The organism is Stenotrophomonas sp. GD03794 (assembly GCF_029842145.1).
GTDB lineage: Bacteria > Pseudomonadota > Gammaproteobacteria > Xanthomonadales > Xanthomonadaceae > Stenotrophomonas > Stenotrophomonas riyadhensis.
Map to the genome: position 1 here is coordinate 1 of NZ_JAOCFV010000033.1, position 48,501 is coordinate 48,501.

General features: G+C 67.1%; 45 protein-coding genes and 1 pseudogene. 22 read left to right on the forward strand and 24 right to left on the reverse strand.

The window, feature by feature from the left end; translation table 11 throughout:
- Nucleotides 1-102: 102 nt before the first annotated feature.
- Nucleotides 103-669, reverse strand: coding sequence for an N-acetylmuramoyl-L-alanine amidase (locus tag N5D91_RS16195; protein WP_180855173.1), 567 nt, complete (start codon nt 667-669; stop codon nt 103-105).
- Between the two features lie 72 nt (nt 670-741).
- Between N5D91_RS16195 and N5D91_RS16200 the strand changes: the two genes are divergently transcribed.
- Nucleotides 742-1,269 carry an alpha/beta hydrolase gene (locus N5D91_RS16200; protein ID WP_049399884.1) on the forward strand — a complete coding sequence of 176 codons (528 nt, stop codon included), beginning with the start codon at nt 742-744 and terminating at the stop codon, nt 1,267-1,269.
- A 145-nt stretch (nt 1,270-1,414) separates the two neighbouring features.
- A complete protein-coding gene (gene rlmKL / locus N5D91_RS16205; protein ID WP_279908237.1) occupies nt 1,415-3,553 on the forward strand; it encodes a bifunctional 23S rRNA (guanine(2069)-N(7))-methyltransferase RlmK/23S rRNA (guanine(2445)-N(2))-methyltransferase RlmL in 2,139 nt (712 codons plus the stop codon).
- 120 nt (nt 3,554-3,673) lie between these two features.
- On the opposite strand, the gene N5D91_RS16210 is transcribed toward rlmKL, so the two are convergent.
- From N5D91_RS16210 to N5D91_RS16235, 6 genes are all read right to left on the reverse strand, one after another.
- Entirely contained in the window at nt 3,674-4,003 is a 330-nt protein-coding gene (locus tag N5D91_RS16210; protein WP_049463592.1) for a DUF3325 domain-containing protein, read from the reverse strand.
- A complete protein-coding gene (locus N5D91_RS16215) occupies nt 4,000-5,637 on the reverse strand; it encodes a PepSY-associated TM helix domain-containing protein (protein WP_279908234.1) in 1,638 nt (545 codons plus the stop codon). The genes N5D91_RS16210 and N5D91_RS16215 overlap by 4 nt, the downstream gene beginning before the upstream one ends.
- The gene (locus N5D91_RS16220; protein WP_180855176.1) at nt 5,634-5,948 is read right to left on the reverse strand and encodes a DUF3649 domain-containing protein; all 315 of its coding nucleotides are present in this window, start codon (nt 5,946-5,948) and stop codon (nt 5,634-5,636) included. The genes N5D91_RS16215 and N5D91_RS16220 overlap by 4 nt, the downstream gene beginning before the upstream one ends.
- A gap of 246 nt (nt 5,949-6,194) precedes the next feature.
- Nucleotides 6,195-7,481 carry a DUF445 family protein gene (locus tag N5D91_RS16225; protein WP_180855178.1) on the reverse strand — a complete coding sequence of 429 codons (1,287 nt, stop codon included), beginning with the start codon at nt 7,479-7,481 and terminating at the stop codon, nt 6,195-6,197.
- A 118-nt stretch (nt 7,482-7,599) separates the two neighbouring features.
- A complete protein-coding gene (locus N5D91_RS16230) occupies nt 7,600-8,478 on the reverse strand; it encodes a plasmid replication/partition related protein (RefSeq protein WP_180855181.1) in 879 nt (292 codons plus the stop codon).
- Between the two features lie 63 nt (nt 8,479-8,541).
- Nucleotides 8,542-9,894 (reverse strand): aspartate aminotransferase family protein, encoded by a 1,353-nt coding sequence (locus N5D91_RS16235; protein ID WP_180855183.1) that lies wholly within the window; start codon nt 9,892-9,894, stop codon nt 8,542-8,544.
- Nucleotides 9,895-9,998: 104 nt separating this feature from the next.
- On the opposite strand from N5D91_RS16235, the gene N5D91_RS16240 reads away from it, so the two are divergent.
- A complete protein-coding gene (locus N5D91_RS16240) occupies nt 9,999-11,495 on the forward strand; it encodes an aldehyde dehydrogenase (protein WP_180855185.1) in 1,497 nt (498 codons plus the stop codon).
- Nucleotides 11,496-11,648: 153 nt separating this feature from the next.
- On the opposite strand, the pseudogene N5D91_RS16245 reads toward N5D91_RS16240, so the two are convergent.
- Nucleotides 11,649-12,290, reverse strand: a pseudogene (locus N5D91_RS16245) (hypothetical protein).
- Nucleotides 12,291-12,446: 156 nt separating this feature from the next.
- Between N5D91_RS16245 and N5D91_RS16250 the strand changes: the two are divergent.
- Complete coding sequence (locus N5D91_RS16250) at nt 12,447-13,739, forward strand: MFS transporter (RefSeq protein ID WP_180847697.1); 1,293 nt, start codon at nt 12,447-12,449, stop codon at nt 13,737-13,739.
- Here N5D91_RS16250 and N5D91_RS16255 read toward each other — a convergent pair.
- Nucleotides 13,720-14,181: a bacteriohemerythrin gene (locus N5D91_RS16255; protein ID WP_004151683.1), complete on the reverse strand. Its 462-nt coding sequence runs from the start codon at nt 14,179-14,181 to the stop codon at nt 13,720-13,722. The genes N5D91_RS16250 and N5D91_RS16255 overlap by 20 nt on opposite strands.
- Nucleotides 14,182-14,266: 85 nt before the next feature.
- A complete protein-coding gene (locus N5D91_RS16260) occupies nt 14,267-15,610 on the reverse strand; it encodes a diguanylate cyclase (RefSeq protein ID WP_180855192.1) in 1,344 nt (447 codons plus the stop codon).
- Between the two features lie 201 nt (nt 15,611-15,811).
- Between N5D91_RS16260 and N5D91_RS16265 the strand changes: the two genes are divergently transcribed.
- A complete protein-coding gene (locus N5D91_RS16265; protein WP_239506186.1) occupies nt 15,812-16,198 on the forward strand; it encodes a hypothetical protein in 387 nt (128 codons plus the stop codon).
- Between the two features lie 112 nt (nt 16,199-16,310).
- Here N5D91_RS16265 and N5D91_RS16270 read toward each other — a convergent pair whose 3' ends face one another.
- Both N5D91_RS16270 and N5D91_RS16275 read right to left on the reverse strand, forming a co-directional pair.
- Entirely contained in the window at nt 16,311-17,921 is a 1,611-nt protein-coding gene (locus N5D91_RS16270) for an MASE1 domain-containing protein (protein ID WP_239506187.1), read from the reverse strand.
- A gap of 213 nt (nt 17,922-18,134) precedes the next feature.
- A complete protein-coding gene (locus N5D91_RS16275) occupies nt 18,135-19,412 on the reverse strand; it encodes an FAD-binding oxidoreductase (protein ID WP_180855187.1) in 1,278 nt (425 codons plus the stop codon).
- Between the two features lie 161 nt (nt 19,413-19,573).
- On the opposite strand from N5D91_RS16275, the gene N5D91_RS16280 reads away from it, so the two are divergent.
- The 3 genes from N5D91_RS16280 to N5D91_RS16290 all read left to right on the forward strand — a co-directional run bounded on the left by N5D91_RS16280 (nt 19,574) and on the right by N5D91_RS16290 (nt 22,930).
- Complete coding sequence (locus tag N5D91_RS16280; RefSeq protein ID WP_180855188.1) at nt 19,574-20,335, forward strand: gamma-glutamyl-gamma-aminobutyrate hydrolase family protein; 762 nt, start codon at nt 19,574-19,576, stop codon at nt 20,333-20,335.
- A complete protein-coding gene (locus tag N5D91_RS16285) occupies nt 20,332-21,729 on the forward strand; it encodes a glutamine synthetase family protein (RefSeq protein ID WP_153856925.1) in 1,398 nt (465 codons plus the stop codon). Before N5D91_RS16280 ends, N5D91_RS16285 begins: the two co-directional genes overlap by 4 nt.
- Nucleotides 21,730-21,820: 91 nt before the next feature.
- Nucleotides 21,821-22,930, forward strand: a complete 1,110-nt coding sequence (locus tag N5D91_RS16290) for a polyamine ABC transporter substrate-binding protein (protein ID WP_004151739.1) — start codon at nt 21,821-21,823, stop codon at nt 22,928-22,930.
- Between the two features lie 39 nt (nt 22,931-22,969).
- On the opposite strand, the gene N5D91_RS16295 is transcribed toward N5D91_RS16290, so the two are convergent.
- Nucleotides 22,970-24,370 carry an NAD(P)-binding domain-containing protein gene (locus N5D91_RS16295; protein WP_153856927.1) on the reverse strand — a complete coding sequence of 467 codons (1,401 nt, stop codon included), beginning with the start codon at nt 24,368-24,370 and terminating at the stop codon, nt 22,970-22,972.
- Nucleotides 24,371-24,642: 272 nt separating this feature from the next.
- Here N5D91_RS16295 and potA point away from each other — a divergent pair, with 272 nt between their 5' ends.
- From potA to N5D91_RS16315, 4 genes are all read left to right on the forward strand, one after another.
- Nucleotides 24,643-25,779 (forward strand): polyamine ABC transporter ATP-binding protein, encoded by a 1,137-nt coding sequence (potA, locus tag N5D91_RS16300; RefSeq protein ID WP_110711760.1) that lies wholly within the window; start codon nt 24,643-24,645, stop codon nt 25,777-25,779.
- A complete protein-coding gene (locus N5D91_RS16305; protein WP_032130238.1) occupies nt 25,776-26,708 on the forward strand; it encodes an ABC transporter permease subunit in 933 nt (310 codons plus the stop codon). Before potA ends, N5D91_RS16305 begins: the two co-directional genes overlap by 4 nt.
- A complete protein-coding gene (locus N5D91_RS16310; RefSeq protein WP_032130237.1) occupies nt 26,705-27,547 on the forward strand; it encodes an ABC transporter permease subunit in 843 nt (280 codons plus the stop codon). The genes N5D91_RS16305 and N5D91_RS16310 overlap by 4 nt, the downstream gene beginning before the upstream one ends.
- 83 nt (nt 27,548-27,630) lie before the next feature.
- Nucleotides 27,631-28,995 carry an NAD-dependent succinate-semialdehyde dehydrogenase gene (locus N5D91_RS16315; protein ID WP_180855190.1) on the forward strand — a complete coding sequence of 455 codons (1,365 nt, stop codon included), beginning with the start codon at nt 27,631-27,633 and terminating at the stop codon, nt 28,993-28,995.
- 74 nt (nt 28,996-29,069) lie between these two features.
- Here N5D91_RS16315 and N5D91_RS16320 read toward each other — a convergent pair whose 3' ends face one another.
- The 7 genes from N5D91_RS16320 to N5D91_RS16350 all read right to left on the reverse strand — a co-directional run bounded on the left by N5D91_RS16320 (nt 29,070) and on the right by N5D91_RS16350 (nt 35,023).
- On the reverse strand, nt 29,070-30,092 hold the full coding sequence (locus tag N5D91_RS16320) for a magnesium and cobalt transport protein CorA (RefSeq protein ID WP_180854897.1): 1,023 nt from the start codon (nt 30,090-30,092) through the stop codon (nt 29,070-29,072).
- 6 nt (nt 30,093-30,098) lie between these two features.
- A complete protein-coding gene (locus tag N5D91_RS16325) occupies nt 30,099-31,367 on the reverse strand; it encodes a DUF4105 domain-containing protein (RefSeq protein ID WP_110711763.1) in 1,269 nt (422 codons plus the stop codon).
- Nucleotides 31,364-32,245: a transporter associated domain-containing protein gene (locus N5D91_RS16330; RefSeq protein ID WP_057495802.1), complete on the reverse strand. Its 882-nt coding sequence runs from the start codon at nt 32,243-32,245 to the stop codon at nt 31,364-31,366. The genes N5D91_RS16325 and N5D91_RS16330 overlap by 4 nt, the downstream gene beginning before the upstream one ends.
- 64 nt (nt 32,246-32,309) lie before the next feature.
- Nucleotides 32,310-32,867: a hypothetical protein gene (locus tag N5D91_RS16335; protein ID WP_180854898.1), complete on the reverse strand. Its 558-nt coding sequence runs from the start codon at nt 32,865-32,867 to the stop codon at nt 32,310-32,312.
- Nucleotides 32,868-32,894: 27 nt separating this feature from the next.
- Entirely contained in the window at nt 32,895-33,506 is a 612-nt protein-coding gene (locus N5D91_RS16340) for a hypothetical protein (RefSeq protein WP_110711765.1), read from the reverse strand.
- A gap of 48 nt (nt 33,507-33,554) precedes the next feature.
- On the reverse strand, nt 33,555-34,040 hold the full coding sequence (gene ybeY / locus N5D91_RS16345) for an rRNA maturation RNase YbeY (RefSeq protein WP_049456543.1): 486 nt from the start codon (nt 34,038-34,040) through the stop codon (nt 33,555-33,557).
- Entirely contained in the window at nt 34,037-35,023 is a 987-nt protein-coding gene (locus N5D91_RS16350) for a PhoH family protein (RefSeq protein ID WP_005415936.1), read from the reverse strand. Before N5D91_RS16350 ends, ybeY begins: the two co-directional genes overlap by 4 nt.
- Nucleotides 35,024-35,504: 481 nt before the next feature.
- On the opposite strand from N5D91_RS16350, the gene N5D91_RS16355 reads away from it, so the two are divergent.
- From N5D91_RS16355 to N5D91_RS16365, 3 genes are read left to right on the forward strand one after another with little or no spacing between them, the layout of a single operon-like run.
- Nucleotides 35,505-36,461, forward strand: a complete 957-nt coding sequence (locus N5D91_RS16355; RefSeq protein WP_164160574.1) for an HlyD family efflux transporter periplasmic adaptor subunit — start codon at nt 35,505-35,507, stop codon at nt 36,459-36,461.
- Nucleotides 36,462-36,481: 20 nt separating this feature from the next.
- Complete coding sequence (locus N5D91_RS16360) at nt 36,482-37,405, forward strand: ABC transporter ATP-binding protein (RefSeq protein ID WP_107432488.1); 924 nt, start codon at nt 36,482-36,484, stop codon at nt 37,403-37,405.
- Complete coding sequence (locus tag N5D91_RS16365) at nt 37,402-38,514, forward strand: ABC transporter permease (protein ID WP_180854899.1); 1,113 nt, start codon at nt 37,402-37,404, stop codon at nt 38,512-38,514. Before N5D91_RS16360 ends, N5D91_RS16365 begins: the two co-directional genes overlap by 4 nt.
- 48 nt (nt 38,515-38,562) lie before the next feature.
- Here the strand turns inward: N5D91_RS16365 and miaB are convergent, their stop codons facing one another.
- Both miaB and N5D91_RS16375 read right to left on the reverse strand, forming a co-directional pair.
- Nucleotides 38,563-39,981, reverse strand: coding sequence for a tRNA (N6-isopentenyl adenosine(37)-C2)-methylthiotransferase MiaB (gene miaB, locus N5D91_RS16370; RefSeq protein ID WP_049399909.1), 1,419 nt, complete (start codon nt 39,979-39,981; stop codon nt 38,563-38,565).
- A gap of 187 nt (nt 39,982-40,168) precedes the next feature.
- Nucleotides 40,169-40,789 carry a glutathione S-transferase family protein gene (locus N5D91_RS16375; protein ID WP_180854900.1) on the reverse strand — a complete coding sequence of 207 codons (621 nt, stop codon included), beginning with the start codon at nt 40,787-40,789 and terminating at the stop codon, nt 40,169-40,171.
- 80 nt (nt 40,790-40,869) lie between these two features.
- On the opposite strand from N5D91_RS16375, the gene N5D91_RS16380 reads away from it, so the two are divergent.
- The 7 genes from N5D91_RS16380 to N5D91_RS16410 all read left to right on the forward strand — a co-directional run bounded on the left by N5D91_RS16380 (nt 40,870) and on the right by N5D91_RS16410 (nt 46,920).
- Nucleotides 40,870-41,838, forward strand: coding sequence for a WYL domain-containing protein (locus N5D91_RS16380; protein WP_110711772.1), 969 nt, complete (start codon nt 40,870-40,872; stop codon nt 41,836-41,838).
- Nucleotides 41,839-41,884: 46 nt separating this feature from the next.
- On the forward strand, nt 41,885-42,805 hold the full coding sequence (locus tag N5D91_RS16385) for a lytic transglycosylase domain-containing protein (protein WP_180854901.1): 921 nt from the start codon (nt 41,885-41,887) through the stop codon (nt 42,803-42,805).
- Between the two features lie 186 nt (nt 42,806-42,991).
- Nucleotides 42,992-43,612 carry a ubiquinol-cytochrome c reductase iron-sulfur subunit gene (petA, locus tag N5D91_RS16390; protein WP_049423262.1) on the forward strand — a complete coding sequence of 207 codons (621 nt, stop codon included), beginning with the start codon at nt 42,992-42,994 and terminating at the stop codon, nt 43,610-43,612.
- A complete protein-coding gene (locus N5D91_RS16395; RefSeq protein ID WP_110711774.1) occupies nt 43,612-44,871 on the forward strand; it encodes a cytochrome bc complex cytochrome b subunit in 1,260 nt (419 codons plus the stop codon). Before petA ends, N5D91_RS16395 begins: the two co-directional genes overlap by 1 nt.
- A complete protein-coding gene (locus N5D91_RS16400; protein ID WP_180854902.1) occupies nt 44,864-45,613 on the forward strand; it encodes a cytochrome c1 in 750 nt (249 codons plus the stop codon). The genes N5D91_RS16395 and N5D91_RS16400 overlap by 8 nt, the downstream gene beginning before the upstream one ends.
- A 134-nt stretch (nt 45,614-45,747) precedes the next feature.
- The gene (locus tag N5D91_RS16405; RefSeq protein WP_180854903.1) at nt 45,748-46,383 is read left to right on the forward strand and encodes a glutathione S-transferase N-terminal domain-containing protein; all 636 of its coding nucleotides are present in this window, start codon (nt 45,748-45,750) and stop codon (nt 46,381-46,383) included.
- Between the two features lie 84 nt (nt 46,384-46,467).
- Complete coding sequence (locus N5D91_RS16410; RefSeq protein WP_049399914.1) at nt 46,468-46,920, forward strand: ClpXP protease specificity-enhancing factor; 453 nt, start codon at nt 46,468-46,470, stop codon at nt 46,918-46,920.
- 86 nt (nt 46,921-47,006) lie between these two features.
- Here N5D91_RS16410 and N5D91_RS16415 read toward each other — a convergent pair whose 3' ends face one another.
- Nucleotides 47,007-47,357 (reverse strand): DUF3301 domain-containing protein, encoded by a 351-nt coding sequence (locus tag N5D91_RS16415; RefSeq protein WP_005415950.1) that lies wholly within the window; start codon nt 47,355-47,357, stop codon nt 47,007-47,009.
- A 67-nt stretch (nt 47,358-47,424) separates the two neighbouring features.
- Entirely contained in the window at nt 47,425-48,426 is a 1,002-nt protein-coding gene (locus N5D91_RS16420; RefSeq protein ID WP_110711775.1) for a DUF2272 domain-containing protein, read from the reverse strand.
- Nucleotides 48,427-48,501 lie beyond the last annotated feature (75 nt).

Here is a 48,501-nt window from a genome sequence, read left to right on the forward strand (position 1 = left end):
ACTTGCAGCGTCCCTCGCAACCGGACCCACCCCGCCATCCCACGGATTGCCCGCTTTTGATGTTGATGTTGCCGCTGCGGGTACAGGGCGCAGCCCTGTCGATCAATCCAGCCCCTGCAACGGCACCTTCGCCAGGATCCGCGCCCACGGGAACAGCGGCCCCGGATCACGCTTGCGTGCCACCATCAGCGCCGGGTCATCGCTGGCCGGCACCTGCTCCAGGTCCAGCTGGTCATGCCCGGCAATCCGCCGCAGCGACGGATAGTGCGCCACCAGCGCCTGCAGCAGGCCTTCCAGCGCCTGCAGCTGTGCCTCGGTGTAGGGCTCGTCCATCGCCTGCTGGCGGCTGTCGAACCAGTGCGGGTAGCGCCCGGTGTTGATCAGCTCGATGCCCAGCGTATGCGCGTTCATGCCGCGCACGTGATGCGCCACGCGTTCCGGCGCCACGTACTGCACCACGCTGCCATCGCGGTCGATGTAGAAGTGGCCGCTGTTGCCGGCGCCGCTGTCATACAGCACGCGCTCGCCGTACTCACGGGCCATCGCCAGATCGGGCAGCTCGGTGCAGTGGATCACCACCATCTCCAGCGTGGCCGGGTCGCGCAGCGGCAGGCGGTCTTCGTAGGGCAGGGGCTGCAGCTGCAGGCCGGGCAGGAGCGGGTTGGGCATCCGGCGATGCTAGCATTGCGGCATGAACCTGCCTTCCCTTTCCTCATCGGCCCGCTCGCATGGAGCACGCGCATGAGCCGCGGCCACTGCATCCTGTCGCATGGTTTCGAGAGTGGCCCGGAAGCGACCAAGGTCACCGCGCTGGCCGACGTGGCGCAGCGACTGGGCTGGACCCATGAGCGTCCGGACTACACCGACCTGGACGCGATGAGCGAGGTCAGCCGGGTGGGCGATGTGCCGACCCGGCTGCGCCGCCTGGTCGAACGCACCGCCATCGCTGCCCAACAGGGCCCGGTGGTGCTGGCCGGCTCCAGCCTGGGTGCCTACATCTCTGCCATCGCCTCGCTGCAGGTGCCGGTGGCCGGCCTGTTCCTGATGGTGCCGCCGACCACCATGGGCCCGATGCCGGCGCTGGACGCCGCCGCCGTGCCGACCACCGTGGTCCAGGCCTGGCATGACGATGTGGTGCCGGCCGCTGGAGTGATCGCCTGGGCCCAGGCGCGTTCGGCGCAGCTGCTGCTGGTCGACGACGGCCACCGCCTGGAGCACCACGTGGAGGCCTCCGCGCAGGCCTTCGAGCGCCTGCTGCGGCAACTGTGAAGCCCGGGCGCACGGCGCGCCCGCCCGCATTGACTACAATGGCAGCCCCGCCGCCCCCGGCGCGGGCCTGCCGGCCGTGCCTACGGCCCTCCTTTCCGACTGGCCCGGCCCCTGTGCCGCGCCCGACCACCTGCGAACCGATCCCGTGAAATTCTTCGTCTCCTGCGCCAAGGGCCTGGAATACCTGCTTGCCGATGAACTGTCGGCCCTGGGCCTTGGCAAGGCCACTGCCACCATTGCCGGCGTCAATGCCGAGGGCGAACTGGAGCAGGCGCTGCGGATCGTGATGTGGTCGCGCCTGGCCAGCCGCGTGCTGTGGCCGATCGACGAGTTCGACTGCCCGGACGAACAGGCCCTGTACGACGGCGTGCGTGCGCTGCCGTGGCACGAGCACATCAAGCCGGAGATGACCCTGGCGGTGGACGCGCATGTGTCGGGCGACAAGATCACCCATGCCCGCTTTGCCGCGCAGCGGATCAAGGACGCCATCGTCGACCGCATGCGTGATGAAGGCCTGGAGCGCCCGTCGGTCAACACCGACCTGCCGGATGTGCGCGTCAACCTGTCACTGCGCAAAGGCCGCGCCTCGCTGTCGATCGACCTCGGCGGCGGCCCGTTGCATCGCCGTGGCTGGCGCGGCGCCGCCCACGAGGCACCGCTGAAGGAAAACCTGGCCGCCGCGCTGCTGCTGCGCGCGCAGTGGCCGCGCCTGCACGCTGCCGGTGGCGGCCTGCTGGACCCGATGTGCGGCAGCGGCACGCTGCTGATTGAAGGCGCGCTGATGGCCGCCGACGTTGCTCCCGGCCTGATGCGCCATGGCAGCCTGCCGCCGAGCCGCTGGCTGGGCTTCGACAAGGCGGCCTGGAAGAGCATCCAGAGCGAGGCGCGTGACCGCGAAGCGGCTGGCCTGGCCGCGCTGAAGCCGGTCATCCACGGCAGCGACATCGACCCGACCGCGATCCAGGCGGCACGCGAGAATGCCGAGGTGGCTGGTGTTGCCCACGCGATCCGCTTCACCCGCGCCGATGTGGCCGACCTGGCCGCGCCGGAGCAGGAGATCGGTGCGGTGGTCTGCAACCCGCCGTACGACGAGCGCCTGGCCGCTGATCCGGCGCTGTACCGCGCGCTCGGCAACGCCCTGCAGAAGGCCGTGCCGCAGTGGCGCGCCAGCCTGCTGTGCGGCAACGACGAACTGGCCTTTGCCACCGGCCTGCGTGCAGGCAAGAAGTACCAGATGTTCAACGGTGCGCTGGAATGCGCGCTGATCGTCTGCGACCCGATCGCCGTGCCGGGCCGCGACCCGGCGCAGCCGCGCGAACTGAGCGAAGGCGCGCAGATGGTGGCCAACCGCCTGCGCAAGAACCTGAAGAAGTTCAAGAGCTGGCGCGCCCGCGAGGACATCACCTGCTTCCGCGCCTACGATGCCGATCTGCCGGAGTACGCGGCGGCCATCGATGTCTACGAGGAAGACGGTGGCAAGCGCCGCACCTTCCTGCATGTGCAGGAATACGCTGCACCGGCGGCGATTCCGGAGAACGACGTGCGCCGCCGCCGCAACGAGCTGCTGGCGGCCGCGCGCGAAGTATTCGGCGTGCCGCCGGAACAGGTGTCGATGAAGTCGCGCGAGCGCGGCAAGGGCGGCAGCAAGTACGGCCGTTTCGAGCAGCGTGACGAATTCATCGTGGTGCGCGAGAACAACGCGCTGCTGCAGGTGAATCTGTTCGACTACCTGGACACCGGTCTGTTCCTCGACCACCGCCCGCTGCGCCGGATGATGGCCGAGCAGGCGCCTGGCAAGCGTTTCCTCAACCTGTTCTGCTACACCGGCGTGGCCAGCGTGCAGGCGGCGGTGGCCGGTGCCGCCAGCACCACCAGCGTCGACCTGTCGGCCACTTACCTGCAGTGGTGCTACGACAACCTGGCGTTGAACGGGCAGGGCGGCAACCAGCACCTGCTGGTGCAGGCCGATGCGATGGCGTGGCTGGAAGGCGACCGTGGCCAGTACGACGTGATCTTCTGCGATCCGCCGACGTTCTCCAACTCCGCGCGTGCCGACGACTTCGACGTGCAGCGCGAACAACTGAAGCTGCTGCGCGCGGCGGTGGCGCGGCTGGCACCGGGTGGCGTGCTGTACTTCTCCAACAACTTCCGACGCTTCAAGCTGGAAGAGAACGCCATCGCCGAATTCGCCCAGTGCCGCGAGATCACCGCGCGCACCATCGGCCCGGACTTCGAGCGCAACGCGCGCATCCACCGCGCGTGGGAACTGAAGCGGTTGGGGTAAGCCGATGCCCGGGGTCGGATCCCCTGCGCGAAGCGCAGGGGCTCTGACCCCATCCGGATCTACGTACCCGGGGTCAGAGCCCTTGCGCTGCGCGCAAGGGATCCGACCCCGGTGGCTCTGCTACAGCAACGCCACCAGCAGCCCGGCCACGGGCAGCGCGATCGCCAGCGGCGCGATCCATTTCGGCCGGTACGGGTACAACCCGAACGACAACGCCACGCCGCCGACGGTCATCACGCCCAGCCACAGCACCGGGCCCATCGCCCAGCCGTGGTCGACCACGCACAGTGCGAACGCTACCGCCAGCAGTACCCAGCCCAGCACCCGCCACTGCGTGCGCCGTGCCGGGGTGGCTGCAGCCTTGCCGTGCAGATCGTGCTGGTGCTTCTCCATCGCCAGCGACAACGCGGTGAACGCAGAGAACGACAGGGTCAACGCCAGCAGCATCATGCGCTGGCCTCCGCTTCGGCGGTTTCCACAGCGTCCACCGGGGCCTTGGGTGCCGCTGCGGCGGCAGCACGCTTCTTCTTCTCGGCTGCAGACAGCGGTGGCGTCCAGCGCTGCATGCGCCAGCCACACAGCGCCAGCATCGCGCCGAACGCGATCATCGACAGATCGAAGCCCGCCAGCACCCAGTCGCCGTTGCGCAGGGTGATGCCCAGGTGCGCATGCGTGGTCAGTGCATTGACCACCGGCACCAGCGCGAACGCCGCCGCACCGAGGTACAGCTGCCAGGCCCACATCATCCGCTTGGGCCAGATGAAGGCGGCCAGCAGTGCCGCACCCCAGGCGTAGAAGAACACGTTGGCTTCGGCGCTGGAGCGCTCGGCGATGTCCAGCGGCAGCAGGCGGTTGCCCCAGAAGTAGGCGGCGAAGGCGATCGGCAGGCCGGCCACGGTGCCGATGTTCAGCGCATCGACCAGGCGCAGGCCGAAGCCGGTGCGGCCACTCTTGGCGTGCTTGGGCCGTTCCTTCACTGCCCACAGCACCACGCCGCTGGCCACCATCAGGCAGCCGACCAGGCCGGACAGGAAGAACAGTGCGCGCAGGCCCCAGTCGGCGAAGCGCGCCAGGTGCAGGCCGTACAGCACGCCGCGGGTGGCGGTGGCGCCGCCTGACGGCGGTGTTTCTTCCAGCAGCGCACCCGTGATCATGTTGTAGCGCACGGCCGGTGTGTCGGTGGACAGGCGCTTGCCGTCGCGCTGGCGGATGTCGATCACCGCATTGGCCGCGCCCGGATGGGACACGGTGAAGCCGGCCACCTCCACGCCGTGCCAATGCGCGCGTGCGCTGTCCAGCAGCTGGGCGATCGGCAGCGGGGTGGCGCGGCCTTCGGCCGCCGCGGTCACCTCCGGCATGCCGCCGAAGGCCTCGAAGAAGAACTTGTCCTCGTCCTGCGGGTAGGCCACCTTCACGCCCCACGGCAGGTACATGATCATCAGCGTGACGATGCCGGTGTAGGTGATCATCGCGTGGTAGGGCAGGGCCATCACCGCGCTGACGTTGTGGAAATCCAGCCAGGAACGCAGGCCCTTGTCCTTGCGGAAGGTGAAGAAGTCCTTGAAGATTTTCTTGTGGGTGATGACGCCGGTGATGATCGCCACCAGCATGAACATCGCGCAGAAGCCGACCAGATAGCGGGCCCACAGCACCGGGATGTAGTGCAGGTCGAAGTGCAGGCGGTAGAAGAAATCACCGCCGCGGGTCTCGCGCGCTTTCAGTGCCTGGCCGGTGTTCGGGTCCAGCGTGGCATCACCGAAGCCACCACGGCGGCCACGGCTGGGATCGGCCAGTTCCGGTGGCAACCGCCAGAACATCTGCATGGCCGGGTTGCGCGGCTGCGGCAGGGTGACGAACCAGTTCTCGGCCTGCGCGGCGTTGGCCTGCAGGTAGTCCACCGCGCGCTGTGCGGCGACGTCGATGCTGACGTTGCTGGACGGCAGTTCCGGACGCATCCAGCGGCTGATTTCCTCGCGGTAGTAGCTGGCCGTGCCGGCCATGAAGATCAGCAGCAGCAACCAGCCAACCAGCAGGCCGGTCCAGGTGTGCAGCCAGGCCATCGACTGGCGGAACCCGTTCTTCATGCCCAGGCCCCCAGCAGGCGCGCAATGACGGCCATCAGCAGCGCGGGCGCGAGGATACCGACCCAGGCGCGCAGCGCGCTGTGGGTGGCGAATGCCCACAGTGCCGCACAGGCGGCGACCAGGATGGCCAGCAGCATGCCGGTCAGCACGGTCTGGCCACGTGCGCCAGGCAGGGCCACGACGCAGAACACGCTGGTCACCGAGGCCAGCGCGTAACCGCCGAAGATCGCGGCCAACGAGCGTGACAGCACGCCCCAGCGCGGGTTGGAGAAAAAGGTGCGGGGGCTGGCGGTTGCGGGCGAGCGGTCCACGGCATTCCTGCAGGTAGGAGAGGGGATGGAACGCGTCCGCGGCCCCCTTGCGCCCTGCGCATGTCGCCCAGCGTGTCCCATCGACGAAGCACGGCCCGCGCAGACGGGCAGTCCAGAGGTCGGGGATGTACACGGGCGATGGGTGCGTCTTCCGCACCCGATTGGCTAAGCGTACAACCGATCAGTAAATGATAGGCATTCGCATTTTATGAATCAAGCGTGATGATCCGAAGGGCGCGCTGAGGCCTAGAACCTGAACACCACCGTCGCCGCATGCAGCAGCAGGCCGATCAGCCCGCCCACCAGGGTGCCGTTGAAGCGGATGAACTGCAGGTCGCGGCCCACGCTCAGTTCCAGCTGCTCGACCAGGTGCCGTTCGTCCCAGCTTTTCACGGTCTGCGCGATATGCGTGGTCACGCCTTCGCGCAGGCGGCCGGTCAGACGCTGGGCGCCCTCCAGCAGGTGCTGGTTGAGGGCCTCGCGCAGGGCCGGGTCGGCCTGCAGGCTGCTGCCCAGCGAGGCGAGGCTGCGCTGCAGGTGGCCGACCAGCGCCGAGTCCTCGCGCTGCAGGTCCGCGCGCAGGCTGGCATGGATGCGCGCCCACAGCCCCTGCACGTACTCCTGCAGGGCGGGGTGGTCGATCATTTCCTGTTTGAGCTGTTCGATGCGCTCGGCCAGGGCCGGGTCCTCGCGCAGGCGCTGCACGTAGTTCTGCAGCCAGCTCTCGTAGTCCTGGCGCAGCGGATGCTGCGGCTCGGCCAGTACCTGCTGCAGTTCTTCCAGCACCGCCCGCGCCAGGCGTTCGGCCAGGCTGTCGCCGATCTCATCGATCGGCTTGACCCAGTTCACCGTGCTCGACAGCGTCGGCCATTCGCGCTGGATGTAACGCACGATCAGCTGCGAGGCGCGTTCCTTCACCTCCGGCTGCTCCAGCCAGCGCCCCAGCCGCTGCAGGCCTTCGTCCAGCACGCGCTGGTGGCGCCCGTCGGCGGTCAGCAGGGCCAGCAGCTCACCGGCGGTGGCGGCGGCATTCCACTGCCGCAGCTGCTGCACCACGAAGGTGTGCAGCTGCCGGCGCACCGCGGTTTCGTCAAAAAAGTCCAGAGCCTGCAGGGCCCAGCCGCGGGCCATGTCGGCCAGCATCCGCGACCGTGCAGGGTCGGCCAGCCAACTGCCGAGACGGCTGGCCGGGTCGAATACCTGCAGCTTTGCCAGCAGCACACCCGGCTCCAGGAACTGGTCGCGCACGAACAGGGCCAGGCTGTCGCCGATGCGTTCCTTGCTGCGCGGGATGATCGCGGTATGCGGGATCGGCAGGCCCATCGGCCGCCGGAACAGGGCAACGACCGCGAACCAGTCGGCCAGTGCGCCCACGGCTGCGGCCTCGCAGAACGCCGAAACCCAGGCCCAGATGCCGCGCTCGCCCTGCCAGTGGCTGACCGCGAAACCGGCCAGCATCAACAGCAGCAGTCCCAGCGCGAGGGCTTTCAGGCGCTGCAGCTGAGCGCGGCGCGGATCGTTGGCAGGCGTCATGCCGGAAGTCTACCTGCCAGCGGATGAGCACCGGGTAGTGCCGACCGCTGGCCGGCATCCGCAACGCACCCGGAACGTTCATGGGGTTGCCGGCCAGCGGCCGGCACTACCCGCTGGTTCAGAGCGCTTCGAGTTGCTTGCGCAACGCAGCCAGCTGCGCGCGCAGGGTGTCGTTCTCGCGGGTCAGCGCGACCACGCGGCGGCGCAGCGCCGGCGCATCCTCGCCCAGCTGCTCCAGTGCCGACAGCACCTCGGCGTCGCGGCTGGCGATCTGCTCTTCGTCCGCTTCCTCGAAGTCCATCTCGGCTGCTTCCGGCTTCGGTGCGCGCGGCTTGCGCTTGGACTCCCGCACGCGCTTGGCGGCCTGCTTCAGCTCATCCTTGCCACCGGCGGCAGCGGCGCGCTGCTCATCTTCCGGCAGGTCGGCCACGGCAGCGGCAGCGCTGATCGAGATCACGCCGGCCTTCACCGCTTCCACCACCTCGGCCGCGGCCTGGGCGTGGATGCGTTCGATCATGCCGACCTGGCTGGTGCTCAGCTTGGCCTCGCGGGCCAGCTCGGCGCGGCTGATCTTCGGTGCCGGTTCCCACGGCGGGCTGTCCTCACCCGCGTCCTCGACGGCTTCGGCGGTGCCGTCGCTCTCGCGCTGCAGCTGCGCCTGCTCGATCTGCTTGCGGGCGGCCAGGATGTCGCGCTTGCGCAGCGCCAGCACGCCGCGCTGGAAATCGGATACGCTGCGGCGGCCCAGGTGCTGCTCGATCATCCACAGGTGCACGTCTTCCATGCTCTGGAAGCGGGTGTTCTGCACGGTATTGAAGGGCAGGTCATGCTTCTGGCAGATGCCGAAACGGTTGTGGCCATCGACCAGCACATCACCCCACAGCACCAGCGCATCGCGGCAGCCTTCGGCCAGGATGCTGCGCTCCAGCGCGTCATGTTCGTCCGCGGTCAGCGGGTCGATGTAGGCCTTGAGTTCTTCTTTGACGACGATATCCATGGGCACGGCAGCGAGCAGGAGCGGAACCGCCCATTGTACCCGCTCGCCACCGCCGGCCCGGGCTCAGGCGGTGGCCCGGATCATCTCGCCCAGGGTGCCGGTGATCTGGTCGATCTGTGCCTTGTCCACGATCAGCGGCGGCGACAGCGCGATGATGTCGCCGGTACAGCGCACCAGCAGCCGGCCGTCGTGGAAGCAGCGCCGGAACACTTCGTAGCCGCGGCTGCCGGGGGCATCGCGGCGCGGTGCCAGCTCGACCGCGCCGACCAGCCCGAAGTTGCGGATGTCGATCACGTTGGGCAGGCCCTGCAGCGCATGCAGCCGTTCCTGCCAGTATTCGCCCAGCTCGATGGCACGCTCGAACAAGCGCTCCTCGGTATAGACCTCCAGCGTGGCCAGCGCCGCCGCACAGGCCAGCGGATGCCCCGAGTAGGTATAGCCGTGGAACAGCTCGATGGCCTGTGGCGGTGCCTGCATCAGGGTTGCATGCACGGCGTCGCTGGCCAGCACGCCACCCAGCGGCACCGCGCCGTTGCTGACCGCCTTGGCGAAGGTCAGCAGGTCCGGAGTGACTCCGAAGCGCTGCGCGGCGAAGGGCATGCCGACCCGGCCGAAGCCGGTGATGACCTCGTCGAACACCAGCAGGATGCCGTGGTGGTCGCACAGCTCGCGCAGGCGCTGCAGATAGCCCGGCGCGGGCAGGATCACCCCGGCCGAACCGGCAATGGGCTCGACGAACACCGCCGCGATGGTCGAGGCGTCGTGCAGCGCGATCAGCCGTTCCAGGTCGTCGGCCAGCTCGGCGCCCTGGCGCGGCAGGCCCCTGCTGAACGCATTGCGCGGCAGGTCCAGGGTATGCCGCAGGTAGTCCACGCCGCCCAGCTGCAGGCCGAACGCCCTGCGGTTGTTGGGCAGTCCACCCAGTGCCATGCCGCCGAAGCCCACTCCGTGGTAGGCCTTCTCGCGGCTGATGAAGCGGGTGCGCTGGCCCTCGCCACGCTGGCGGTGGTAGGCCAGCACGATTTTCATCGCGGTATCCACCGCCTCCGAGCCGGAGCTGGTGAAGAACACATGGTTGAGCGGGGCAGGCGCCAGTGCGGCCAGCCGCTGCGCCAGCGCGAAGGCCGGCGGCGAGCCCATCTGGAAGGCCGGCGAGTAGTCGAGCGTGCGTGCCTGCTCGACGATGGCGTCGACGATGCGTGGGCGGGCGTGGCCGGCGTTGCAGCACCACAGGCCGGCAGTGCCGTCGAGGATCTGGCGGCCGTCGACGTCCTCGTAGTGCATGCCTTCGGCGCGTACCAGCAGGCGCGGCGCGGCCTTGTACTGGCGGTTGGCGGTGAACGGCATCCAGTACGCGTCCAGTGACTCGGGACGCTGGGTGGCCAGGTCGTGCAGGTCGCTTTCGGGACGCTTCATGCCAGCTCCATCGGGTCCGATGCGACGAATGTAGCGCAGCCGCGTCACGGTGGAGTCGCGGCGGTCCCGGTATAACCAAGGCTCGTTGACCACTGGAGCTTCCCATGGCCGATTTCCCCGACCGCAGCCACTGGCAGGCGCTGTCCCTTCAGCTCTCGATGCCGGGCCAGGCCTTCATCGATGGCCGCTATGTCGATGCCGCCAGCGGCGCCCGCTTCGACTGCATCAGCCCGATCGATGGTCGCGTGCTGGGCGCGGTTGCCGACTGCGACGCGCAGGATGTCGAGCGCGCGGTACTGGCCGCGCGGCGCAGCTTCGAGGCGGGCCACTGGTCGCAGGCGAGCCCGGCGCATCGCAAGCGCGTGTTGCTGGCGCTGGCCGCGCTGGTGGAGAAGCACGCCGATGAGCTGGCGCTGCTGGAAACCCTGGACATGGGCAAGCCGGTGCGTGACGCGCGCCGTATCGACCTGCCCGGTGTGGTGCGCTGCCTGAGCTGGACCGCCGAAGCAGTGGACAAACTGTATGGCGAGATCGCGCCGACTGGCCCGCACGAACTCGGACTGGTCACCCGCGAAGCCGCGGGCGTGGTGGCGGCCATCGTGCCGTGGAATTTCCCGTTGCTGATGGCCTGTTGGAAGATCGCGCCGGCGCTGGCGATGGGCAATTCGGTGGTGCTCAAGCCTTCGGAGCGGTCGCCGCTGAGTGCGCTGCGGCTGGCGGCGCTGGCCGCCGAGGCGGGCCTGCCGGAGGGCGTGCTGAACGTGCTGCCGGGCCATGGCGCGCGCGTTGGCGAACCGCTGGCCCTGCACATGGACGTGGATGTGTTGGCGTTCACCGGTTCCACTGCCACCGGCGCGAAGTTGCTGGAGTATTCCGGGCGATCCAACCTCAAGCGGGTCTGGCTGGAGTGCGGCGGCAAGAGCCCGCATGTGGTGTTCGCCGACGCTCCCGATCTGGACGCGGCGGCCAAGGCCGTGGCGCAGGGCATCTTCTTCAACCAGGGCGAAGTCTGTACCGCCGGGTCGCGGTTGCTGGTGCAGCGCTCGATCCGTGAGGATTTCGTGCACCAGGTGATCGCCCATGGCCAGCACATGCAGCCGCAGCATCCGCTGGACGCCGACGCACCGATGGGCGCGCTGGTGGACGCCGCCCATCTGCACAAGGTGATGCGGGATATCGCACGCGCCGAAGCTGAAGGTGCCCGCCTGCTGCTGGGCGGGCATCGTGCCGAGGTGGAGGCGGGTGGCAGCTATGTGCAGCCGACCGTGTTCGATCAGGTGCACCCGGGGCAGGCATTGGCGCGCGAGGAAGTGTTCGGGCCGGTGCTGGCGGTGCTCGGTTTCGACGACGAGGCCGAAGCCGTGCGCGTGGCCAACGACAGCCGCTACGGACTGGCCGCCGGTCTCTGGACACGCGATCTGGGCCGCGCGCATCGGGTTGCGCGCCAGCTGCGCGCCGGCAGCGTCTGGGTGAACGGCTGGGATGGCGGCGACATGACCGCACCGTTTGGTGGTTACAAGCAGTCCGGCAACGGCCGCGACAAATCGCTGCACGCCTTCGACAAGTACAGCGAGATCAAGGCCACCTGGATCCAGTTGTAACGACGCGGCTGCTTGACCGCTGTTCGCTCTTTGTAGAGTCGAGCCTTGCTCGACTGCTTTTCGTTCTTCGGTAGAGCCGAGCCATGCTCGGCTGCTTTTCGCGAAGAGCAGTCGAGCCTTGCTCGACTCTACAGAAGGAAGACAGCTGTCGAGCTACCGGCAGCGGGCACTCACCTGCAGCACTGCCACACGCAGCATGTCGCGGTCGGCTTCTTCGACGGCATTCTGGAAGTAATCCATGTCCTGCCGGCCCAGCTCACACGGGTCGACAATGTATCCCGGTGGCCACAAACCCAGCAGTTGCGCTACGCCATGCACGATCTGCTCCGGCGTCATCTGCCGGCGGATCCGGAAGTAATTGCGGCGCGGCGCGAATGCCGGGTGTATCTCGCGGTGACCAATAAGGCGCGGAGCGACACCCGCAGCGCTGATGCCGTCGCCACCGTCGATGCTGCCCGCCGGGAGGCCCAGGATCAGCGGCGCCGCAACGACCGTTTCCTCTGCGGCTGGTAGGGGGGAATCTGTCTGGGCAGCCGGGGCAGGACGTGGCATCGCCGACGCGGACGGACGCGTCACCGGTGCGGAGCGCAGGGTAGGCTGTAAAGGCGCCAGCGTCGGCGGTTCCGGTGGCAGCTAGCGCAGCGAGATCCTTGCGTCGTCATCACTGCGCAGCATGATCCTGCCGCTGCCCAGCAGCCACAGCGCCATCAATCCATGCACCAGCAGTACCACCAGCCACGCCGCCATGCGCGGCAGCTTCGGCGAATCGGACCACGACAGCGTGACTGCATCCATCGGCAAAGCATCCATGCAGGGACCGGTGGCGCAGCCTAGCCGGACGCCCGAAAAATTTCGTTGGCATCGGTGTCGGCTGAAACCATCGCCCCGTGCGGCCACCAGCCCGTGGCAGAATCGGGCGATCCGCCGTTACCCGTGTTGCCGATGTCGACGATCACCGCTGCCGCGCCGCCCGTGAATTCCCCCCGCCGTGTCCTGCTGGCCAGCCTGATCGGCACCACCATCGAATTCTTCGATTTCTACATCTACGCCACGGCCGCGGTGCTGGTGTTCCCACACCTGTTCTTCCCGGACAGCAGCGAACAGGCGGCCCTGTTGCAGTCACTGGCGACCTTCGCGGTGGCGTTCATCGCGCGGCCGGTCGGCTCGGCGGTGTTCGGCCATTTCGGCGACCGCATCGGCCGCAAGGCCACCCTGGTCGCCGCGTTGCTGACCATGGGCCTGTCCACGGTGCTGATCGGTTTGCTGCCTACCCACGCGCAGATTGGCCTGTGGGCCCCCGCGCTGTTGGCGCTGTGCCGCTTCGGCCAGGGCCTGGGGCTGGGCGGCGAGTGGGGTGGGGCAGTGCTGCTGGCCACCGAGAACGCACCGCCGGGCAAACGTGCCTGGTACGGCATGTTCCCGCAGCTGGGTGCGCCGCTCGGCTTCCTGCTGTCGGCCGGCATTTTCCTGGTGCTCGGCCGCTGCCTGAGCCAGGATGACTTCCTGCAGTGGGGCTGGCGTATCCCGTTCGTGGCCAGCGCACTGCTGGTCGGCCTTGGCCTGTGGGTGCGCCTGAACATCCACGAGACGCCGGACTTCAAGAAGGCGCTGGAGCGCAAGGCGCCGGTGCGGCTGCCGATGTGGACGGTACTGCGTGACCACCCGGTACCGATGCTGCTCGGCACGCTGGGTGCGTTCGCCACCTTCGTGCTGTTCTACCTGATGACGGTGTTCAGCCTCGGCCACGGCACCGCGGTGCTGGGCTACAGCCGCGAGCAGTTCCTGCTGATGCAGATGGCCGGCATGCTGTTCTTCGCGCTGGGCATCCCACTGTCGGCGCGCTATGGCGACCGTTGGGGCACGCGGCGCACGATGATTGTCGCCAGCGTACTGATCGTCGGCTTCGGTGTGCTGTTCGCGCCGCTGTTCCAGCCGCACAGCCCGTGGCTGGTCACGGCCTTCCTGTGCCTGGGCCTGTTCCTGATGGGTCTGACCTACGGCCCCTGTGGCACCTTCCTGGCCGAGATCTATCCGGTGGAGGTGCGCTACACCGGCGCCTCGCTGTCATTCAATCTGGCCGGCATTCTCGGTGCGGCACCGGCGCCGTACCTGGCCACCTGGCTGGCCGAACGCTTCGGTCTGGTCGCGGTCGGCTACTACCTGTGTCTGACTGCGGTGGCGACCCTGTGCGCGCTGGTGGCACTGCACCGGCGCGCCCTGCGGCTCAACCAAAGAAGCGCTTGAGCGTACGCCCCAGCCAACCGCCACCCTGGTGCTCGCGGGCGAACTGGTTCAGGTGCGCCTTGACCTGTTCGGCATAGGCCTGGTCATCACCGCGGATGTGGTTGAACAGCCAGCGCGAGAGCATGGTGCGCAGCTCGTCGCTGATGTCCTCGCCGGCCTGGAAGCGCATGCGGTATTCCGATACCCGCTTGATGAAGACCTCATGCACGCGCTTGTGCGCGGCACAGAACGGGTAGCCCGCTTCTTCCATCAGCTCTTCTTCGAACGCGAAGTGCGACATGGTGTAGTCCACCACCTCGTCGATCACTTCACCCACCGCCGCGCGCTGCATGCTGGCCTGGGCCACGTGCAGGTGGTTGAGCATCTCGATGATGCGGCGATGTTGCTGATCGATCACATCGATGCCGATGTTCAGATCGTCCTGCCAGACCAGTAATGCCATCCCCGGCTCCCCTTCATGCGTATGTCGGGGCCGACTGTAGATCCGCCACGCGGTGGTGGCGTTGATCTGGATCAAAGCGCGCCGGTCAGGGCAGGGCAGGCTCGCGCGGGCGCAGCGGGCTGGCCACGGTGGTGCAGCTGACCCGGTTGCGGCCGCCAGCCTTGGCGAGGTACAGCTGGCGATCGGCCTCGGAGATCAGCCGGTGCAGCGCATCACGCTGCGGGCGCAGGCAGCACAGGCCGATGCTGACCGTCATGCGAAGCGTCGCGGTGCCAATGTCCACTTCCAGTGCGGCGATGCGCTGGCGCAGCTCCTCGAAGTACTGCAGTGCCTCGTCCTGTTCCATGTCCGGCACCAGCAGGCAGAACTCCTCGCCACCGAAGCGTGCGATCAGGTCCTGGCTGCGTGCATGCGCGGCCACCGCACCGGCCACCGCACGCAGCGCATCGTCGCCGGCTTCGTGGCCATGGGTATCGTTGATGTGCTTGAAGTGGTCGATGTCGATCATCGCCACCGCCGCGCACTGGCCATGCAGCTGCAGCTGCGGCAGCTGGCGCTGGCTCTGTTCCAGGAAGCAGCGGCGGTTGGGCAGGCCGGTAAGGAAGTCGCGGGTGGCCAGATCCTGCAGGGTGCCGATCAGTTCCAGCTGATCCACGTTCTGCGAGACACGGCAGAAGAATTCCTCGCGCGAGAACGGCTTGCGCAGGAAGTCGTTGGCACCGTTCTTCAGGAAGCGTGGGATCAGCGAGGCATCGGTGTTGCCGGAGATGCCGATCACCGCCACCTTGTCGCGTGAGCGCAGGGTACGCAGGCGGCGGGTGAACTCCACGCCCTGCATGCCCGGCATTTCCTGGTCGACCACGGCCAGGCGGATTGCCGGATGGGCCTCGATCGCGACCAGGCCCTCGTTGCCATCGGCCGCTTCGTGCACCTCATGGCCATACATGCGCAGCAGGGCGGCGGCATAGCCGCGCGCGGACGGCGAATCGTCCACCACCAGCGCCGCGATGCGGCGGTTGCGTTCCAGCCGCTGTACCAGCCACACCAGGTAGTCGATGCTGCCGGGGGTGTTCTTCAGTACGTAGTCGATGATCTGCTGCTGCAGCACGCGCTTGCGCAGGTCTTCGTCGTAGACGCTGCTGACCACCACGGTGGGCAGACCGCGCTTGAGGAAGAACTCGACCACTGCATCGCGGTCGCCGTCGGCCAGCACCAACCCGGTCAGCACCAGGAACCAGCCGCCATCCTCGCTCAGCAGGCGATCGGCCTCGGCCAGGGTGGAGGCGATCACCACCGGCAGTTCCAGGCGTTGCTCGATGGCTTCGCGCAGCATGCCGGTAAAGGCACGGGAATTTTCGACCAGCAGGATCCGCTGCGGCAGCGGATCGGCCAGGTCGCCATCGACGGCGGCCTGCGGCAGGACGGGCATGATGCGGTGGCTCACGAAGGAGGGCTCGGCACGGATAGCGGCGGTTTCGGGTGCAACTTTAGGACGAAAACGTCCGTGCTCGTCGTTTGGTCCATTGCTCAGATGGGAAGCGGTTAGTATCAGCTGGAGGTTCTCGACTTCAACTTCGACCTGGAGGTCACTGTGCGATTTTCATGTTTTGGTGCGGCCACTGGATTTCTGATGCTTGCCGCTGCCCCGGCAATCGCGGGCGGTCCCTCGGATTTTCATGGGAAGCCATTGGCTACGGCTGGGTTGGGGCAGGCCAGTCCGGCTGCAGTCAATCTCAGCCAGGATCCCAGCTGGCAGCTGTATGGATTCCAGCGTGACGGCATCACCTATTTGCAGGTGAACGACCTACTCGGAAACGTGCAGCTGATCATCGGCAACGCAGGTGGGGCCTACTGGGTGCTGCCGGCAGGCAACAATGTGGCCAGGGTTTCGCTGCCCCAGCAGAAGATCCAGATACCGGCAGGCGCCAGCCGCTCGCAGATCTACAGCGGCAGCGATTTTTCGCTGGTGCGTTATCGTAGTGGCGGCGAGGTCATTTGGTCGCTTGAAACACCGTAAAGGCGTAGGAGTGCGCAGCGGCGTCGGGATCTCCTGCGCCGCTGCGCTTGCCGCGATGAACGCGGGCAGAGGGCGATTATGGTAAGGCCGGCCCTTTGGCGGACACCGGCCATCAGATCTGGGTCTGCGAATTTCCCTGTCCGGAGGTCGTCACGTGATCCATAGCGTTGAACGACGCAATGCTGATGGCGGCGGAGTCCCCCGTTTCCACCATCGCCATCCGTATCCGATTCCGATGGCACTGCACTGTTCCGCCATAGGCAATCGTTCGGCCAGCCAAGCGCTCGACAGTGGCGGTGACAGTGGACGGCGACAGGCTGCGGTATGAATCCAGCAGTGCGACCGTCATCAGGATGCCGCGGCGTCCTCCTCTCCTGCCGCAACGCACGCGGATGCTGATCTGGCCGGATTCACTGTTGATCAACAGCGAAACGGCATCGGTGAGGGCGCGATAGGCGGCCAGCTGCAGGCCGACACTGAGCTGACAGGGATCGCCGAGCAATCGAGGGCGCATCACGCGATGGCTCAGGTCCCAAGTTTCGCGTACGCCGCCGGCCTGTAGGGCGACGTAGAGCCCAAGATGCTCCAATGCTGCGGGGTAGACCATGCTGGTTTGTTCGCGGAACTGTCGCGAATGGACCGAAGCCATATGCAGGAGACTGTTCGCTATCGTGGGATGGCCATGCGCATTGAGCCAATTCACCACCTCGCCGAGCGAGGTGTCGATGCCGTCCCCCAGCTTCCTCAGGTGCCGCGCGCGCTCACGGAGATCAAGCTCGCTTGCGACCAGTGAATTCCGCGCGTGCTTGAGCGCATCTCTTTCACCCACTTCGCCCAATCGCGAACGGTGGTAGTAGTGGGTGATGCGCGACCCTAACACCAGCAGTGCAGCGCCGGTGACCGCCATGATCTGCTGGGTCGCGAACGCAGCTGGATCGAACGCACCCGTGTAGGGGCTTGGGGTGGTCAGGCCAATGATCAGGTTGAGCGACGGTACTCCGATCGCCGCACCTCGCCAGCCATACAGACAGGTGAGCACGACGACCGGCAGAGCCATCAGCAGCTGCATCGATGTCTTGGCGTTGGCTTCGTCCGGGGGTAGCTGTGCGGCATACAGGCCAATCATCGCCATCAGCGTCAGGGCAGCGAGTGCAGGCGGGGCGAAACCTGAGGTCCAACGGGCGTTGCCGGTCCGGCGTGTCCACAGCAACGCAAGCGGTGCAAGGGTCAGTATGCCGATGAAGTCGCCAACGACCAGGCGCGCGATGCTGGCAAGCACCGGCATCTCCGGCGGTGTCGGCCACAGAAGGTGCGCCAACATCAGATTGAGCGCTGTGACGACCATGGCCGAAGCCGCCGCGACTGAAATCAGCCACGCATTCTTCGTGGTCACCATCATTTTCCGGTGCAGATGCACGATCAGCATCACTGCAGGCATCAGCAGTGCCGAACCAAGCACTATCCAGGCCGGTCCATACTTCTCGATCATTGGCACGCGCATCTGCGCAAAGTAGGCGTATTCGCCCAGCAGCAGGTACGGCCACCATCGAGGGGGGAACAATAGCACCGCAGCCACGCGGACGCCGGCGGGCAGGTAGAACTGGTCGAGCGACAACTGGCGAGACGCCCAGCATGCGATGGCGTACAACAGCGCAAGGACCAGCCCCGCCGGGCGGATACGCAACTTCAACTGCAGGCCTTCATTCCACCAGTTCAATCGCACATCTCCCTCTAGTACGTTCCCTGTCAGTATCCATTCGCCGCGGGACCCGGTTCTGAGGGACGGTATCGGCATGAAATAGATAATGCAATTGCCGATGCGATCTGCCGATCAAATGAGAATTCCGTCACGCCCTCCTGGATGAGTGCTCTTCACATGCCGTGGAGGACCAGGAATTGCCGGTTCTTGGGAATCTCTTCGTGTCAGCTCACTGCTTCACCACAACGCATCCCGCAACTTGTACCAGGACATCGCTGCCACCAGCAGCGGGGTGCGCAGCAGCCGGCCGCCGGGGAAGGGCGCATGGCGCAGGCGCTGGAACACGTCCAGGCGCTCGCTCTGACCGGCGATGGCAGCGGCAATCACCTCGCCGGCCAGCCCGGCGGCGGCCACGCCATGCCCCGAGAACCCTTGCGCGAAGTACAGATTGCCGTCCAGCCGGCCCCAGTGCGGGGCGCGGTTGCGGGTGATGTCCACATAACCACCCCAGACCTGGTCCAGTGCCACGTCGGCCAGCTGTGGGAACACCTGGTGCATGCGCCGTTGCATCACCCCGCGCAGGCCCGGTGGGGGCAGGGCCGAGTAGCTGGCGCGGCCGCCGAACAGCAGGCGGTGGTCGTGGCTGAGGCGGAAGTAGTCCAGAGCCCATGCGGTGTCGGCCACGGCCATGTTGTTGCCGATCAGCGCCCGGGCGCGTTCAGCACCCAGCGGTTCGCTGGCGCCGATATAGGTGCCGACCGGCATGATCCGCCGCTCCAGCACGGGCAGCAGGCCCTGCAGCCAGGCGTTGCCGGCCACCACCAGATGCGCAGCGCGCACGCTGCCCTGAGCGGTATGCAGGGAAGGCTGTGGTCCCCGCTGTACGCGGGTCACTGCGGAGTTCTCGTGGATCACCACGCCGGCCGCGCGCGCCGCATCGGCCAACCCGCGCGCATAGGCCAGCGGCTGCAGGTGCGCGCTGAGCGGGTCGAACATCGCGGCGCGGTAGCGTGGGCTGTCCAGCTGCGCGCGCAGGGCATCGCGGTCCCACCACTGCATGGGGTAGTCGTAGTGGCGCTGCAGGTGCTCGCAGTTGGCCTGCAGGTCACGCTCATGGCGCTCGCGGATGGCGACGCTGGCGTGGCCTTCCACCCAATGGCAATCGATGCCGTGACGATCGATGCGGGTGCGCATCGCCCGCACCGCGTCGCGTGACCAGTCGAACAGGTGGCGCGCATCATCGCGTCCGAGCTGCCGTTCCAGCTCGTCCACCTCGCAGCCGTAGCCGACCAGCGCCTGTCCTCCATTGCGGCCGGACGCGCCCCAGCCGATCCGCTGCGCTTCCAGCAGCACCACGCGCTGGCCACGGGCGGCCAGTTCCAGCGCGGCGGTCAGGCCGGTGTAGCCGGCGCCGAGCACCGCGACATCGGCCTGCACATTGCCCTGCAGCGGGGGGAGTGCGGGCGGCTCGGGCAGGCTGGCGGCGTACCAGCTGGGCGGGAAGGCGGCGCTCATCGCAGGCCTTGCGGGCGCAGTACGGACGGGCGGAGCGGGGGAGTGCGATCAGCGTTCACGCGCTTAGTTTCGCCGATGCGTGACGGCCATGGTGTGACGGCGACGACTTGCCGCGTTCGCCGGGCGACGGGTAACGTGTCGGCACGCCAAGGAGTTTTCCCATGCGCCGCCTGCCCTGGGTGGGCCTGCCCACCGACAGCACAGTGCTCGGCCATCACCGCTTTGCGGTGGCCGGCGAGAAGTACGTGCGCGCGCTGGCCGAGGCCGCCGGAGTGACCCCGGTGGTACTGCCGAGCCTGCAGCCGCCCTTGCCGGCTGGCGACTGGCTGCAGGGGCTCGATGGCCTGCTGTTGACCGGCGCGGTCAGCAATATCGAACCGCAGCACTATGAGGGCGGCCGCAGCTGGCCAGGCAATCCGCACGACCCGGCCCGGGATGCCAACGCCTTTGCGCTGCTGCACGAAGCGCTGGCGTTGGACCTGCCGGTGCTGGCGATCTGCCGCGGCTTCCAGGAGTTGAACGTCGCGCTGGGTGGCAGCCTGCATCCGCAGGTGCATGCAGTGCCTGGCCTGGCCGACCATCGCGAAGACCCGCAGGCGCCGGTGGAAGTGCAGTATGGGCCGGCCCATGCGGTGACCCTGGCCGCCGATGGCTGGCTGGCGCAGTGGCACGGCAGTGGCCGCGCGCAGGTCAATTCGGTGCACGGGCAGGGTATCGCCCGCCTGGCGCAGGGGCTGCAGGTGGAGGCCGTGGCCGACGATGGGCTGGTCGAAGCGGCACGCAGCCTGCACCATCGTTTCGTGCTCGGCGTACAGTGGCACCCGGAGTGGCGTGTCATGCAGGCGCCGTTCTATCACGCTATTTTCCGTGCGTTCGGCCAAGCTTGCCGGCAGCACCAACAGAACCGACTGGATTCCCGATGAGTTCCCGAACGCGCCCGCGCAAGACGGCCACGCCCCCCGCACCGCAGGAAAGCACGCTGCTGCGCTGGCTGAAGGAGCGGCGCATCACCGAGGTGGAATGCCTGGTGCCGGACATCACCGGCAACGCGCGCGGCAAGATCATTCCCGCCGACAAGTTCTCGCATGACTACGGTACGCGGCTGCCCGAAGGCATCTTCGCCACCACCGTCACCGGCGAGTTTCCCGATGACTACTACGAGCTGACCTCGCCGTCGGACTCGGACATGATGCTGCGCCCCGACCCGGATACGGTGCGGATGGTGCCGTGGGCGGCCGACGCCACCGCGCAGGTCATCCACGATTGCTACACCAAGAACGGCGAGCCGCATGAGCTGGCACCGCGCAACGTGCTGCGCCGCGTGCTGGCGGCCTATGCCGAACTGGGCCTGCGCCCGGTGGTGGCGCCGGAGCTGGAGTTCTTCCTGGTGCAGAAGAACACCGACCCGGACTTCCCGCTGCTGCCACCGGCCGGCCGTTCCGGGCGCCCGGAAACCGCGCGGCAGTCGTACTCCATCGATGCGGTCAACGAGTTCGACCCGATCCTCGACCTGATGTACGACTACGCCGATGCGATGAAGCTGGACGTGGACACCCTGATCCATGAATCCGGCGCGGCGCAGCTGGAAGTCAACTTCACCCATGCCGATGCGATGGACCTGGCCGACCAGGTGTTCCTGTTCAAGCGCACCATGCGCGAGGCGGCGATGCGCCACGGGGTGTATGCCACGTTCCTGGCCAAACCGATGGAAAACGAGCCGGGTAGTGCCATGCACATCCACCAGAGCCTGGTGCGGGTGAGCGACGGCAGCAACGTGTTCGCCGGCGAGACCGATGCCGAAGGCGAGTTCAGCCCGGTGTTCGGCCACTACCTGGGCGGCCTGCAGAAGTACGTGCCGCAGGCGATGGCCTTCTTCGCGCCGAACGTGAATTCCTATCGCCGGCTGGTGTTCGGCGAGGTCTCGCCGAGCAACGTGCACTGGGGCTATGACAACCGCACCTGCGGGCTGCGCGTGCCGCTGGACACGCCGGAAAACATGCGCGTGGAAAGCCGTTTCGCCGGTTCCGATGCCAACCCGTACCTGGCGATGGCCGCGACACTGGCCTGCGGCCTGCTCGGCATCCGTGAGCGGCTGGCACCGGATGCACCGGTGACCGGCAGTGCCAAGGAACTGGGCTACAACCTGCCGCGCTCGCTGGGCGAAGCACTGGACGGCCTGGAGCAGTGCAGCGAGCTGCAGGCCCTGCTGGGCGAGCGCTTCTGCCGCGCCTACATCTCGGTCAAGCGCAAGGAATACGAGACCTTTTTCCGCGTCATCAGCTCGTGGGAGCGCGAGTTCCTGCTGCTGAACGTCTGAGCACCTGGAATAGAAAAATCCGCCGCCGGGGGGTAGGCTGGCACCCGTCGCCGGCCCCGCCGGCCCCCCTTTCCGCATTCTGGAGCACCCGATGAAGCTGCGTATCCTCACGCTCGGCCTGGCCTCCGCCATGCTTGCCGCCTGCAGCGGTGGCAACGGCGGCGCGCAGGACAGCCAGGTCCTGAACGTCTACAACTACAGCGATTACATCGCCGAGGACACCATCCCGACCTTCGAGAAGGAGAGCGGCATCAAGGTGACCTACGATGTGTTCGACAGCGACGAGATGGTCGAGACCAAGCTGCTGGCCGGCAACAGCGGCTACGACGTGGTGGTGCCGACCCTGAACTTCTTCGGCCGCCAGATCCAGGCCGGCGTGTTCCTGCCGCTGGACAAGAGCAAGATCCCGAACCTGGCCAATCTGGACCCGGCGGTGATGAAGCGCATCGCCACCCAGGATCCGGGCAACCAGTACGGCGTGCCGTACATGATCGGCACCACCGGCATCGGCTACAACGTGGAGATGCTGAAGCAGCGCTTCGGCGGCAGCACCGACATCGCCAACAGCTGGGACCTGGTGTTCAAGCCGGAGAACATCAGCAAGATGAAGGACTGCGGCGTGACCATCCTGGACACGCCGGCGGACATGATCCCGATCGCGCTGCATTACCTGGGCCTGGACCCGCACAGCGGCGACCCGGCCGAGCTGCAGAAGGCGGCCGACCTGCTGAAGTCGATCCGCCCGTACGTGCAGAACTTCCACTCCTCGCAGTACGTGGGTTCGCTGGCCAACGGCGGTACCTGCCTGGTAGTCGGCTGGTCGGGTGACATCATCCAGGCCCGCGACCGTGCCGAGGAAGCCAGCAATGGCGTGCACGTGGCCTATTCGATCCCGAAGGAAGGCGCCCCGCAGTGGTTCGACATGCTGGCGATCCCGAAGGATGCCAAGCATCCGGAAGCCGCGTACGCGTTCATCAACTACCTGCTGCAGCCGAAGGTTGCCGCGGCCAACACCAACTTCATCCACTACGCCAACCCGGTGCCGACCGCGACCCCGCTGGTGGATGAGGCGATCCGTACCGACCCGACCATCTACCCGCCGGCCGACGTGGCCGAGAAGATGTTCACGTACTCGATCAACACGCCGGAGACCGACAAGCTCTACACCCGGCTGTGGACCGAAGTGAAGACCGGCCGTTAAGCCGGTCTGGCGCCGCCGGGCCATGCCCGGCGGATTGCTTCATCCTTGGCCGGGCGCGGTACCGCCGCCCTGGCCAAGGTGCCGCAGGATCGCTGGCAACAGGTCGCGTGCATCGCGACCGCCGTTGCACAGGAACGATGAACTCATCCGCTGCAGGTTGTGCATGCCGATGAAGAACAGCCCCGGATGCGGTGAAACGCCGAACTCGCCGAGCGGATAGCCATGCGCGTCCAGCACGCCCTGCACATCGAGCCAGGGCCATTCGGCGACGAAGCCGGTGGCCAGCACCACCGAACGGATGCCTTCCGTCTGCAGATCCAGTTCACGCGGGGCGGCGTCCGGCTCCCAATGCAGGTAGACCTCGTCGGGAATGTAGCGGGCATCGTCGGTGCGTGGCTCGGGGCGCGTGGCGTAGTACGCGCTGGCCAGCGAATCGAGATAGGCATATTCGGTTCGTGTCGCCTCGATCGCGGTGCGCAGCTGCGGGCGCACATCGGCGAAGCGGGCGACGTTTCCATCGAAGCCCTGCAACCGGCCCAGCAACCTGATGCCTGCGCGGTGCATCGCCAGCAGGCTGATCGAGCTGCCCAGGCCGGCACGCCCCTTGCCGGAAATCAGCGGGAACTCCGCGGTGCGGGCCTTGCGCAGCGCATCCGGTTCTCCGGCCAGGACGGCGGCCGCTTCACTCACATGCTGGTGGATACGCCCGGCCATGTCCCACCAGGTCATCGAGTCCTTGCCGCGCAGCCGGCGGGTATGCGAATGCCGCTGGGCCAGTGACCAGTACACGCTGCGACCGCTGTCGCGCAGGTCCTGGGCGATCTGCGCGCCGGACTGGCCGCCACCGATGACCAGCACGGCGCCATCGGGCAGCTGGCGGGGGCTGCGGTAGTCGCCGGAGTGCAGCACCGTCAGACCCGGTGCGGGCGCGAAGGGGACCCGGGGCATCCGCGCGCGGCGGTACTCACCGGTAGCGACTACCACCGCGCGGGCGTGGATCTGCCCCTGGCTGCTGTCGATGGCATAGCCTCCGGGCCCAGGTGCGACCCGGTGTACCCCGCATCCCTCGCTGATCGGCAACGAGCGTTCGTCGGCATAGTCGCGCAGCCGCCGGATCACCTCCGGGGCCCCCATGAAACCTTCCGGGTCGTCACCCGCATAGGCATGGCCGTGCAGGGCCATCGTCGCGTTGGCGGTGTTGGTCTGGAACGAATCCCAGCGCCGCTGCCAGCTGGCGCCCACGGTTTCGGCCTCCAGCACGCGATGCTCGACGCCGGCTTCCTGCAGGAGCGCGCTGAGGGACAGCCCGGCCTGGCCGGCGCCGATGATGACCAGCGGCAGCGTTGCAGGCAGGGAGCCCGGCAGGCGGGGCGGGAAAGGGGAGGGGCTGTCCGGGGAAGTCACCAGGGTGGGTCCATGCAAGGGCTTGATCCGGGCCATTGCGCGGGGAATGCCCCGGGCCTTCAACAGATCCGGTTCTGAAAAACGTTGCAGATCGGGCCGTCGCCGGTGCTGTCTGGCCGGGACGGCGGCATGGACGACCGGGCAGCCGCGGCCTTGGAGCGGACAGGCCACTCTGGCGGGGGAAAACCGACACCCCTCGAGGCCCCGGAGCCGGCCAGCGGCCGCTTCCGCCTGCCGCCGTCATATCCCCTGCGGCCCCCGGCCGTTAGAATGGCGGCCGCTGTCCACCGCCCGCTCCCGGAGCCCCCATGCCCGTTGAAGCCCAGCCGGTAGCCACTGTCGTCGACACGACCGGTGCGCCCGGCTATCTCTCCATTCGTGACCTGCGCAAGGAATTCGACGGTTTCGTCGCCGTTGACGACGTCAATCTGGACGTGCGCAAGGGCGAGATCTTTGCCCTGCTCGGTGGCTCCGGCAGTGGCAAATCGACCCTGCTGCGCTGCCTGGGTGGCTTCGAGACGCCCACCAAGGGCAGCATCACCCTCGATGGCCAGCGCCTGGACGCGCTGCCGCCGTACCAGCGGCCGGTCAACATGATGTTCCAGTCCTATGCCCTGTTCCCGCACATGACGGTCGAGCAGAACATTGCCTTCGGCCTGAAGCAGGATGGCCTGGGCAAGGACGCGATCAACAAGCGCGTCGGCGAAATGCTGGACCTGGTGCAGATGGGCCACCTCGGCAAGCGCAAGCCGCACCAGCTGTCCGGCGGCCAGCAGCAGCGCGTGGCGCTGGCGCGGTCGCTGGCCAAGGGGCCGAAGCTGCTGCTGCTGGACGAGCCGATGGGCGCGCTGGACAAGAAGCTGCGCTCGCAGATGCAGCTGGAACTGGTCAGCATCATCGAGTCGTCGGGCGTGACCTGCGTGATGGTCACCCACGACCAGGAAGAAGCGATGACCATGGCCACCCGCATCGCGGTGATGGATGCCGGCTGGATCCAGCAGGTCGGCAAGCCGGATGAGGTCTACGAGCAGCCGGCCAACCGCTTCGTCGCCGAGTTCATCGGTTCGGTCAACCTGTTCGACGGGGTGATCGACGAGGACCTGCCGGAGTACGTGACCGTACGCTCGCCGCTGTTCCCGGCGCCGATCTACATCGCCCATGGCATCACCGGCTATGAAGGGCAGCCGGTCGCGTTCGCGCTGCGCCCGGAGAAGGTGATGATCGGCAAGGACGAGCCGGAAGGGCACACCAACAAGGCACAGGGCGTGATCGAGGACATCGCCTACTTCGGCAGCCACTCGGTCTACCACGTGCGCCTGCCCAGCGGCGCCAAGGTGCTGGCCAACTTCGCCAACTCGCAGCGCTGGGCCAGCGACGGCCTGACCTGGGGTGACAGCGTGTGGGTGCACTGGCGCGACAACGACGGCGTGGTGCTGACCTCATGAGCGTCGCCGGCCTGAAGCGCTGGCTGCCGGGGCTGCGTGCCACGGTGATCGGCATTCCGTACCTGTGGCTGCTGCTGTTCTTCGCAGTGCCGTTCCTGATCGTGCTGATGATCAGCTTCTCGCTCAGCCGGGTCGGCTCGCCGCCGTACACCTGGCTGCTGCAGTACGCCGACGGCGGCTTCTCGCTGAAGCTGAACCTGGAGAACTACCTGGCGCTGTTCCGCGATTCGATCTATGCGCAGGCGTTCCTGAGCTCGATCAAGATCGCGGCAATCTCGACCTTCCTGACCCTGCTGATCGGCTACCCGATGGCCTATGCCATCGCCCGCCTGTCGCCGGCCGCGCGCAACGTGGCGATGATGCTGGTGGTGCTGCCATCGTGGACCTCGTTCCTGATCCGCGTGTATGCATGGAAGGCGATCCTGGACCGCAACGGCCTGCTCGACCAGTTCCTGCAGTTCACCGGCCTGCAATCGCTGATGACCAGCATGGGCCTGCCCAAGCTGCAGCTGATCGACACCCCGACCGCCGCCTACATCGGCATCGTCTACTGCTACCTGCCGTTCATGGTGCTGCCGCTGTACGCCAACCTGGTCAAGCATGACCACCGCCTGCTGGAAGCTGCCTACGACCTCGGTGCCAAGCCGTGGCAGGCGTTCCTGCGCATCACCCTGCCGCTGTCCAAGGCCGGCATCATCGCCGGTTGCATGCTGGTGATGATTCCGGCCATTGGTGAATTCGTGATTCCGGAAATGCTGGGTGGCTCGGAGACGCTGATGGTGGGCCGCCAGCTGTGGAACGAGTTCTTCAACAACCGCAACTGGCCAGGCGCCTCGGCGATGGCGGTGGCGATGATCCTGTTGCTGCTGGTGCCGATCCTGCTGTTCAACCGTTCCCAGCAGCGCCTGCTGGAAGGGAAGCAGGCATGAGCCCGCGTAGCGCAAAGGGCCTCGGGCTGGGCGTGCTGCTGCTCGGCTTCGCCTTCCTGTACCTGCCGATCCTGCTGTTGATGTTCTATTCGTTCAACAGCTCGCGGCTGGCGATGGTCTGGGCCGGGTTCTCCACCCGTGCCTACAGCGACCTGTTCGCCGACCGCGCGCTGATGGATGCGATGTGGACCAGCCTGGTGGTGGCGTTCTGGACTGCCTGCACGGCCACCGTGCTGGGCACGCTGGCGGCGATGGTCATGACCCGCTTCAAGCGCTTCCGCGGCAAGCCGCTGTTCGGCGCGCTGGTCACCGCGCCGCTGGTGATGCCGGATGTGATCCTGGGCTTCTCGTTGATGGCGCTGCTGGCCTCGATGGGCGCGATTCCCGGCTTCCCGGCGCGCGGCCTGACCACCATCTGGATCGCCCACGTCACCTTCACCCTGTGCTTCGTCACCGTGGTGGTGTCCTCGCGGCTGCAGGAAATGGACCTGTCGCTGGAAGAGGCGGCGATGGACCTGGGCGCAAGCCGGTTGACTGTGTTCGGTCGCATCACCCTGCCGATCATCGCACCGGCGCTGGTGGCGGGCTGGCTGCTGGCGTTCACCCTGTCGCTGGATGACGTGGTGGTGGCCAGCTTCGTGGCCACGCCGGGCTCGACCACGCTGCCGATGAAGGTGTTCGCCTCGGTACGCATGGGTATCAGCCCGAAGATCAACGCACTGGCCACGCTGCTGGTGTCGGCGGTGTCGATCGCCGCAGTGATCGGCTGGTACATCAATGCCCGCGCCGAGAAACGGCGCCAGCGCGATCTGCAGCTGGCGCGGCAGGAAAACGGCTGAGCACACGGTCTGTCTACAGTGCCGGCAACATCCGGCTCACGGGCAACCGCGCACAATGGGGATCTTCCAGATGGAGATCCCCCATGACCGTCAAGATCGTCGACCCGGCCACCGGCCTGGTGACCTACCGCCATGAACTGATGGGTGCTGCCGACATCGAGCAGCGCCTGCAGGCTGCTGCCGATGCCTTCCCCGGCTGGGCTGATCACTCGTTACAGGATCGCGGTGCCATCCTGCGCCGGATCGCCGCGCAACTACGCACGCGCCGTGACGATCTGCAGCAGGCGATGACCCATGAGATGGGCAAGCTCAAGGCCGAAGCGCTGGCCGAGGTCGACAAGTGCGCGGCCGCCTGCGAGTACTACGCCGACCATGCTGCCGACTACCTGAAGCCGCAGCTGATCGATACCGAAGCACAGCGCAGCTATGTGCGCTACGAGCCGATCGGCTGTGTGTTCGCGGTGATGCCGTGGAATTTCCCGATCTGGCAGGTGTTCCGTTTCCTCGCACCGGCGTTCATGGCCGGCAACGTGGCCCTGCTCAAGCACGCCAGCAACGTGCCGCAATGTGCCGACCTGATCCTGGCGGTGTGCCGTGATGGCGGCCTGCCCGACGGCGTGTTCGACGTGTTGCACATCGACAACGAGCAGGCCGCCGAGGTGCTGCGCGACACACGGGTGAAGGCGGTGACACTGACCGGCAGCGAGCGGGCAGGGCGCTCGATCGCTTCCAATGCCGGCGGCCAGCTGAAGAAATCGGTGATGGAGCTGGGCGGCAGCGATGCCTTCGTGGTGCTCGACGATGCCGACCTCGACAAGACCGTGGCGGCGGCGGTGAAGTCGCGCTTCGACAACAGCGGGCAGACCTGCATCGCGGCCAAGCGCTTCATCGTGGTCGATGCGGTGGCCGATGACTTCACCCGGCGCTTCGTTGAAGCCGCGGGTGAGCGTCAGTACGGCGATCCCAATGAACGTGGCACCACGCTGGCGCCGATGGCGCGCGCGGACCTGCGCGACGAACTGCACAAGCAGGTGCAGGCCAGCGTGGCCAAGGGCGCGCGGGTACTGCTGGGTGGTGAGCCGATTGCGGGTACACATGCCGGCTATCCGGCCACCGTGCTCGATCAGGTCGGCCCGGGCATGCCGGCCTACGACGAGGAGCTGTTCGGGCCGGTGGCTGCGGTGATCCGTGTCGCTGACGAGGCCGAGGCACTGCACGTGGCCAACGACACCCGCTTCGGCCTGGGTGGCAGCGTGTGGACGCGTGATCCGGTGCGAGGCGAGGCCTTTGCACAGCGCATGGAATGCGGCGCCGCGTTCGTCAACGCCATCGTCAAGAGCGACGCGCGGCTGCCGTTCGGTGGCAGCAAGCAGTCCGGCTTCGGTCGGGAGCTGGCCGACCACGGCATCCATGAGTTCATGAACATCAAGACCGTCTACGTGGCTTGATTCCGAACGGTAGTGCCGGCCGCTGGCCGGCATTGCCTGGTTGCCGGCCAGCGGCCGGCACTACCCAAAGCGGGCTACAACCACTTCGCGCGCTTGAACAACCGGTACAACCCCACGCATACACCGCCTACACCGATGATCATCATCGGGTACGACCACGGTTCGCTCAGCTCGGGCATGTGGCTGAAGTTCATGCCGTACCAGCTGGTGATCAGCGTCGGCGCCGCCAGCAGTGCGGCCCATGCACCCAGGCGCTTGACCGTCTCGCCCTGCGCCAGCGTCACCAGCGACAGGTTCACGCTCAGTGCGGTGCCCAGCATCTCGCGCAGGGTGTCGATCACATCGCTGATGCGTACCGCATGGTCGTGCACATCGCGCACGTAGAGCTTCACTTCATCGGGAATCAGCTCGCCCTGGTAGCGGCGCAGCTGCGCCAGCACATCCTGCAGCGGCGCCACCGCCATCCGCATCTTGTTCAGTTCGCGCTTGAGCTCGTACAGCCGCACCACCGTGCTGCGCTTGTAGTTGTCGGCGAAGATGTCCTTTTCCAGCAGGTCCAGGGTGTCGCGGAAGCGGTGCACGATGGGCAGGTAGTTGTCGACCACGAAGTCGGTCACCGCGTACAGGCAGTACGACGGGCCCATCTTCAGCAACTGCGGCTCGCGCTCCACCCGTGCACGTACCGGCGCGTAGGACAGCGACGCGCCGTGGCGCACCGTCACCAGGAAGCGCGGGCCGAGAAAGGCGTGGGTTTCGCCGTACTGGATGCGTTCGTCGACCATCTGTGCGGTGGTTACCACCACGAACAGCGAATTGCCGTAGGTCTCGACCTTGGGACGCTGGTGCGCGTTGCGCGCGTCCTCGATGGCCAGGTCGTGCAGGCAGAATTCTTCCTGCAGTTTCAGCAGCACATCGTCGTTGGGGTCGTACAGACCGACCCAGACGAAGCCGTTGCCACTGGCAATGACATCGCTGATGGCATCCAGGCTGATGTCGTGGCGTTTGCCCTCGTCATCGTAGTGGACGCAGTTGATGACGCAGGCGGGGTTGGCCGAAGCAGGGGCGGAAGCGGAGGCGGGCAGTGACATGCCCGCCATCGTGCGTCAGTGCCGTGTTTCGGACAAGTGAGGAGCGCGCCCCAGCACCCACGCCAGCGCGACGTGGACGGGCAGCAGCAGCACGATCCACTGCACGTTGTACTGTGCCTGCAGGCTCAGCCAGTGCAGCACCAGCGCGGCCACTGCCTGTACCGCCAGCAGCCACAGCACGATCCTGAACATGCGGCCTGGCACGCGCCGGCGCAGCAGGCTGATCGCACCCGGCAGCAGCAGCACGGCCAACGGCGAAAGCAGCAGCAGGTTGCGGTTGGCCCAGGCGGCGTAGTGGGTGCTGAAGCCCCACAGGAACACGAGCAAGCTGCCGGCGATGGTACACAGCAGCCAGAACGGCAGCGCCAGCCCGGCCAGCAGGCGCGGGCGGCTGCGCAGCGCCAGTACGCCGGCGGCGATCACCAGGCCACACAGCAGCCACGGCCACCAGCGGCGCGCGAACTCCTTCGGCTCCGGATCGATGCGGTGCGGCAGCAGCTCCTGTTCGGACTGCACCAGCGGCCGACCATCGCTGTTGCGTGCCTGGCGCAGTGCGTCGGCCAGGCGCATCGGCACGAAGGCTTCCTGCCAGCGCGACAGTGGCTGGTCGGCGAACGGGCCGAGGCCGACGTCGAAGCCGAGCCACATCCACGGTGCCGGCGAGGCCAGTCGCACCGATTCACTGCGGTAGGTATTGCCGCGCGAGCGCCCCGACAGCTGCGACTGCAGGCCGCCGCCCAGTGCCTTGTCCACCGTGTCGCGCACCATCGTGGCGCAGTTGGCGGTGTAGTAGTCGTAGTGGTAGCGCGCGTTCTCCGGCTTGGCCCGCTCGGCCAGGTCGGCGGCCAGTGCACGCGCCTGGTCCGGGCGCAGGTCCAGCCACTGCACGCTGGCGCCTCGGCCGGTCTCGTCGTAGTACGACAGGTCCTGCTGCAGCGGCAGCGCCACCAGGTAATACATCATGTCGCCGCGCACGAAGCGGCTGATGAAATCGTCCTCGGACGGATCGAAGTAGCCGAAGTTGTACGAGGTCGCTTCGCCGCTGACCGGATCGATCACGACGATGGCGTCGTGGCCGAAACGCTCGAAGAACACCGTGCCCGGCTGCATGGTCACCACCCCGATGCGCGGGGCGGGGACCTCGGCGCTGGCGGCAGGCGCAGCAGGCGTGGGTGTGGCTGCCGCCGGCTGCGCGAAGGCAGCCAGCGGCAGGACCGAGGCCAGCACGCACAGTGCCAGCCACAGCGTCAGGCGCAGTGCCAGGAGGGGGCCACCGCGCTTCAAGCGTCGTCCTGCGCGTCCGGCGGCAGCACGGTCACGTGGAAGGCCTGGACCCGGCGCGCATCGGCGCGGGCCACGCGGAACATGAAGCGGTCCAGCGCCAGCTCGTCACCGACTTCCGGCAGGTGGCCCACGGCCTCGGTGACCAGGCCGCCGATGGTGTCGTAGTCCTCGTCGGAGAAGGTGGCACCGAAGCGTTCGTTGAAGTCGCCGATCGGGGTCAGCGCGTCGACCACGTACTGGCCGTCGGACTGGATGGCGATCTGCGCGGACGGATCCTCGGCCTCGTCATGCTCGTCGTCGATCTCGCCGACGATCTGTTCCAGCACGTCCTCGATGGTGACCAGGCCGGCGACGCCGCCGTACTCGTCGACCACGATGGCCATGTGGTTGCGTGACAGGCGGAATTCCTTGAGAAGCACGTTGAGCTTCTTCGCCTCCGGGATCAGCACCGCCGGGCGCAGCAGTTCGCGCACGTTGGCCGGGCCGTTGTCGGCGACCACGCCGCGCAGCAGGTCCTTGGCCAGCAGGATGCCAAGGATGTCGTCCTTGTTCTCGCCGTGCACCGGGAAGCGCGAATGGCCGGATTCGACCACCTGCTTCATCAGTTCCAGGAAGGGCGCTTCGACCGGCAGCGAGACCATCTGCGAGCGTGAGATCATCACGTCGCCCACGGTCAGCTCGGCCACCGAAATGGCGCCTTCCATCATCTTCAGGGTATCGGCGGCGATCAGACCCTCTTCCTGCGCGGTGTGCAGGACAGCGACCAGCTCGTCGCGGGTGTGGGGTTCGCCGGAGAAGGCGGAGGTCAGGCGTTCAAGCCAGCCGCGCTTCTTTTCACTGGGCTCCGCAGGGGAGCTACTACTGTCGTCTTCTGACATCTCTGGAAAAAAGGCACCCGGCAGGCCGGGCGTTGGCCCAAGTCTAGCAGGATGTGACGGCCTGTCAGTGACTGCCGCTGGCCGTGGCGGGAGGGGCCGGAGGCGCCTCTTCCTCGGGCAGGTCCAGGCTGTAGGTGCAGCCGGCCAGGGTCTTGCCGGGGTGGGAGGCCACGGTGGAGACGCTGAGGATGATCGACTCGATCTGGGCCTCGCCGGTCTTCGGGTCGGTCACATCGCGGCTGACCAGCTCGCGCCCGGCCATGAATTTGCCGTCCTGGTCGTAGCCGGTCTCCAGTTCCAGCCGTTTGGCCAGAGGCCGAGGATCGGCCTGGTCGAGGACTGCCATGATGCTGGCACCGGCCACCGCCACCCGCTCGCTGACCGTGCCGAATACGGTGATCGGCTGGGCCAGGCGGTACTCGCTCATGAACTGGTTGCCCTGCGGCAACGGTTGCAGGCCCTGGGCCACGGCCTTCAACGGGTCGGCCAGCAGTGGGGCGAGCACAGCGTACTCGGCCACGCCCTGGCGGCATTCGATCAGCGCGGGCAGATCAAGACGGGCGGCGAAGGCCTGCGGGGCGGCAAGGACACACAGCAGGGGCAGGCAGCAGCGCAGCGACACGGGCGGACTCCGCAGGCGGGCCGGACATCATAACGGCGACGGGCGCGGGATCTCAGCTTTGCTGCCGCGGCGGTTGCGGGTCAGGAGGGCGCGCACTGCCATCACCGGCAGGGTAAGAAGCACTGCCTTCATCGCGGTGTGCAGCACGGTGATCACCCCGAGCGCCACCGACTGCAGCAGGCCCTCGTGTTCGAGCCAGGGCAGCAGTGCCGGCTCGGCGGCCTTTGCCAGCGGCATGTACATCGCGCAGAGGGCGTACAACAGCCAGAGCGAGGCAGTTGACGCATGGAAGAACGGCAACGTGGCTGCCGAGCGCCGCAGGCGCTGCTGGACCGCCACCCGCCAGGCCACCGGCGCGGTGAACGCGCCGATGAACATCAGCACCAGTGCGCTCGTCACCAGGCCCATCGTGGTGCTGGTGCCGTGCCGATGCTGCAGCAGGTGCGGTCCGATCATGCTGACCGCCAGGCTGGCAATGACGCACGCCGGTGACAGCAGCGCCAGCGTGCGCAGCAGCCAGTGCTGCCCGCTGGGGTCGCCTGCGCTGACGCGGCGCACCAGGCGCGCGCCGAGGATCAACACCGCTGCAAGCCCGAGGCCGCCGATCAGCAACGACACCCCACCGTTCCCGAACATCATCCCTGTTCTCCCGAAATCCGTTGGGCGAGCATAGCCTCCGGAACAGCGTCAGCGCTCTCCGGCGTACGGGTCGGCGATGCCGAGCTCGGCCAGGATCTCGCGCTCGAGCTGTTCCATGGCCTCCGCTTCCTTGTCGTCCTCGTGGTCCCAGCCGAGCAGGTGCAGCACGCCGTGCACGGTCAGGTGCGCGTAGTGAGCGTTGAGCGCCTTGCCCTGTTCGTCGGCCTCCCGCGCCACGACCGGTGCACAGATCACCAGGTCGCCCAGCAGCGGGAACTTCACGCCCTTGGGCAGGCCTTCCGGCACTTCGGCCGGGAAGCTGAGCACGTTGGTGGCGTAGTCCTTGCCGCGGTAGTGGCGGTTCAGCGACTGCCCTTCCTTGCTATCGACCACGCGGATGGCCAGATCGGCCTCGCGGATGCGGCCCTTCAACGCGGCGGCCACCCACTTGCGGAAGCTCACTGCCGCCGGCAGGCCGGCGCGCGGCAGGGCATAGCTGACGGCGACGTCCAATCGCACGGGACCACGGGTCATGGAGTTGCTCCAGGTTGGATCTGATGCAGGTCGCGGCGGTCGTACGCGCTCACGATGCGCGCGACCAGCGGGTGGCGGACCACGTCACGGGATTCGAAGAAGGTGAAGCTGACGCCCTCGACCTCGCGCAGCACGTCGATGGCGTCGCGCAGGCCGGACTTCACGTGCTTGGGCAGGTCGGTCTGGGTCAGGTCACCGGTGACCACCGCAGTGGAACCGTAGCCCAGGCGGGTCAGGAACATCTTCATCTGTTCGATGGTGGTGTTCTGTGCTTCGTCCAGGATCACGAAGGCATCGTTGAGCGTGCGGCCGCGCATGTAGGCCAGCGGCGCGATCTCGATGACGTTCTTCTCCAGCAGCTTGACCACCTTCTCCACGCCCATCATTTCGTACAGGGCGTCGTACAACGGTCGCAGGTAGGGGTCGACCTTCTGGCTCAGGTCACCGGGCAGGAAGCCGAGCTTCTCGCCGGCCTCCACCGCCGGGCGCACCAGGATCAGGCGCTGCACCCGTGATTCATTCAGGGCTTCGACCGCGCTGGCCACGGCCAGGAAAGTCTTGCCGGTGCCGGCCGGGCCGATACCGAAGTTGATGTCGTGGGTGGCGATCTGGTGCAGGTAGCGACCCTGGTTGGCGCCGCGACCGCGCACCGTGCCGCGCTTGACCTTGATTGCCACGTCCTGCGCTTCGTAGGAGCGCTCGGCGATCTGTTCGACATTGGCCTGCGCCAGGCGCAGGTGGATGGCGTGGTTGTCGAAGGTCGTTTCGCCGGCTTCGGCGTACAGCGCTTCAACCAGCTTCTGCGCCTCGACGATGGCTTCGTTGGGCCCGCTGATGCGGAACACGAAGCCACGGTTGGCGATCTCCACGCCGAGCTTCAGCTCGATCTGGCGCAGGTGCCCGTCGAAGGGGCCGCACAGGTTGGCCAGTCGCTCGTTGTCTTCCGGCGACAGGGTGAAGTCTCGATGATCGATGCTTTTCATTGCTTGGGGTGGGGCGGATGCCTTCCACCGCAGTGTATTCAGGGAGGACAAGGGTAGCGCGCGTGCGGGGCACACGGCCAGCAGACGGTCGATACAGCGTTTTCCACACCCCGTGTGGACGGGGCACGCGGAAACCTGTGGATAGACCTTCGCACTGCTTGTGCCACAAGGCCCATGAGGTCCTGGTGAAAAAAGCGTCATGGTCGCCCGTCGCTACGGCGGCACTGCCACGGGGGTCTGCACGGGGGCGTTCATCGTGATGGCAGTGCAGGTTTCGTTGCCGGGCGAGCAACAAAGCCACGTCCTGCCGGATTTCCACAGCAGTTGTGGAATGATGCCGAATCAACCTGTGGATAGGTGGTGCTGAGCCTTGCAGCCAAAGGCTTGCCCACGCGCGGTGAAAAAAACGCCAGGGCTGATCGGAATCATTGAGGGTGCACGGGGCACATGGCACCGTGTCGCCGTCGCAGGAGGGGATGGCATGGGCATCGGCAACGGGATGCGTGGAATCGGACTGGCGGGCATCGGCCTGCTGGCGGGGTGTGGGCAGTCAACGCCGACTGCGCTGGGCACGCTGGAATGGGACCGGATCACCGTGCCGGCGCCGGCAGCCGAAGTGATTGCAGCGGTGGAGGTGCGGGAGGGCCAGCAGGTCAAGGCCGGTGCCGTGCTGATGCAGCTGGACCCGGCGCGGGGAGACGCGCAGTTCGCCGCAGCAGAGGCTGACACGGCCCGTGCGCAGGCGCAGCTGGAAGAGCTGAAGATCGGCCCACGCCAGGAGCAGATCGCCCAGGCCCAGGCGCAACTGGCCGCGTTGCGCGCACAGGCTGCCGAAGCAAGTGCCTACTACCGACGCGTGCAGCCCCTGGCGCGCCAACGCCTGATCGCCGCCGCCGAGCTGGACCGCGCACGCGCCGCCGCCGGCAATGCCGAGGCCAGCGTACGTGCCGCCGAGCAGGCCTGGCTGGAACTGGTGCACGGCAGCCGCGCGCAGGATATCGCCCAGGGCCAGGCGGCCGCCGATGCCGCACGGGCACAGCAGGTGGTACAGGGCGTGAACCTGCAGAAGCTGCAGTTGCGCGCACCGCGCGATGGGGTGGTCGATGCATTGCCCTACCGGCAGGGCGACCAGGCACCGATCGGTGCGCCGCTGGCAGTGATGCTGGTCGGCGAGCGCCCCTATGCGCGTGTCTACCTGCCGCAACCGCTGCGTCTGCAGGTCAAGGTCGGGCAGGCCGCGCAGATACAGCTGGAAGGCGGCAACACCGTGCTGAAGGGGCATGTACGCGCGATCCGTAGCGAACCATCGTTCACGCCGTACTACGCACTGACCGGCGATGACGTCGAACGGCTGAGTTATCTGGCCGAGATTGAAGTGGACGGGAACAGCGACATGAAGAAACTGCCAGCGGGTCTTCCGGTACAGGTGCGCTTCTGAACACCGGCGCGGACATCGCGGTGCATGCGCAGGGCCTGACCCGCCGCTTCGGCGAGCTGCTGGCCGTGGACAACGTCGACCTGACCGTACCGCGCGGACAGGTATACGGTTTTCTGGGCCCGAACGGGTCTGGCAAGTCGACCACCATCCGCATGCTGTGCGGCCTGCTGGAACCCAGCGCAGGGCAGATCGAGGTGCTGGGGTTGGCGGTTCCCGAGCAGGCCGAAGCGCTGCGCCGACGCATCGGCTACATGACCCAGCGCTTCTCGTTGTATGAAGATCTGTCGGTGCGCGAGAACCTGGAGTTCCTCGCCGCCATCCAGGACCTGCCGCGCGCACAGGCCCGGCAGAGGGTCGACGAACTGCTGCAGCAATACCGGCTGCAGGACCGCCAGCCACAACTGGCCGGCACGCTCAGTGGTGGGCAGAAGCAACGCCTGGCCCTGGCCGGTGCCGTGGTGCATTCGCCTGAACTGCTGTTCCTAGACGAGCCGACCAGTGCGGTCGACCCCGAATCGCGCCGCGATTTCTGGGAGGCCCTGTTCGAACTGGCTGATGCCGGCACCACGGTGCTGGTATCGACCCACTACATGGACGAGGCCGAGCGCTGCCATCGCCTGGCGATCCTTGATCGTGGTGCACTGGTGGCCGATGGCACGCCGGCCGAACTCTGTGCACGGCTGGACGGCCGCACGTTGCAGGTCACGTCGGTGCAGCCTCGCCAGGCCAGCCGTGCACTGTCTGAGCTGCCCGGCGTGCTGAGCGTGGCGCAGATCGGCACCCAGCTGCGAGTATTGTGCAGCGAGGATGTCGCGGACGCCGTCGCATTGCGGCGCGCGCTGGCCAGCGCCGATCCGCAGGCCCGCATCGAGGCGGTGGCGCCGAACCTGGAAGACGTCTTCGTCGCCGCTACCCGCGGCCGTGGCCGGGAGCCAGCGGCATGAACCTGCGCCGGCTGTGGGCGATCATGCTCAAGGAATTGCGCCAGCTGCGCCGCGACCGCATCACGCTGGCGATGATCGTCGGCATTCCGGTGATGCAGCTGCTGCTGTTCGGCTACGCGATCAATCTCAACCTGCGCCATCTCAACGCCGGTGTCGCCGACCAGGCCAACAGTGCGGCGTCACGCGCGCTGGTGCAGGACATGGTCGCCACCGGCGTGATCACGCCGCACAGCGAGGCGTATACGCCCGATGAACTGATGCAGGCGCTGCGCCGTGGCGAAATCAGTGTCGGCATCGTCGTGCCGGCCGACTTCGAGCGTCGTCGCTTCGATGGACGCGAGGCGGTGCAGGTGCTGGTCGATGGCAGCGACACCGTGGTGCAGAGCGCGGCGATCCAGCTGGCGCAGGTGCCGCTGGATACGCGCCCGACCAGCAACACGCGGCCCCTGCGCGAAGGCAGCATCGCTGGTGGTCCGATCAGCGTGACCAGCTTCTACAACCCGCAGCGGCGTTCGGCGGTGAACATCGTGCCGGGCCTGATCGGGGTGATCCTGACCATGACCCTGGTGATGTTCACGGCCGTAGCGGTGGTGCGCGAACGCGAGCGCGGCAACATGGAACTGCTGATCGCCACACCGGTGTCGCGCAGCGAACTGATGGTCGGCAAGGTGCTGCCCTATGCGGCTATCGGTCTGCTGCAGACCACGCTGGTATTGGTGCTGGGCACCTGGCTGTTCCAGGTGCCGATCCGCGGCAGCCTGCTGGACATCTATCTGGCCGCGGTGCTGCTGGTGCTGGCCAACCTGGCGCTGGGCCTGCTGATCTCAACGCGCGCGCGCTCGCAGTTCCAGGCGATGCAGATGACGTTGTTCCTGTTCCTGCCGTCGATCCTGCTGTCGGGCTTCATGTTCCCGTTCGCCGGCATGCCGCGGCCGGTGCAGTGGCTGGCCGAGGTGTTGCCGCTGACCCACTTCCTGCGACTGGTGCGCGGCATCATGCTGCGTGGCGCCTCGCTGTGGGAGCTGTGGCCGGATGCGCTGGCGCTGCTGGCCTTCATCGTGGTGATGATGACCCTGGCCATCCTGCGTTTCCGCAAGCGCCTGGATTGAGGCCAACAGGCCGGGGTCGGATCCCCGCAGGGGCTCCGACCCCGGGATTTACTCCGCTACCACCCGCGCGCGCAGCGAATTGGTCAGCGCTTCGGTGATCACCACGTCCACGAACTGGCCGATCAACCGCGCCGGTGCCGGGAAGTTCACCGAACGCATGTTTTCGGTCTTGCCGGTCAGTTCGTTCGGGTTCTTCCGCGAAGGACCTTCCACCAGCACCGTCTGCACGGTACCGACCATCTTCTCGGAGATGCCGGCGGCATGCGCATTGATGCGTTCCTGCAGGCGCGACAGGCGCGCGTGCTTCTCGGCATCGCTGATCGTGTCCTCCAGATCCGCAGCCGGTGTACCCGGGCGACGCGAATAGATGAAGGAGAAGCTGTGGTCGAAGCCGATGTCCTCGATCAGCTTCATGGTCTTCTCGAAATCGGCATCGGTCTCGCCGGGGAAGCCGACGATGAAGTCCGAGCTGATCGAGATGTCCGGGCGCACCGCGCGCAGCTTGCGGATCTTCGACTTGAATTCCAGTGCGGTGTAGCCGCGCTTCATCGCCGACAGTACGCGGTCGCTGCCGGCCTGCACCGGCAGGTGCAGGAAGTTGGCCAGCTGCGGCACGTCGCGGAACGCGTCGATCAGCGAATCGCTGAACTCCAGCGGATGCGAGGTGGTGAAGCGGATGCGGCCGACGCCATCGATCTCGGCGATGGTGCGGATCAGCAGGCCGAGGTCGGCGAACTCGCCGTCCCCATAGGGCCCACGGTAGGCGTTGACGTTCTGGCCGAGCAGGTTGATCTCACGCACGCCCTGTGCAGCCAGCTGCGCCACCTCCACCACCACGTCCTCGAACGGGCGGCTGACTTCGGTACCGCGGGTGTAGGGCACCACGCAGAACGAGCAGTACTTGGAACAACCTTCCATGATCGAGACGAAGGCCGAAGCACCTTCGGCGCGCGGTTCCGGCAGGCGGTCGAACTTCTCGATCTCGGGGAAGCTGATGTCCACCTGCGGGCGCTTCTGCTCGCGCCGTGCACGGATCAATTCCGGCAGGCGGTGCAGGGTCTGCGGGCCGAACACCAGGTCGACGAACGGCGCGCGCTTGATGATTGCCTCGCCTTCCTGCGAAGCGACGCAGCCGCCCACGCCGATGATGACCTCGCGGCCCTTGTTCTTCAGTCCCTTCCACACGCCCAGCTGGCTGAACACCTTCTCCTGCGCCTTCTCGCGGATGGAGCAGGTATTGACCAGGATGACGTCGGCGTCGTCCGGGCTGTCGGTCAGTTCCAGGCCATCGCTGGCGGCAAGCACGTCGGCCATCTTGGCCGAGTCGTACTCGTTCATCTGGCAACCGTGGGTCTTGATGTACAGCTTGCCCTTGACCTGGTCTGGCTTGCGCGGACCAGCGGGCAGGGCAACGAGCGGGGTACCGCCCGGCGTGGCGGGCGGAAAGACGTCTGGCGTCCCGGTCATGGCGCTTAATCCATTCGGGTGGCGGGAAAGCGGGCAATTCTACCCGCATCCCGCGCCACCCGCCGCGCCTGCGTAGAGCCGGGCCCACGCTCGGCTGCTCCTCCATCACCTGCGTGGCAGCCAGGCATGGCCTGGCTCTGCTGAAACCCAAGCCGAGCGTGGGCTCGGCTCTACAAGGGGGCGCTGCTTACGCCGCTACCAGCTCCGCATCGATCTGCCGTGAACGCTCGAACGCGGTCATCGCGCAGATCCGGGCGACGTAGTCCTTGGTGGCCGGGGCCAGCTGCAGCAGGCCGAAATCACTGGTCCAGAACAGCGCATTGCCCCACAGCACGTCGGCGGCGCTCATCGTCTTGCCGAGCAGGTACGGCCCCTGCGCCAGCTGGGCCTCGACCACCTGCAGCACGGTCTCCGCGTCGTTGTAGGGCGACATCAGGCGCGGCGGCGGCTCGCGATGCATCGCCTTGTCGATCATCGCCGGCTCGAAACAGGCGCCGTAGAAGGCCATCCAGCGCAGGTAGGGGCCGCGCAGGGCATCGCCGATCGGCGGGGCCAGCCCGGCTTCGGGATACAGGTCGGCCAGGTACAGGTAGATCGCCACCTGCTCGGTCACCAGCGCGCCGTTGTGGACGATGGCCGGCACCTTGCCCATCGGGTTGATGGCCAGGTAGGCCGGGGCCAGGTTGGCGCCGGCCTTCAGGTCCAGCACCTGCATGTGGTAATCGGCACCCAGCGCTTCGAGCAGGGCCACGGCGCCGCTCGAGCGCGAACGGGCGGCGTGGTACAGGGTGATCTGGCGTGAGGTCATGGCATTGCTCCTTGCGGTGGGTGGTGAACTGACGCCCATCCTGGGGCACTATTGCGGACGACTTCTGTCCTCGATCCTTCATGCGCCATACCGCCCACCGACTACTGCGTCTGATTGCCCTGCTGCAGGCCCGTCGGCAGTGGTCGGGGGCCGAACTGGCCGACCGCATGGGCGTGGACCGGCGCAGCATCCGCCGTGACATCGAGCGGCTGCGTGAGCTGGGTTACCCCGTGCAGGCCTCGGCCGGGGTCGGCGGTGGCTACCAGCTCGGCGCCGGCGCACCGGTGCTGCCGATGCTGCTTGACGAGGAGGAGGCGACCACCCTGGCCATCGCCCTGCGCGCCGCCTCGGCCACCGTCGCTGGCATCGACGACACCGCGCGAGGCCTGCTGTCCAAGCTCGACCCGCTGGTGCCGACCCGTCGCCGCCAGCAGGCCGGCGAGGTGCACGCCGCTACCGCCACCCTGTCCGAGCTGCCGGCCACCGATGCGCGCCTGCTCGGACGGCTGGCCCAGCATTGCCGGCAGGCTTCGCGCTTGGCTTTCGAGTACCGCAGCGCGCAGGACGCGGTCACCCAGCGCGAGGTCGAGGCCCAGCACCTGGTCAACTACGGCCGGCGCTGGTACCTGCTGGCCTGGGATCTGGGACGCCAGGACTGGCGTACCCTGCGCGTGGACCGGATGGGAACGGTGCGGGAATGTGCCGAGCCGGGCATGCACCGGCGCACCCCGGCGCCACCGGACGTGATGGTGCGGCAGGCGGTCAGCCAGGCCCCGTTCGCGCTGCAGGCGATCCTCCGCCTGGCCGGCAGCTACGCGGAGCTGGAAGGACGCATCCCGCCCTGGTGCGGCGTGCTGGAAGCCGATGGCGCGGACCATTGCCTGCTGCGGATGGGGGCCGAAAGCCGCGGCATGATGCTGGCGCAGATCCTGAGCCTGGACCGGCTGCCGGTGGCGCTGTGGACCACGCCGCCCGGCCTGCGTGACGAACTGGCCCAACGCCTGGCAGGGTTGGGCCAGCTGCTGGCTGTGCCGCCGGTCACAGCCTGAGCCGCATCGCTTGGCAAGTTCCGGCGAAGCTGGGACACTCGCCGCCATGAAGGGGATACTGGGGACAACGGCGATCATCATCGCTGCGCTGGCCGCTGCGCCGGCCAGCGCCGGAACCCTGTACAAGTGCCAGGGCCCTGACGGCGTCACCAGTTATGTGAGCAAGCGGGTGGCCGGTGCGCGCTGCAGCACCATCAGCTACAGCCGTGACACCCGTCCGGCGCCGCGCCCGGTAGTGGCCGCGCCCAGGCCGGCGCCGACCACGGTGGCCAGCATCGAACGCAATCCGGTGGCCGTTGCCGCCGGTGCCGCAGCGCCGGCAACGGTCGCACCTGCGTCCGTACCCGCATCCGCACCCGCGCAGCCGGTCGCGTCGCGCGCCGGTCGCATGGTCAGCGGCCAGGTCTATTCCTTCATGAAGGACGGCGTGCGCCACTACACCAGTGCGCGCCCGACCCAGGTGGCCAACCTCGGTCCGGTACGGACCATCCGCTACAGTTTCATGGAGCGTTGCTACGCCTGCGGCGTCAATCCGCGCGTGGACTTCGGCACGGTGCGCCTGAACACCACGGCTTTCCAGGGCGAGATCAGCTCGGCCGCGCGCGAGTTCGGCGTGGAAGAGGCCGTGGTGCGCGCGATCATCCACGCCGAGTCGGCCTACAACCCGACCGCGCTCAGCCGCGCGGGTGCGCAGGGCCTGATGCAGCTGATGCCGCCAACCGCTGCCCGCTTCGGGGTCAGTGACTCCTACGACGCCGGGCAGAACATCCGTGGCGGCGTGCAGTATCTTGCATGGCTGCTGAAACGCTTCAATGGCGACCTGACCCTGGCGGCGGCGGGCTACAACGCCGGCGAAGGTGCGGTCGATCGCCACGGCGGCGTGCCGCCCTACAGCGAGACGCAGTACTACGTGCGCCGGGTCGGGCAGCTGGCGGAGCGTTACCGCACCGCATTGACGCACCAGTAGTGCCGGCCGCTGGGCAATGGCCGGTACCGACCGGCCGCTGGCCGGCAACCCCGCAATCAATGTTGTTGCAATGCGTTGTGTGGCGCGCGACGGTTCAGCTACACTCGACCGTGATTCAATGCGGCTCTGGCCCCCACCGGATCCGCTGGCAGCCTTAAAGCTACCTAATCAATATCGGAGTGCCGGATGGCCAACGATGGGGTACACGATCCAGTCAACACCGGACGTCGGCGTTTTCTTTCTGCCACCACAGCCGTGGTGGGCGCCGTCGGCGTCGGATTCACCGCAGTTCCTTTCATCAAATCCTGGAATCCCAGTGCCCGCGCCAAGCTTGCCGGCGCACCGGTGGTGGCCGACATCAGCGCCCTGCAGGAAGGCCAACGCCTGATCGTGGAATGGCGTGGCCAGCCGATCTGGATCGTCAAACGGTCCAAGGCGATCCTCGATGCGCTGCACGGGCTGGACGGCCGTCTCAAGGACCCCGAGTCCGGCGAGAAGGACCAGCAGCCGGAGTACGTGCTGAAGCAGAACCCCGAGCTGCGCTCGATCAAGCCGGAGATCTCCGTGCTGGTCGGGCTGTGCACGCACCTGGGCTGCTCGCCGGAAATGGTCGCCGAGATCCGGCCCGAGCCCTACGATCCGCAGTGGAAGGGCGGTTACTTCTGCCCGTGCCACAAGTCGCGTTTCGACATGTCCGGCCGCGTCTTCAAGGACGTGCCGGCGCCGATCAACCTGAAGGTGCCCGCGCACCACTACCAGGACGACAACACCATCATCATCGGTGTTGATCCGCAGGGGGCTGCCTGATGGCCAATATCCTCAGCCGTACCGCCAGCGGCGTCGCCGACTGGGTCAATGCCCGCGCGCCGGGCCTGATGCCGGTCTACCGCAAGCACGTCACCGAGTATTACGCGCCGAAGAACTTCAACATCTGGTACTACTTCGGTTCGCTGGCGCTGCTGGTGCTGGTCAACCAGATCGTCACCGGCATCTTCCTGACGATGCACTACAAGACCAACGCCGCCGAGGCGTTCGGCTCCATCGAATACATCATGCGTGATGTGGAGTGGGGCTGGCTGATCCGCTACATGCATTCGACGGGCGCCTCGCTGTTCTTCATCGTGGTCTACCTGCACATGTTCCGCGGCCTGCTGTACGGCAGTTACCAGAAGCCGCGCGAGCTGGTGTGGATCCTCGGCATGCTGATCTACCTGGTGCTGATGGCCGAAGCCTTCATGGGCTACGTGCTGCCATGGGGCCAGATGTCGTTCTGGGGCGCCAAGGTCATCATCTCGCTGTTCGGCGCGATACCGGTGATCGGCAACGGCCTGACCGAGTGGATCATGGGCGACTACCTGCCCAGTGACGCCACGCTCAACCGCTTCTTCGCGCTGCATGTCATCGCTTTGCCGCTGGTGCTGTTGCTGCTGGTGGTGCTGCACCTGGGCGCGCTGCACGAAGTGGGGTCTAACAACCCGGACGGCGTGGAGATCAAGAAGGGGCCGAAGGGCAACCGCTGGTCGCCGAACGCGCCGGCCGACGGCATTCCGTTCCACCCGTACTACACGCTCAAGGATGGCGTCGGCGCCGGCTTCCTGCTGATCATCGCCGCCTTCATCATCTTCTTCGCGCCCGGTTTCGGCGGCCTGTTCCTGGAGCACGACAACTTCACCGAGGCCAACCGCCTGGTGACCCCGGAGCACATCAAGCCGGTCTGGTACTACACGCCGTACTACGCGATGTTGCGCGTGGTACCGAACAAGCTGGGCGGCGTGCTGGTGATGTTCTCGGCCATCGCGATCCTGTTCCTGGTGCCATGGCTGGACAAGGCGCGGGTGAAGTCGGTGCGTTACCGCGGCTGGATCTCGAAGGTGATGCTGGGTGTACTGGCGGTGTGCTTCGTCTGGCTGGGCGTGATCGGCTCCGGCCCGGGTACCGACGTGCACGAGACCTACATCGGGCGGGTGCTGACCTTCCTGTACTTCGCGTTCTTCATCACCATGCCGCTATGGACAAGGTTGGACAAGACCAAGCCGGTACCGGAGAGGGTGACCACGCATGACTGAGCGCTGGATGGTCCGACTGGCCCTGGCGGCCACCTTGATGCTGGGCAGTTTCCTGGCCTCCGCCGCCGAGGGCGGCGCCAAGCTGCTGCAGGCCGGCAACGACCTCGGTGACCGCGCCTCGCTGCAGCGCGGCGCACAGCTGTACATGAACTACTGCTCCGGCTGCCATGCGCTGAAGTACCTGCGCTATTCGCGGATGGCGCAGGACCTGGGGCTGACCGAAGAAGAGGTGATGAACAACCTCAACTTCACCGGCTCGGCGATCGGCGACCCGATCCCGGTGGCGATGCCCAAGGAGAACGCCGAGAAGTGGTTCGGCAAGATGCCGCCGGACCTCAGCCTGATTTCGCGCGTGCGTGGCAGTGACTGGGTCTACACCTATCTCAAGTCGTTCTACCTGGATACCAGCCGGCCGCTGGGCTGGAACAACGCGTTGTTCGCGAACGCCTCCATGCCCAACCCGCTGTGGGAAATGCAGGGCCTGCAGCATGCCGTGCATGGCAAGCCCGAGGCCCCCGGCATGGACCCGCCGGTGACCGGCCTGCGCATCGAAATGCCCGGTTCGGTGGATGCCGGCCAGTACGACCAGGCCGTGCGGGACATCACCAACTTCCTCGAATACGCCGGTGAACCGGCCGCGCTCAAGCGCCAGCAGTTGGGCGTGTGGGTGATCCTGTTCCTGGCTCTGCTGACCTTCCTGCTGTACCTGCTGAAGAAGGAATACTGGAAGGACGTTCACTGATTCTGCCGCCGACCATCGCATGGGCCTATTGGCTTTTGTGATGGTCGGTTGCACACTCGGGGAGGAGTCGACCGCTGGCACGGTGCCGGCGGCGCCGATGCGGCAGGCGGTCTCCTGTCGTGGGAGAGCCTTTGATGGCGGCGAGCGTACGCATGCGCAATACACTGACGCTGTTTTCCTCGAACGACGATGTGCTGTGCCACCGTGTACGTCTGGTGCTGGCGGCGAAAGGGGTCACGTTCGACTTCGTTCCGGTCGATCCGCAGAGCCCGCCTGAAGACCTGATCGATCTCAATCCGTACAACTCGGTGCCGACCCTGGTCGAGCGCGAGCTGGTGCTGTACGCGGCGTCGGTGGTCAGCGAATACCTGGACGAGCGCTATCCGCATCCGCCACTGATGCCGGTCGATCCGCTGTCGCGTGCGCGCATCCGCCTGGCCATGCTGCGCATCGAGCACGACTGGGTACCGCAGGTGCAGGCCATCCAGCTGGGCAACAAGACCCAGGCCGAGGCCGGCCGCAAGCGCCTGAAGGAGCTGCTGACCGCCTCGCTGCCGCTGTTCAAGGCCAGCAAGTTCTTCCTCAACCCGGAAATGAGCCTGGCCGACTGCGCGATGGCGCCGATCATCTGGCGCCTGCAGTCGCTGGACGTGCCGCTGCCGAAGGACGGCAAGGCGATCGAGGACTACGGCAACCGCATCTTCCGCCATCCCGGTTTCGTCCGCAGCCTGACCGACCAGGAAAAGAAACTGCGCGATCTGCCGGTCTGATCCGGCCCCGCATTACCCGTCTGCACGCCGACCGGCGTGCAGGCGATCCGCCCCGGCGGGGCGCCGGGCGCGTACACTTCACGCATGACCGAAGACTTCTTCCACATGACCAGCCACCGCCCGTACCTGCTGCGGGCGCTGGTGGAATGGATCAACGACAACCAGCTGACCCCGCACATCCTGGTCGACGCCGGCGTCCCCGGCGTGCAGGTCCCGCCTTCGGCGGTCAAGGATGGCCGGGTTGTGCTCAACATCGCCGAACGTGCTGTCGTACGGTTGATGATCGACAACGAGATGGTGAGCTTCTCGGCGCGCTTCTCCGGTACCAGCTACCCGGTGCAGGTGCCGATCAGCGCCGTGCTGGCCGTCTATGCCCGCGAGACAGGGCAGGGCATGGCGTTGCCGGACGACATTCCGGGCAGCGAAACCGCGCCGACCAGCGATGAGCTGCTGCATGACGAAGGCACGCCGCCGGACGATACGCCGCCGGCCAGTCCGCCGCCGAAGGGCCGCCCGAACCTGCGCGTGGTCAAGTAATCCTTCCGACGCCGCCCCGATGGGCGGCGTTTTTCCTTGCCCGTTTGGCGGCAGGTGCCGACCGTTGGTTGGCACACCCTTGAACCCTACACATCCTCGGCATCCTCCACATCCGGCCGGATCTGGCTGATCCGTGCCGCGCCGGGGCCGGTGAACGAGATCAGCTGGTCGCCGCGCAGCACCATGCGGCCCACGTGGCGATCGATGCCATCGTAGGAATACTCGAACTTGAACGTGCGCTCGAAACCGAGCCGTCCATCCTCGCCACGCGACAGCCGCAGGCCAGTGGCGTGCACGGCCTGGTCCAGCCACTGCACATCGGCGGCGCGGCAGGCATTGCGGCCCAGCTCGACCGCGCGCTCGGCGGCCGAACGTGCGGCGTTCCAGAAGAAGTAGATGATTCCGCCGGCAATCAGCAACAGCAGCAGGGTGGGCATGGCGTCAGCCGTCAGGTGTCGATTCGGCAAAGATGGCGGCGAACGTGCGCTGGATCAAGCGCTGGATTCACCGCCGCGGCTGCGGTTCGCTGGATACCGGCTGCGCGGGCACGATGACCGGTTGCGGTGCCGGGGCGGGCTGCATCGGCGTCGCAGTGGGCGAGGGCATCACCAAGGGGGCCGTTGCGGTCAACTGCAGGAGCGCCGCCCAGTCCTGGCGGTTGAAGCTGCATTCGTCCTCGCGGCCCGGCGTGCAGCTGGGGTCGATGCCGGTGCTGTTGCGTTCGCGCGCGGGTGGCAGCTTGATCAGCCCGGTGCGGTCCAGCGGCAGCAGCCGCATCGCCACGGTGTTCATCACATTGCCGCCGACCAGGTACAGGGTCTGGTCGCCGCCAAGATTGGCCGCTACCACCACTTCGCAATGTGATTTCCAGTGGCCCACCGAGCCATTGCCCAGTGCCTGCACCAGCCCGCTGTAGCTGAGCGTGGTGCTGCGGTCGCGCAGGAAGCACAGCAGGTCGCCGGGCGCGGGTTTGGCCGTGGCGGGGTCGACCAGCCGGTATGGCACGCCCGAGGGGCCGCCCTGGTACGCGGCACGGATGTAGTCAATGTGGCGTGGCGACGTGTTGAAGCCGGGAACGCCGGACTGCACCATCACCCAGGAAATGAACGCGGCCGACCACGGGTTGTCGATCAGGAAGGCGCGGCAGTCGCTGTCGGTATAGCGCGTGCCCAGCGGTGCCAGGCAACTGCTGGCGCCGGCGATGCTGCCCATCGCGTTGAGCGTGCCGCTGTTGCGCCAGTAGCCGGCCACGCGCTGCCAGGCGATCAGCCCGTTGTCGGCCAAGTGATCGCTTTCGGCTTCGGTGACGCTGAGACTGGCGGCGCGGCCATCGCGATCGATGAAGGGGCGGAACCACAACCGGTGCTCGTTGCAGGCAGTATTGCGGATGGCCACCGCCAAGGGACTCAGGCCGAAGCGGGGCGGCACATCGCAGGCTTCAGCGGCTGCGGCGGACAGGGGGGCTGCCGCGAGCAGCAGGCAGGCAGGCAAGAGCATCCGGCGCATGCGCGGCTCCTGTGGGGGATGCCGGCAGCGTCGCAGAGGACGGCGTGGCCGAGCCGTGAAGGCGAACGGATCCTG

Excerpts from the sequence above, each read along its gene's own strand:
- N5D91_RS16195 (WP_180855173.1), bottom strand. The coding sequence starts at position 669 with ATGCCCAACCCGCTCCTGCCCGGCCTGCAGCTGCAGCCCCTGCCCTAC.
- N5D91_RS16200 (WP_049399884.1), top strand. The coding sequence starts at position 742 with ATGAGCCGCGGCCACTGCATCCTGTCGCATGGTTTCGAGAGTGGCCCG.
- N5D91_RS16210 (WP_049463592.1), bottom strand. The coding sequence starts at position 4,003 with ATGATGCTGCTGGCGTTGACCCTGTCGTTCTCTGCGTTCACCGCGTTG.
- N5D91_RS16215 (WP_279908234.1), bottom strand. The coding sequence starts at position 5,637 with ATGAAGAACGGGTTCCGCCAGTCGATGGCCTGGCTGCACACCTGGACC.
- N5D91_RS16225 (WP_180855178.1), bottom strand. The coding sequence starts at position 7,481 with ATGACGCCTGCCAACGATCCGCGCCGCGCTCAGCTGCAGCGCCTGAAA.
- N5D91_RS16230 (WP_180855181.1), bottom strand. The coding sequence starts at position 8,478 with ATGGATATCGTCGTCAAAGAAGAACTCAAGGCCTACATCGACCCGCTG.
- N5D91_RS16235 (WP_180855183.1), bottom strand. The coding sequence starts at position 9,894 with ATGAAGCGTCCCGAAAGCGACCTGCACGACCTGGCCACCCAGCGTCCC.
- N5D91_RS16240 (WP_180855185.1), top strand. The coding sequence starts at position 9,999 with ATGGCCGATTTCCCCGACCGCAGCCACTGGCAGGCGCTGTCCCTTCAG.
- N5D91_RS16255 (WP_004151683.1), bottom strand. The coding sequence starts at position 14,181 with ATGGCATTACTGGTCTGGCAGGACGATCTGAACATCGGCATCGATGTG.
- N5D91_RS16260 (WP_180855192.1), bottom strand. The coding sequence starts at position 15,610 with ATGCCCGTCCTGCCGCAGGCCGCCGTCGATGGCGACCTGGCCGATCCG.
- N5D91_RS16265 (WP_239506186.1), top strand. The coding sequence starts at position 15,812 with ATGCTTGCCGCTGCCCCGGCAATCGCGGGCGGTCCCTCGGATTTTCAT.
- N5D91_RS16275 (WP_180855187.1), bottom strand. The coding sequence starts at position 19,412 with ATGAGCGCCGCCTTCCCGCCCAGCTGGTACGCCGCCAGCCTGCCCGAG.
- N5D91_RS16280 (WP_180855188.1), top strand. The coding sequence starts at position 19,574 with ATGCGCCGCCTGCCCTGGGTGGGCCTGCCCACCGACAGCACAGTGCTC.
- N5D91_RS16285 (WP_153856925.1), top strand. The coding sequence starts at position 20,332 with ATGAGTTCCCGAACGCGCCCGCGCAAGACGGCCACGCCCCCCGCACCG.
- N5D91_RS16290 (WP_004151739.1), top strand. The coding sequence starts at position 21,821 with ATGAAGCTGCGTATCCTCACGCTCGGCCTGGCCTCCGCCATGCTTGCC.
- N5D91_RS16295 (WP_153856927.1), bottom strand. The coding sequence starts at position 24,370 with ATGGCCCGGATCAAGCCCTTGCATGGACCCACCCTGGTGACTTCCCCG.
- potA (WP_110711760.1), top strand. The coding sequence starts at position 24,643 with ATGCCCGTTGAAGCCCAGCCGGTAGCCACTGTCGTCGACACGACCGGT.
- N5D91_RS16305 (WP_032130238.1), top strand. The coding sequence starts at position 25,776 with ATGAGCGTCGCCGGCCTGAAGCGCTGGCTGCCGGGGCTGCGTGCCACG.
- N5D91_RS16310 (WP_032130237.1), top strand. The coding sequence starts at position 26,705 with ATGAGCCCGCGTAGCGCAAAGGGCCTCGGGCTGGGCGTGCTGCTGCTC.
- N5D91_RS16315 (WP_180855190.1), top strand. The coding sequence starts at position 27,631 with ATGACCGTCAAGATCGTCGACCCGGCCACCGGCCTGGTGACCTACCGC.
- N5D91_RS16320 (WP_180854897.1), bottom strand. The coding sequence starts at position 30,092 with ATGGCGGGCATGTCACTGCCCGCCTCCGCTTCCGCCCCTGCTTCGGCC.
- N5D91_RS16330 (WP_057495802.1), bottom strand. The coding sequence starts at position 32,245 with ATGTCAGAAGACGACAGTAGTAGCTCCCCTGCGGAGCCCAGTGAAAAG.
- N5D91_RS16340 (WP_110711765.1), bottom strand. The coding sequence starts at position 33,506 with ATGATGTTCGGGAACGGTGGGGTGTCGTTGCTGATCGGCGGCCTCGGG.
- ybeY (WP_049456543.1), bottom strand. The coding sequence starts at position 34,040 with ATGACCCGTGGTCCCGTGCGATTGGACGTCGCCGTCAGCTATGCCCTG.
- N5D91_RS16350 (WP_005415936.1), bottom strand. The coding sequence starts at position 35,023 with ATGAAAAGCATCGATCATCGAGACTTCACCCTGTCGCCGGAAGACAAC.
- N5D91_RS16355 (WP_164160574.1), top strand. The coding sequence starts at position 35,505 with ATGGGCATCGGCAACGGGATGCGTGGAATCGGACTGGCGGGCATCGGC.
- N5D91_RS16365 (WP_180854899.1), top strand. The coding sequence starts at position 37,402 with ATGAACCTGCGCCGGCTGTGGGCGATCATGCTCAAGGAATTGCGCCAG.
- miaB (WP_049399909.1), bottom strand. The coding sequence starts at position 39,981 with ATGACCGGGACGCCAGACGTCTTTCCGCCCGCCACGCCGGGCGGTACC.
- N5D91_RS16375 (WP_180854900.1), bottom strand. The coding sequence starts at position 40,789 with ATGACCTCACGCCAGATCACCCTGTACCACGCCGCCCGTTCGCGCTCG.
- N5D91_RS16380 (WP_110711772.1), top strand. The coding sequence starts at position 40,870 with ATGCGCCATACCGCCCACCGACTACTGCGTCTGATTGCCCTGCTGCAG.
- N5D91_RS16385 (WP_180854901.1), top strand. The coding sequence starts at position 41,885 with ATGAAGGGGATACTGGGGACAACGGCGATCATCATCGCTGCGCTGGCC.
- petA (WP_049423262.1), top strand. The coding sequence starts at position 42,992 with ATGGCCAACGATGGGGTACACGATCCAGTCAACACCGGACGTCGGCGT.
- N5D91_RS16395 (WP_110711774.1), top strand. The coding sequence starts at position 43,612 with ATGGCCAATATCCTCAGCCGTACCGCCAGCGGCGTCGCCGACTGGGTC.
- N5D91_RS16400 (WP_180854902.1), top strand. The coding sequence starts at position 44,864 with ATGACTGAGCGCTGGATGGTCCGACTGGCCCTGGCGGCCACCTTGATG.
- N5D91_RS16405 (WP_180854903.1), top strand. The coding sequence starts at position 45,748 with ATGGCGGCGAGCGTACGCATGCGCAATACACTGACGCTGTTTTCCTCG.
- N5D91_RS16410 (WP_049399914.1), top strand. The coding sequence starts at position 46,468 with ATGACCGAAGACTTCTTCCACATGACCAGCCACCGCCCGTACCTGCTG.
- N5D91_RS16415 (WP_005415950.1), bottom strand. The coding sequence starts at position 47,357 with ATGCCCACCCTGCTGCTGTTGCTGATTGCCGGCGGAATCATCTACTTC.
- N5D91_RS16420 (WP_110711775.1), bottom strand. The coding sequence starts at position 48,426 with ATGCGCCGGATGCTCTTGCCTGCCTGCCTGCTGCTCGCGGCAGCCCCC.